The 57,671-nt window shown below is 68.4% G+C and carries 42 protein-coding genes (1 of these 42 running past the window's edge); 21 read left to right on the top strand and 21 right to left on the bottom strand.

Going from position 1 to position 57,671, the window contains the following annotated elements:
- A protein-coding gene (locus J7J50_RS19570) for a hypothetical protein (RefSeq protein ID WP_215055540.1) crosses the window boundary here: on the bottom strand, positions 1-586 show its 5' portion. 221 nt of this gene lie to the left of the window's left edge; only the first 586 of its 807 coding nucleotides appear in the window; the start codon lies at positions 584-586; the stop codon falls past the left edge of the window.
- A gap of 804 nt (positions 587-1,390) precedes the next feature.
- The gene (locus tag J7J50_RS19565; protein ID WP_215055539.1) at positions 1,391-2,461 is read right to left on the bottom strand and encodes an oxidoreductase; all 1,071 of its coding nucleotides are present in this window, start codon (positions 2,459-2,461) and stop codon (positions 1,391-1,393) included.
- A gap of 155 nt (positions 2,462-2,616) precedes the next feature.
- Here J7J50_RS19565 and J7J50_RS19560 point away from each other — a divergent pair, with 155 nt between their 5' ends.
- Positions 2,617-3,897 carry an MFS transporter gene (locus J7J50_RS19560; protein WP_215055537.1) on the top strand — a complete coding sequence of 427 codons (1,281 nt, stop codon included), beginning with the start codon at positions 2,617-2,619 and terminating at the stop codon, positions 3,895-3,897.
- A gap of 46 nt (positions 3,898-3,943) precedes the next feature.
- On the opposite strand, the gene J7J50_RS19555 is transcribed toward J7J50_RS19560, so the two are convergent.
- Positions 3,944-4,459, bottom strand: a complete 516-nt coding sequence (locus J7J50_RS19555) for a YgjP-like metallopeptidase domain-containing protein (protein WP_215055535.1) — start codon at positions 4,457-4,459, stop codon at positions 3,944-3,946.
- A 210-nt stretch (positions 4,460-4,669) separates the two neighbouring features.
- Between J7J50_RS19555 and J7J50_RS19550 the strand changes: the two genes are divergently transcribed.
- The 4 genes from J7J50_RS19550 (at position 4,670) to J7J50_RS19535 (ending at position 12,109) form a co-directional block, all read left to right on the top strand.
- Positions 4,670-5,338: a hypothetical protein gene (locus J7J50_RS19550; protein WP_215055533.1), complete on the top strand. Its 669-nt coding sequence runs from the start codon at positions 4,670-4,672 to the stop codon at positions 5,336-5,338.
- Positions 5,335-5,598, top strand: coding sequence for a hypothetical protein (locus tag J7J50_RS19545; RefSeq protein WP_215055530.1), 264 nt, complete (start codon positions 5,335-5,337; stop codon positions 5,596-5,598). Before J7J50_RS19550 ends, J7J50_RS19545 begins: the two co-directional genes overlap by 4 nt.
- 255 nt (positions 5,599-5,853) lie before the next feature.
- Positions 5,854-6,405, top strand: a complete 552-nt coding sequence (locus J7J50_RS19540; RefSeq protein ID WP_215055526.1) for a hypothetical protein — start codon at positions 5,854-5,856, stop codon at positions 6,403-6,405.
- A gap of 82 nt (positions 6,406-6,487) precedes the next feature.
- Entirely contained in the window at positions 6,488-12,109 is a 5,622-nt protein-coding gene (locus tag J7J50_RS19535) for a CHAT domain-containing protein (protein WP_215055523.1), read from the top strand.
- Here J7J50_RS19535 and J7J50_RS19530 read toward each other — a convergent pair.
- Positions 12,078-13,583 (bottom strand): phospholipase D-like domain-containing protein, encoded by a 1,506-nt coding sequence (locus tag J7J50_RS19530; protein WP_215055521.1) that lies wholly within the window; start codon positions 13,581-13,583, stop codon positions 12,078-12,080. The genes J7J50_RS19535 and J7J50_RS19530 overlap by 32 nt on opposite strands.
- 230 nt (positions 13,584-13,813) lie before the next feature.
- On the opposite strand from J7J50_RS19530, the gene J7J50_RS19525 reads away from it, so the two are divergent.
- Positions 13,814-15,031, top strand: a complete 1,218-nt coding sequence (locus tag J7J50_RS19525; RefSeq protein WP_215055519.1) for a glycosyltransferase — start codon at positions 13,814-13,816, stop codon at positions 15,029-15,031.
- Here the strand turns inward: J7J50_RS19525 and J7J50_RS19520 are convergent.
- Both J7J50_RS19520 and J7J50_RS19515 read right to left on the bottom strand, forming a co-directional pair.
- Positions 15,028-16,431 (bottom strand): MFS transporter, encoded by a 1,404-nt coding sequence (locus J7J50_RS19520; protein ID WP_215055516.1) that lies wholly within the window; start codon positions 16,429-16,431, stop codon positions 15,028-15,030. The genes J7J50_RS19525 and J7J50_RS19520 overlap by 4 nt on opposite strands.
- Before the next feature lie 305 nt (positions 16,432-16,736).
- Positions 16,737-17,756, bottom strand: a complete 1,020-nt coding sequence (locus J7J50_RS19515) for an NADP-dependent oxidoreductase (RefSeq protein WP_215055513.1) — start codon at positions 17,754-17,756, stop codon at positions 16,737-16,739.
- A gap of 115 nt (positions 17,757-17,871) precedes the next feature.
- Between J7J50_RS19515 and soxR the strand changes: the two genes are divergently transcribed.
- The 4 genes from soxR to J7J50_RS19495 all read left to right on the top strand — a co-directional run bounded on the left by soxR (position 17,872) and on the right by J7J50_RS19495 (position 20,779).
- A complete protein-coding gene (gene soxR / locus J7J50_RS19510; protein ID WP_215055511.1) occupies positions 17,872-18,357 on the top strand; it encodes a redox-sensitive transcriptional activator SoxR in 486 nt (161 codons plus the stop codon).
- Positions 18,358-18,472: 115 nt separating this feature from the next.
- The gene (locus tag J7J50_RS19505; RefSeq protein WP_215055509.1) at positions 18,473-18,982 is read left to right on the top strand and encodes a DUF1993 domain-containing protein; all 510 of its coding nucleotides are present in this window, start codon (positions 18,473-18,475) and stop codon (positions 18,980-18,982) included.
- A 326-nt stretch (positions 18,983-19,308) separates the two neighbouring features.
- The gene (locus J7J50_RS19500; protein WP_215055507.1) at positions 19,309-19,830 is read left to right on the top strand and encodes an Ig-like domain-containing protein; all 522 of its coding nucleotides are present in this window, start codon (positions 19,309-19,311) and stop codon (positions 19,828-19,830) included.
- A 658-nt stretch (positions 19,831-20,488) separates the two neighbouring features.
- Positions 20,489-20,779 (top strand): hypothetical protein, encoded by a 291-nt coding sequence (locus J7J50_RS19495; RefSeq protein WP_215055505.1) that lies wholly within the window; start codon positions 20,489-20,491, stop codon positions 20,777-20,779.
- Between the two features lie 136 nt (positions 20,780-20,915).
- Here the strand turns inward: J7J50_RS19495 and J7J50_RS19490 are convergent, their stop codons facing one another.
- The 4 genes from J7J50_RS19490 to J7J50_RS19475 form a co-directional block, all read right to left on the bottom strand.
- Complete coding sequence (locus J7J50_RS19490; RefSeq protein WP_215055503.1) at positions 20,916-21,470, bottom strand: GNAT family N-acetyltransferase; 555 nt, start codon at positions 21,468-21,470, stop codon at positions 20,916-20,918.
- 13 nt (positions 21,471-21,483) lie between these two features.
- Entirely contained in the window at positions 21,484-22,011 is a 528-nt protein-coding gene (locus tag J7J50_RS19485) for a tail fiber protein (RefSeq protein ID WP_215055501.1), read from the bottom strand.
- Positions 22,012-22,080: 69 nt separating this feature from the next.
- Positions 22,081-22,611, bottom strand: a complete 531-nt coding sequence (locus J7J50_RS19480; protein ID WP_215055499.1) for a tail fiber protein — start codon at positions 22,609-22,611, stop codon at positions 22,081-22,083.
- 79 nt (positions 22,612-22,690) lie between these two features.
- Positions 22,691-23,221, bottom strand: a complete 531-nt coding sequence (locus tag J7J50_RS19475) for a tail fiber protein (protein WP_215055497.1) — start codon at positions 23,219-23,221, stop codon at positions 22,691-22,693.
- Between the two features lie 412 nt (positions 23,222-23,633).
- On the opposite strand from J7J50_RS19475, the gene J7J50_RS19470 reads away from it, so the two are divergent.
- Both J7J50_RS19470 and J7J50_RS19465 read left to right on the top strand, forming a co-directional pair.
- Positions 23,634-30,269 carry a putative Ig domain-containing protein gene (locus J7J50_RS19470; protein WP_215055495.1) on the top strand — a complete coding sequence of 2,212 codons (6,636 nt, stop codon included), beginning with the start codon at positions 23,634-23,636 and terminating at the stop codon, positions 30,267-30,269.
- A 601-nt stretch (positions 30,270-30,870) separates the two neighbouring features.
- A complete protein-coding gene (locus tag J7J50_RS19465; protein WP_215055622.1) occupies positions 30,871-31,479 on the top strand; it encodes a hypothetical protein in 609 nt (202 codons plus the stop codon).
- A gap of 200 nt (positions 31,480-31,679) precedes the next feature.
- Here J7J50_RS19465 and J7J50_RS19460 read toward each other — a convergent pair whose 3' ends face one another.
- Entirely contained in the window at positions 31,680-31,991 is a 312-nt protein-coding gene (locus J7J50_RS19460) for an HPF/RaiA family ribosome-associated protein (protein WP_215055493.1), read from the bottom strand.
- Between the two features lie 218 nt (positions 31,992-32,209).
- Here J7J50_RS19460 and J7J50_RS19455 point away from each other — a divergent pair, with 218 nt between their 5' ends.
- Both J7J50_RS19455 and J7J50_RS19450 read left to right on the top strand, forming a co-directional pair.
- On the top strand, positions 32,210-32,950 hold the full coding sequence (locus J7J50_RS19455) for a sulfurtransferase (RefSeq protein WP_215055491.1): 741 nt from the start codon (positions 32,210-32,212) through the stop codon (positions 32,948-32,950).
- A gap of 173 nt (positions 32,951-33,123) precedes the next feature.
- Positions 33,124-33,753, top strand: coding sequence for a hypothetical protein (locus J7J50_RS19450; RefSeq protein ID WP_215055489.1), 630 nt, complete (start codon positions 33,124-33,126; stop codon positions 33,751-33,753).
- Between the two features lie 199 nt (positions 33,754-33,952).
- Here J7J50_RS19450 and J7J50_RS19445 read toward each other — a convergent pair whose 3' ends face one another.
- Positions 33,953-35,221, bottom strand: coding sequence for a TIGR03862 family flavoprotein (locus J7J50_RS19445; protein ID WP_215055487.1), 1,269 nt, complete (start codon positions 35,219-35,221; stop codon positions 33,953-33,955).
- A gap of 198 nt (positions 35,222-35,419) precedes the next feature.
- On the opposite strand from J7J50_RS19445, the gene J7J50_RS19440 reads away from it, so the two are divergent.
- Complete coding sequence (locus tag J7J50_RS19440) at positions 35,420-37,093, top strand: serine hydrolase (protein WP_215055485.1); 1,674 nt, start codon at positions 35,420-35,422, stop codon at positions 37,091-37,093.
- Between the two features lie 74 nt (positions 37,094-37,167).
- Positions 37,168-37,692, top strand: a complete 525-nt coding sequence (locus J7J50_RS19435; protein ID WP_215055483.1) for a nuclear transport factor 2 family protein — start codon at positions 37,168-37,170, stop codon at positions 37,690-37,692.
- Positions 37,693-38,083: 391 nt separating this feature from the next.
- Here the strand turns inward: J7J50_RS19435 and J7J50_RS19430 are convergent, their stop codons facing one another.
- Positions 38,084-39,016: an alpha/beta hydrolase gene (locus tag J7J50_RS19430; protein WP_215055481.1), complete on the bottom strand. Its 933-nt coding sequence runs from the start codon at positions 39,014-39,016 to the stop codon at positions 38,084-38,086.
- Between the two features lie 165 nt (positions 39,017-39,181).
- Complete coding sequence (locus J7J50_RS19425) at positions 39,182-39,682, bottom strand: LysR substrate-binding domain-containing protein (RefSeq protein ID WP_251044497.1); 501 nt, start codon at positions 39,680-39,682, stop codon at positions 39,182-39,184.
- A gap of 54 nt (positions 39,683-39,736) precedes the next feature.
- Here J7J50_RS19425 and J7J50_RS19420 point away from each other — a divergent pair, with 54 nt between their 5' ends.
- The gene (locus J7J50_RS19420; RefSeq protein WP_215055477.1) at positions 39,737-41,071 is read left to right on the top strand and encodes a sorbosone dehydrogenase family protein; all 1,335 of its coding nucleotides are present in this window, start codon (positions 39,737-39,739) and stop codon (positions 41,069-41,071) included.
- A 42-nt stretch (positions 41,072-41,113) separates the two neighbouring features.
- Here the strand turns inward: J7J50_RS19420 and J7J50_RS19415 are convergent, their stop codons facing one another.
- The 4 genes from J7J50_RS19415 to J7J50_RS19400 all read right to left on the bottom strand — a co-directional run bounded on the left by J7J50_RS19415 (position 41,114) and on the right by J7J50_RS19400 (position 50,973).
- Positions 41,114-41,791, bottom strand: coding sequence for a hypothetical protein (locus tag J7J50_RS19415; protein ID WP_215055475.1), 678 nt, complete (start codon positions 41,789-41,791; stop codon positions 41,114-41,116).
- Between the two features lie 41 nt (positions 41,792-41,832).
- The gene (locus tag J7J50_RS19410; protein WP_215055473.1) at positions 41,833-42,321 is read right to left on the bottom strand and encodes a hypothetical protein; all 489 of its coding nucleotides are present in this window, start codon (positions 42,319-42,321) and stop codon (positions 41,833-41,835) included.
- A 239-nt stretch (positions 42,322-42,560) separates the two neighbouring features.
- Complete coding sequence (pbpC, locus tag J7J50_RS19405) at positions 42,561-44,873, bottom strand: penicillin-binding protein 1C (RefSeq protein WP_251047323.1); 2,313 nt, start codon at positions 44,871-44,873, stop codon at positions 42,561-42,563.
- 169 nt (positions 44,874-45,042) lie between these two features.
- The gene (locus J7J50_RS19400; RefSeq protein WP_215055469.1) at positions 45,043-50,973 is read right to left on the bottom strand and encodes an alpha-2-macroglobulin; all 5,931 of its coding nucleotides are present in this window, start codon (positions 50,971-50,973) and stop codon (positions 45,043-45,045) included.
- 315 nt (positions 50,974-51,288) lie between these two features.
- Between J7J50_RS19400 and J7J50_RS19395 the strand changes: the two genes are divergently transcribed.
- The 3 genes from J7J50_RS19395 to J7J50_RS19385 all read left to right on the top strand — a co-directional run bounded on the left by J7J50_RS19395 (position 51,289) and on the right by J7J50_RS19385 (position 53,224).
- Positions 51,289-51,441, top strand: coding sequence for a hypothetical protein (locus J7J50_RS19395; protein WP_187313165.1), 153 nt, complete (start codon positions 51,289-51,291; stop codon positions 51,439-51,441).
- A gap of 59 nt (positions 51,442-51,500) precedes the next feature.
- Positions 51,501-51,968: a hypothetical protein gene (locus J7J50_RS19390; RefSeq protein ID WP_215055468.1), complete on the top strand. Its 468-nt coding sequence runs from the start codon at positions 51,501-51,503 to the stop codon at positions 51,966-51,968.
- A 266-nt stretch (positions 51,969-52,234) separates the two neighbouring features.
- The gene (locus J7J50_RS19385) at positions 52,235-53,224 is read left to right on the top strand and encodes an LLM class flavin-dependent oxidoreductase (RefSeq protein ID WP_215055466.1); all 990 of its coding nucleotides are present in this window, start codon (positions 52,235-52,237) and stop codon (positions 53,222-53,224) included.
- 184 nt (positions 53,225-53,408) lie between these two features.
- On the opposite strand, the gene J7J50_RS19380 is transcribed toward J7J50_RS19385, so the two are convergent.
- Together J7J50_RS19380 and J7J50_RS19375 are read right to left on the bottom strand one after the other, a co-directional pair.
- Positions 53,409-53,780 (bottom strand): FKBP-type peptidyl-prolyl cis-trans isomerase, encoded by a 372-nt coding sequence (locus J7J50_RS19380; protein WP_343222551.1) that lies wholly within the window; start codon positions 53,778-53,780, stop codon positions 53,409-53,411.
- A 254-nt stretch (positions 53,781-54,034) separates the two neighbouring features.
- Positions 54,035-54,889: a helix-turn-helix transcriptional regulator gene (locus J7J50_RS19375; RefSeq protein WP_251044498.1), complete on the bottom strand. Its 855-nt coding sequence runs from the start codon at positions 54,887-54,889 to the stop codon at positions 54,035-54,037.
- Between the two features lie 82 nt (positions 54,890-54,971).
- Here J7J50_RS19375 and J7J50_RS19370 point away from each other — a divergent pair, with 82 nt between their 5' ends.
- Positions 54,972-55,376, top strand: coding sequence for a hypothetical protein (locus tag J7J50_RS19370; RefSeq protein WP_215055464.1), 405 nt, complete (start codon positions 54,972-54,974; stop codon positions 55,374-55,376).
- A 34-nt stretch (positions 55,377-55,410) separates the two neighbouring features.
- Here the strand turns inward: J7J50_RS19370 and J7J50_RS19365 are convergent.
- Positions 55,411-57,671, bottom strand: a 2,261-nt coding sequence (locus tag J7J50_RS19365; protein ID WP_215097539.1) for a tetratricopeptide repeat protein, incomplete at its 5' end; no start/stop codon positions are given.

Raw genomic sequence — 57,671 nt, 5'->3', positions numbered from 1 at the left:
CCACCGGCAGGCCGAGCACGACCAGACGCAGGCGGCCGCCGACCGGCACGGTGAAGTTGCGCGGAATCGGCGTGGGCAGGGTGATGACGTTGCCGCCGGCGATGCGCACGTCGGCGACGGTCGATGTGGCCTGGCATTGCAGGCGGCTATCGCCCGACAGCGAATCGCACGACAGGCTGCCGCGCAGGCCCTGCGCGGTGACCAGGTTCTGCACCAGGCTTACGCCGGCGACTTCCGAGAAACCGTCGAGCGCGGTCGCGCCGGTCAGGTTGTTGTAGTCGGCGCGCTGGTGCACGGTGTCGAGCTTCACCACGTTGACCAGGCCGAGCAGGCTCAGATCGATGCCGAGCGCGCTCTTGTCGTCGTTGCCGGCGGCGGTGACTTGCGCTTGTCCGGCGCAGGGCAGCGGCAGGGTGGTGTTGATGCCGAGCACGGTGACGGTCACGCTGCCGCTGACAGCGCAGGCCTTGACCGCGGCCGAAGCCACTTCCGAGCTTTGCGCGGCGGCGTTGTTGGCGGCGAAAGCCAGGCCCAGGGCGCAGACGATGGCGCTCAGGCGGGCGGAGCGGAGAGTGCGGTGATTCATGGTGTTTACCTGCTCAGTTGAGTAATTAAGTCGCGGATGGAATCCGTCGAGGTGATGGCTGGCTCAAGTCGTTGTCGCTCGATGCCGGCATCGCGCAGCCGCCGACCACGGCGAGGGAAGCCGTGATCGGGCCGATTGCTTGAATGCCGCGGATAAACCCCTGGGTACGCGAAGCGGCCGTGGCCGTTTCGCCAACTGCAGTCAGGACGCAAGCCTCGCGATGGCGGGCTTGGACACAAAGTGTGGTGACACGTGATTCGTTCGGATTGTGAGCCGCATCCGTTGCGCCGGGGCGTCGGTGCTCAGGGGTGACCGACGCCTCGTGGTTGGTGCGGGCACAGAGTAGAAAACCGCCGGCGCGCGAAACCTTGATGCCTCGCGCATTAGTCGCCGGGCTTAAGTCCGTTTTGCCGATCTGCGATGGATTCGTCGCTGTGCATGTGCGCGCGGATCGGTTGAAACTCTATCCGCGCTTGCAATTCGATCGCGAAAGCGCGCGCGTGTGTGCGCGGGATCGATTCGCGGGCGTGATGCGCGGCGAGGTTTGGCGATCGCATCGCCGCGCATCTGAACATTTTTTGTTTTCGCTGTTTCCGCAGCGGAAGTTTAATTTCGCGCGGGTGCAAAAATACCGTGGCGCATGGTGGCGCATGGTGGCGAGGTGCACCTGCTTATGTGGGAGGGGCTTCAGCCCCGATGCTTTTCGATCCGCAGTGGGAAGACTCTCAGCATCGGATCGAAAAGCATCGGGGCTGAAGCCCCTCCCACATAAGCCCCTCCTACAAAAGACCTCGCTGTCGCTGATCAGCTTTGCGCGAACGCCTCGCGTTCCTGCGCGCTCAACCCCGGCGTCACCGCCCGCCCTTGCGCCGCCGATTCGACCGCCGCTTCCAGCACCGCCATCAACGCCACCGCCTGCGCGGGCGTGACCGGATTCGGACCCTGGCCGCGCAAGGCGTCGCGCACGGCCATGTAATAACGACGCTGATCGCCCGGCGGCGTCGGCACGCGGCTGACCGCGCCATGTTCGTCGTGCCACAGTTGCGCGTCGTCGTCCTCGCCCCAGCCGGCCGCGCCGGGCACGATTCCGGCCAGCAACTGCGCTTCCTGCCGATCGGCGCGCGGCTTGATCAGGCTGCCGCGGCTGCCGTGCACGATGAAGCGCGGGCTGCCGCCGGCGACCAGCATGCTGGCGTGAAGCACGACCCGGCGCTGGCCGTATTCGAACACCACGTGCGCCCAGTCGGCGACCGCGGCGCCGTCGCGCTGCACCGCCAGGCTGGCGATCACGCGCTCGGGCAGGCCGAACAACTGCAAGGCCTGATCGGCCAGATGCGGGCCCAGGTCCCACCACACGCCGGTGCCGGGGCCGGCCTGTTCGCGCCAGCGCTCGCGCACCTGCGGGCGAAAGCGGTCGATATGCGATTCCAGATGCACGACTTCGCCGAGGCGGCCGTCGTCGATGGCCTGCTTCACCGCGAGGTAGTCGCTGTCCCAGCGCCGGTTCTGGAACACCGACAGCAGCCGGCCGTGCTGCGAGGCCAAGGCCGCCAATTCGCGCGCTTCGGCCAGATCCAGAGTGAACGGCTTATCGACCACCACGTGCTTGCCGGCGGCGAGCGCGGCGCGGGCGAGCGGGGCATGGCTGTGGTTGGGCGTGGCGATCACCACCAGCTCCGCGCGTGCGTCGGTGACCGCGGCGATCGGGTCGTCGATCACGATCGCCCGCGGGTGATCGGCCCGCACCTTGGCGGCGTCGCGCGAGCCGACCAGGCTCAGCGCCAGTCCCGGCGTGGCCGCGATCAGCGGCGCGTGGAAGGTCTTGCCGGCGAAGCCGTAGCCAACCAGTGCGACGCGGATGGAGGCATCGTTCATCGTGCGGACTCGTTGGGGGGAAGTCGCACCTTGCCGGATCGCGCCGGCCGCGGCCAGAGGGCGCGGCACGGCCGGTATGCGCAATGTGCGCAAAAGCTTTGCGCGGCCGGGCCCGGATGGAGTATCAATTCACCGTCCCCTGTCCGGAAACCTCGATGACACCTGCCGCCGCGGCACCCGCCAACTCTCCCGCCCGCGTGTTGTTCGCGAGTTTGATCGGCACCACCATCGAGTTCTTCGATTTCTACATCTACGCCACCGCCGCGGTGCTGGTGTTTCCGAAACTGTTTTTCCCCGCGGCCGATCCCACCACCGCGACCTTGCAATCGCTGGCGACCTTCGCCCTGGCGTTCTTCGCCCGGCCGGTGGGCGCGGCGGTGTTCGGCCACTTCGGCGATCGCATCGGACGCAAGGCGACCTTGGTCGCGGCGCTGTTGACGATGGGCCTGTCCACGGTCGCGATCGGCCTGCTGCCCACGTACGCCAGCATCGGCATCCTCGCGCCGGCCTTGCTCGCGCTGTGCCGTTTCGGGCAGGGTCTGGGCCTGGGCGGCGAGTGGGGCGGCGCGGTGCTGCTGGCGACCGAGAACGCGCCGCCGGGTAAGCGCGCGTGGTACGGCATGTTTCCGCAGTTGGGCGCGCCGATCGGGTTTTTCCTGTCGACCGGCATCTTCCTGTTGCTGACCGACACCATGGGCGATGAAGCATTCTTCGCCTGGGGCTGGCGCATTCCGTTCCTGGCCAGCGCGGCGCTGGTGTTCGTGGGCTTATGGGTGCGCCTGCGCATCGCCGAAACACCGGCGTTCCAGAAGGCCATCGACCGGCACGAGCGGGTCAGGCTGCCGATGATCAAGGTGTTGACGCAACATCCGGGCGCGTTGATCGCGGGCACCTTCGCCGCCTTGGCGACCTTCGTGCTGTTCTATCTGATGACGGTGTTCGCGCTGAGCTGGGGCACGTCCAAGCTGGGTTATTCGCGCGAGCAGTTCCTGTTGCTGCAACTGGGCAGCGTGTTGTTCTTCGCCGCGACCATTCCGCTGGCGGCCTTATTCGCCGATCGCCGAGGCCGGCGTCTGGCGATGATCCTGTCCACGCTGGCGGTGATGGCGTTCGGGGTCTTGTTCGAGACGCTGTTTTCGAGCGGCAACGCCTGGGGCACCTTGCTGTTCCTCGGCCTGGGACTGGCGATCATGGGCCTGACCTACGGCCCGCTGGGCACGATCCTGTCGGAGATGTTTCCCACCTCGGTGCGCTACACCGGCGCTTCGCTGGCGTTCAATCTGGCCGGCATTCTGGGCGCCTCGCTGGCGCCGTCGATCGCGACCTGGCTGGCCAGCACGTACGGATTGGCTTATGTCGGCTATTACCTGAGCGCGGCCGGCGCGCTGACCTTGATCGCCTTGCTGATGGTGCGCGAGGGCGAGCAGACGGTCTGACGGCGAGTGCGCGCAGGTGTGGAGAACGCCTGCGCCGCCGCTACAGTCACGTTGCGTCCTTGCCGGATCTGGCCTGGATGTCCAACTGGGTCAGGTACAGGCGCAGATCGAATTCGAGCTGGTGGTAGTCGGCGCTCATGTGGGCGCACAGCTGGTAGAAGCTCTTGTCGTGCTCGCGATGCTTGAGGTGCGCGAGTTCATGCACCGCGATCATTTCCAGGAACTCGGCCGGCGCGTCGCGGAACAAGGTCGCGATGCGGATCTCGCGCGCGGCCTTGAGCCGGCCGCCGTGCACGCGTGAAATCGCGGTGTGCGTGCCCAGCGCGTGTTTCACCACGTGCAGCTTGTTGTCGTAGATCACCTTGTTGAGCGGATCGGCCTTGCGCATGTAGCGCTCTTTGATGTCGACCACGTATTCGAACAAGGCCTTGTCGTCGCGCACCTCATGGCCGGCGCTGTAACGGTCGCGCAGCATCTGCTGCAGGCGCCCGCTGTCGATCAGCGCGCGCACCTGGCTCAGTACGCGTTCGCCGTAACCTTGCAGGTAGCGCAGTTCGTCCATGCGCGCACGATACGGCAAACCCGTCCGGGGGCGCGAGATCGGGGTTGATGGCGGTCTCGATCCACGATTGAGGTCAGAAACTCCTGTAGAGAAGAAACTGTCCAGCCCAGGCAGAGGAACCTCAGTCATAAACGACGCCCGCTCGACTTGAGCCCGGCCACCCGCCGCCATACTCTTGCCCGGATACCTTTACCCGGCAGGCTTTGCGACATGCATTATCTGGACCAGGACGTTCGATGCCTCACGCAAAGCCAGTTCAGCGTCGGCATAGGCAGCGCGAATTTTCTCGCGGCCATGGCCGCGGCCGCAACCGAGTACGCAAGTGAACTGGCCGAGTACCCGCGCACGCAGCACGAAGCCTTGGCGAATCACTACATGAGCCTTCGCGGCATGGCCGCGCTCGATCTTTACCTGCTGCGCGATCTGTTGTCCGAACACGGCCCGCGCGGAGCGATATTCGGCGCATGGTTCGCGGCCTTGTCGCCGCATGCCTCGTATCGCCAGCCCTTGCTGGACGCGCTCGATCCGCGACACCGTCAGCATGCGCTTCATCTGGCGCTGCAGGCGATCGACGAATTGGACAGCGCGACGCCGACCGAATCGTCGATCGCGCTGGCGCGGATACGTTCTTCGCTGGAAGCGCTGCCCCGGCCCGAATTTCAACTGAGGCTCGCCCCGTCGCCGGAACACAGGTTGCAACTGGAAGAGGAACGCCAACGCGTCGCCGAGATCTATCGCCGCGACGGCGCTGAAGCCGCGCGCGACGGCTTGGACGGAACGATGCTCGCTTATTTCCAGATGGAACATCGTCAATGGCGCCGGCTGGGCTGCCCCAGCGTCGAGCGCTACATGGCCGGCGTCGAGGCGCCGCCGGCGTGACGGCGGCGCGCGATTATTCGCGACTGCGCTCGTTGCTCGCGCGGTTTCTCGACGGCGACAATAGCCGGGTCCTCCTTCACGAGCTTGAGGGCGAGCTTGCGGATTTGTTCTACGATGAAGACGACACCCCCGGCGAACGCTTGCTTCACTCGATGGCGCTGTATCGGCCCGGCGGCGGTCCTTACCTGCTTGGCGATGAAGAAATGAGCGGCGACGTTCGCCGCTTTCTCGTTTGGCTGGATCGCAACTTCGCTCCGTAGTCTGGCGGCCTGCCGGACGGACCGCGCCGGCCGCAAACCCGCCGGTCTCGCCGCGCGGAGCGATCCACCGACCTGGACCATTGCGATTGCGAATCCGCGATCGCGGCTGTGAGACGGGCGCTCGCCTCAGCCGAATCCCCGCTCGCGGGGCGCGGATTTCTTGCTGGTGTCCGTTTTCGCGACGGCTTCGCGTTGCCCAGGTGAAATCGACGCACCTCAGAGCAAGGAACGCAGGATTCTTCAGGGGGATTCCAGATGACCGCGATCGGTCCACCGGGCTTGCACTTCAGCCTGACCCAGGACGAGGCTGACCCGGGTCAGTGGCGGCTGCATGTTTCGCCCGAACCGCAGGCGAAAGGCCATTCGGCCGCACCGTCCCTGCGGGAATGGTGGCAGTTGGGTGGCGGCGCGGCTGAAGAGCTGCCCGCCTATGTCCAGAACCCCGCGGATCTGGCCGCCGATCCGGATCTGGTGCGGGCACTGTCGCGGCATTTGCTGGATTCGCTTCAGCGAAAGTTGTTGCAGGCGCGGCAAGCCGCTGGCGCGCGCGTAATGATCCAGCTCGATGGCGAGCTGGCCGAGACCGCGGTGTTTCGCAAAGCCCTGGCGGCTCCGTCGTTCCGCCCGCTGGCGCCGCCGTTGGGGTCGCCGGGCGCCGACCTGAGCTTGCCGTTGAACCTGTTGCTGATGCTGTGCGCGGATTCGCGCGAGGACCAGCACGACAAGACCAAAGGCGACCTGGGCGCCAGCTGGAGCCACGGCGACGCCCGCGAAGACTCGCGCGAAGACGGCGACGGCGATCGCTGATCCTCGTTGCGCCCGCGTAACCGAAAGCGCGCCGGCCGCGCCGGTGCCGTCATCGATCACTACGGCTATCAGGAAGGACGCCATGTCGAACGATCCAGCAAAGGACGCCGTATCCGCGCAAATTCCCGACCAGCGTTACCGCCATGTCAAGGTCGCCGGTACCGAGACGATCGCGTTCGGTTCGCGCCGAGACCTCGCCGCCGCTTCGGTGAATCTGCCCGCCGGCGAGCAGATCGTCGGTATCGACCTGGGCGAAGGCGTTTCGCTGTTCACCGGTTCGCAGGACCTGCCGGCGCAATTGGACGGCGAGATCGCGTCGCGTTCGACCGGCTCGCCGCTGCGCCTGAAGAGCGAGGCTTCGCTGGAGCGCGGCGGCGGCGATCTGATGGTGCACGCGCTGCGCATCATGGACGTGAACATCGACGATTGGCTGGGGCCGGTCAAGGACATGGCCGCCGACGCGATCGCGCGCGAGGTGGCCAGACGCATCGACCATCGTCCGCTCGAAGGCCGCGACGGCCTGGGATTGTGGCGCACCGATGAACGCACGCCCTACGCCAGCGCCGGCATGAGCGAGCGCAGCCCGGAGCCGGCCCTGGTGATGCTGCACGGCTTCTTCTCGAACGCCCGCGGCTCCTTCGGCGGATTGTGGGAACCGGCCGGCGCGCCGACGCTGGAGGCGCTGCGCCGCCGCTACGGCGAGGCGATGCTGGCGTTCGATCATTGCACCCTGGGCGAAAGTCCGGTACGCAACGCGTTGGACCTGGCGCGTGCGCTTCCGGAAGGACAGGAACTGCATTTGCTGGCGTATTCGCGCGGCGGTCTGGTCGGCGAGCTGCTGTCGCGGATCCAGGCCGAGGTGCCGTTCGGCGATCGCGAGCTGGAGCGCTATGCGCGCGGTTTTCCGGCCGATGCCGACGAACTGCGCGAACTGGTGCGGACCTTGCGCGACAAGGGCGTGCGCGTCACCCGCTACGTGCGCGTGGCCACGCCGGTGCGCGGCACCTGGTTGGCCAGCAACCGGCTCGACCGCTGGCTGAGCATCTTCTGGAACGTGCTGCGTCTGGCCGTGCCGCAGGGCGCTCAGCAAGTCGCCGACTTCGTGTTCGATCTGATCGCCACGGTGATCAAGAAGCGGCTGGACCGCAAACTGCTGCCGGGGATCGAGTCCATGAGCCCGGTCGGCGCGCTCGCGGGGTTGCTCAACGATGCGCCGCCGTCGCTGGATCAGCGGCTGACCATCGTCGGCGGCGACTGCGTCGGCCACGGCGTGCTGCATCGGCTCAAAGTGCTGGTCAGCGACGGCTTCTTCGGCGAGCGCCACGATCTGGTGGTGCCGACCGCGAGCATGTTCGGCGGCGCGCCGCGCAACGAGGGAATTCGCTATTTCTTTCACCAGACCCAGCGGGTCGATCACTTCAAGTATTTCGACAATCCCGAATCGCTGCAGCGCATCAGCACCGGCCTGATCGGCGATGCCGCCGATTACGCCAGATTGCAGGCGCTCGACCGTATCCAGCCGCGGCCGGAGCTGATCGCCAACCGGGTGCCGCCGCGTAACGACGCGCCGATCAACGTGGTGCTGCCCGGCATCATGGGCTCGGCGCTGGAACTGCGCGGCTACGGAAAGCTGTGGGTGGATTTGCGCGATTTCGCCCTCGGCCGCTTCGCCAAGCTGCATCTGAGCCAGAACCAGCAGGAGCAGCCTTATCCGCCGCAGGACAGCGCGCTGGTCTATCCGGGCGGGCCGCTGGATTCGTGGCCGGTGAATTCCTACGGCGATCTGATGGACGAAATCGGCCGCCGCGGCGAAATCGTGCTGCCGTCCGGCTACGACTGGCGCAAGCCGATCTGGATCGCCGCCGACGCGCTGGCCGCGCGCATTCGCCAGCAATGGCCCGAGGGCAGCGCGCGGCCGCTGCGCCTGATCGCGCATTCGATGGGCGGACTGGTGGCGCGGCTGATGTTCGCGCGCCATGCCGATCTCAAGCGGCGTTTCGAAGCCTCGCCGAACAACCGCCTGTTGATGTTGGGCACGCCCAATCGCGGCAGTCTGGCCGTGGTCAAAGCGCTGATGGGCGACAACAAGCTCATCGGCATGATCGACTGCATCTCGCTGCCGCAGGACCGCAAGCAGCTGTTGTCGGTCGCGGCGAGCTTTCCGGGGTTCCTGGAACTGCTGCCGGTACAGGGACTGGACTGGGCCAGCGAGGCGGTATGGACGCGCCTGTTCGAGCAGCGCGCGATCGCGCCCGAGCGGCGGCCGTCGCTGGATGCCGCCGCGCTGGCGTCGGCCGCGCGCGGCCGAAGGATGCTGGAAGCGTCGATGTCGGCGCTGCCGCTGAAGAACACGATCTACATCGCCGGTTTCGTCGCCGAGAGCGCGCGCGACGCGACCATCGTCGAGCTCGACGCGGCCGGCGGCTATGTGCTCGGACCGGGCGACGGCACCGTGCCTTACGCCTCGGGGGTGCTCGACAATGTGCCGACCTATTACGTCAACGCGTCGCATGGCGATCTGCCGGCGTACAAGGCGGCGTTCGCGGGCTATTTCGAACTTCTCGATCGCGGCGAAACCAGCAAGCTTGCCACGCACTACCGCGATTTCCGCGAGAGCCGCCGCGGCGTGCTGCTGGACAGCAGCGATCCGGCGCGGGGTCTGGACGCCTCGCAACTGCCGTACCGGCCCGCGCCGGCGGAAATCTATCGCGCGCTGATGGGCATGAGCCCGATGCCGGCCGAGCGCCTGGAACCGGAAGGCACGCAGCCGATCAAGCTGCGCGCGGTGCACGGCGGCCTGCGCTTCGCCCGTCATCCGATCATCGTCGGTCATTACCTGGGCGACACCATGCGCGGCTCGGAAGCCGAACTGGACCGGCTTTACGCCGGGCAGCTGCGCCGTTCGGCCGACCTGGGCGTGTATCCGGGCGAGATCGACAGCAGCCAGGTGTTCAAGCGCGAACAGAAGACGCCGGACAAGCGTTCGCCTTACGCGGTCGTGGTCGGCCTGGGCCGTCCGGGCGAACTCACCGTGGGCGGGCTGCGCCGCGCGGTGCGGCGCGGCATCCTCAATTGGTACGGCACCGCGGTCATCGAAGCGCTGGGCGACAGCGCGGTGGCCGGCGGCGGCACCGCCTTCAGTCTGGTGTTGCTCGGCAGTTCGCTCAGCGGCATGAACGTGGCCGAATGCACGCGCGCGATCCTGCAAGGCGTGCAGGACGCGCAAGAGCTGCTGATCGAAAGACGCGGTTCGGCCTGCGCGCCGGCGTTGCGGGTGATCGGCGAAATCGAGCTGATCGAAATCTATCAAGACAAAGCCCTGGAACTGGTCAGCGAACTCGAAGCGATCGTGGCCACCTCCGAATTCCGCGAGCGCTTCCAGCTGGCGGAAGCGGAAATGGAGCTGGAATGGCGCGCGGATGCGCGCCGGCGCCTGCGCGACGGCGCCAATGCGGTCGCCTCGATCCGGCGTCTGGAGATCCGCAGTCTCGGCGGCGGACGCATGAGCTATTCCTTGCCGGGCATCCAGGCCGCGGTGCCGATTTTCGGCCGCAGCTTCGACAACGCGGAAATTCGCGCCTACGCTTGCGAGGTCGATGTGCGCCGCAGCACCGATCCCAGCCTGGGCCGGGTGTTGTTCCACCAGTTGTTGCCGCTTGACCTCAAGCGCTTCGCGTTGGAGCAGTACGACTTGTTGCTGGGGCTGGATCAGGGCGCGGCGAGCATTCCCTGGGAATTGGCCGACGCGGGCGCTCGAACGCCGCTGTCGGTGCAGTCGGGCATGATCCGTCAGTTGCATAGCACCTGTTACGTGAGCCGCGAACGCGTGGTGCAGAACACCGCGCTGGTGATCGGCGAGCCGGCGGTGTCGGGACTGCCGCCGCTGCCGGGCGCGCGCCGCGAGGCGGCGGTGGTGGCCGAAGCGCTGCGCACGGCCGGTTTCGAAGTCGTCCATCTCGATCGGCCCAGCGCGCTGGAAGTGCGCGACGAACTCGGGCGCCGGCCGTACCGGATCATTCACTTCGCCGGCCACGGCGTCGTCGATTATGTCTCGCCATTGAGCGAGGAAGGCGGCACGCCCGCGGTCGGCATGGTCATCGGCAGCCTGCTGGCGTCGGAATCGCGGCGCTCGGAACCGTCCAAGACCGGCGCCGGCGCGCCCTCGCGGCCGCTCGCGAACGGCGACGGCGCGGCCCAGCGCGGCGATTCCAGCGAACGCCAGGCCGCCGCGGCCCAGCACCTGATTCTGCTGACGCCGGAGGACGTGCGCGAATGCGTGGCCCAGGTGCCGGAGGTGGTGTTCATCAACTGCTGCCATCTGGGCCGACAGGCCGGCGTCGCCTTGAACGCGCCCTTGCTGGCGAGCAATCTGGCGAACAGTTTCATGGACATCGGCTGCCGCGCCGTGGTCGCGGCCGGTTGGGCCGTCGATGACGCGGCGGCGCAATGCTTCGCGGAAGAGTTCTACGGCGCGCTGGTCGGGCGCGGACTGGACTACATCCGGGCGGTGCGCGAAGCGCGCGAACTCACCTATCGCCTGCATGGCGAGCGCACTTCGACCTGGGGCGCCTATCAGTGCTACGGCGACGCGCACTACGCGGTGGCGCGGCGGGATTCGGCGCTGACTCCGGCCCGCTTCGTCAGCGACAGCGAGTATCAATGCTGGCTCGAAGACCTGCCGGTGGCGGCGATGGGCGCCGCGCCCGAAGCGCTGGCGGCGATGCGCCAAGCCTTGACCGCGCGGGTAAAGGGCGGGCGCTGGCTGGCCGGCGAGGACGTGTGCATGGCGGCGATCGCGGCGCTGGAGAACCTGGGCCTGTATAGCCTGGCGCTGAAACTGGTCAAGGACCGGATCAGGGCGCGCAGGTCGCTGCCGCCCGCGCTGTGGCGCGCGCACGCCCGGCTGACATTGCGCGATCCCGGGCAGAGCATCCAGGAGGGCAATGCGGCGATGGCCAGGCTCAAGGACTACGCGACCTTCGAGAACAGCGCCGGTGTCTGGTTCTTCTACGGCACCTACTGCCGGCGCTGGTTCCTGCGCCGCAAGGGCCAGCCGCAGGCGCAGATAGAGGCTTTGCAGGACGTTGTGTACGGCACCTTCCGCGGCCTGGACAGCGCGTTGGAGAATCTTCGCGAGAAAACCGGCAAGCCGGCGCGCCGGCCCGAGCGCGACCTGTTCAAGGATCTGAGCGCCGAGTGGGCGCAGAAGGTGCTCAGCGCGATCATCATCGCCGACAGCCTGGGCAAGAACCTGCCCGACATGAACGACATCAGCTCCTACCGGCGTCGCAATGTCGCTTACGCCGAGATGGTGGCGATCTGCGAAGAGAAACTGCGCGGGCGCAAGGAAGCCTGCGAGTTCTGGAACGACGTGGACTCGACCGATCTGCGGCTGTTGCTGCTGGCCAGTCCGAAGGGTTCGTCCAGCTCGGATCACGAGCGCGAAGCGCGCGAGATATTCGCCAACTATCAGCGCGCCATGGACATATCGGCGACCGTGTCCGATCGCGATTCGATCATGGTCTACATGCGGTTTTGGTACGAGTTCGCCGAGTTCTGCGCCGGGCATGCCGACGCCGGACACTCGGTGCACTGGGCGCGGCTGATCTTGGCCTTGAAGCAGGCGGGAATGGCCGATCTGGGAGACGCCGCGGGCCCAGTGAGCGGCGCCATCAGAAACTCGACAATCCGCTCGCCTCGCTGAAGCGATACCAGACCTTGCGCCACGCCGATTCGTCGGCGTAGGCGGGGTAGTCGGTGCTGATGTTGCGGCCGCCGCCGTTGCTCCAGCTTTGCTCGAAATACGCCGCGGCCTTGCGCGCGACCGGCGCGTCGGCTTCGGCGACCACGCGCGCGCTGCTTTCCAGGTTGTAGTCGTCGAGGTTGCGGCGGGTGTAGTTGGCCGAGCCGGCGATCAATTCGATCTTGCCGTCGCGGTCGCTGCGCAGCAGCAGTTTGGCGTGGCATTGCTCGCCGTGGGTGTCGCACCAGCGCAGCGGCACGCCGGCCTCGTGCAGTTCGGCGGCGACCTGGCGGTTGGGCACGCCGTTCTTCTTGCGGCCGAAGGCGTCTTCGTTCGGGTCGAGCAACACGCGCACGCCGACGCCGCGTTTGTGCGCGGCGACCATGGCATCGACGAGGCGGCGATGGGAGAAGTAGAACACCGCGATGTCCAGCCGGTCGCCGCCGTGGGCGCCGTCGATCGCGGCGAGCAGGCCGTCGCGGATCTTGCCTTCGGTGAGGATCTGCACGCGCGGCGCCGAGGTGGTATCGACGATGCTTTCGCGCGGCACCGCGGTCGGCAGGCCTTGCGGCCATGCGCCTCCGGACAGCGCGACGACGGCGCGCTCGCTGGCCAGCAGGTCCAGCGCGGCGGTGCCGCTGAAGCGTAGCGCGAGGTTGCCGTGCAGGCTGCTGGCGTCGTGCGGATTGGCCGAGGCGACCAGCGCGGTCCAGTCTTCGCCCTGATCGACGATCAGGGTCTTGCGATGGTTGGCGTTGAGGTTCAGCAGCGCCAGCCAGCTGCGCAGGCCGACTTTGCCCGGGCCGAACGGATTGGGCAGCCAGCCGCCGGCGTCGCTGTTGCCGGCCCAGCTGCAGCACAGATGCCACAGGCCCGACCAGGCCGGGTTCGGCGCGCGCAGGCTGCGCAGATCGGTGATCACCACCTCGACCCCGGCCGCGCGTAGCGCGTCCAGGCGCTTTGATGCCAGGCCGCCGTAGACGGTGTTGATCGGGTCGGTGATCAGCACCGCGTGCAGCCCGGGCTGCGCGCGTTTGCGCGCGATCAACGCGTCGGCCAGTTCCTGGCTGAGCTTGCGGTACCGCGCGCCGCCGCTTTCGCTGCCGAAATCGTTGAACAGGAATTGGTCCGCGACCACGACGCGCTGGGCTTGGCCGATCAGGCGCAGGGTTTCGTCGAACACGTGCTGATCGCTGTGGCGGACCTGTCCGGCGTCGGTCCAGGTGATGTCGGTCAGCAGTTCGACGTTGCCGGCGGTGCGCAACGGGCCGGACTGGCTGACTCCGGCCGGCAGCGGCTTGTAGACCTGGTAGACGCCCATCGCGATCCAGGCCAGCAGCAGCGCGGCGAGCGCGCGCTTGAGCCAGCGGCGGAAGCGGCGCGGCGGCGGGGCGTCGCAGGGAGTGTGGGACGTCGAATCGGCGGAGAAGGGCATTTTCGTTCGGGATGCGGGGTGGCCTATGGTGTGAATGCGGGGTGGCTTATGCAACTACGCCGGTTTGCCTGCGGCCCTCACCCCAACCCCTCTCCCGCAAGCGGGAGAGGGGCTAGAAACACAGTATTCGGCATCTGCGAGGCCCCTCTCCCGCTTGCGGGAGAGGGGTTGGGGTGAGGGGCCGCAGGCCCAGACACAAATCGGTCACGCCCCGGGCCTAGGCTGGCCGGATGAACATCCTGATGCTGTCGGACGTGTACTTCCCTCGGGTCAACGGCGTTTCGACCTCGATCCGCACTTTCGCCCAGTCGCTGGCGCGCATGGGGCATTCGGTGACCCTGGTGGCGCCGGACTACGGGCCCGGCAGCGGCCAGGAACTGCACGACAGCGGCGAGTTCGAGATCATCCGCCTCGATTCGCGGGTGATCTTCTTCGATCCGGAAGACCGCCTGATCCGCGCGCCGGAGCTGCGCCGGGTGCTGCCGCAGCTGACCTCGCGGCATTGGGACGTCATCCACATCCACACCCCGTTCCGCGCCCATCGCCTGGGCGTGCAGCTGGCCGAGCTGAGCGGACGGCCGACGGTGGAGACGTATCACACCTATTTCGAGGAATACATCGGCCACTACCTGCCGTGGGCGCCGGTGGCGCTGTTGCGGCTGGTGGCGCGGCGGCTGTCGCGGTTCCTGTGTCACGGCGTGGATCATCTGATCGTGCCGACCGCGCAGATGGTCGAGGTGTTGAACCGCTACGGCATCACCACGCCTTCGACCGTGCTGCCGACCGGCATCGACCTGAGCGAGTTCGCGCAGGGCGACGGCGCGCGCTTCCGCGCCGAGCACGGCATCGATGCGTCGCGGCCGACCCTGGTCACGGTCAGCCGCCTGGCGGTGGAAAAGAACATCGCCTTCCTGCTGCAGGTCGCCAAGCGCCTGCTCGCGGATTTTCCCGAGCTGATGTTCATCATCGCCGGCGAAGGCCCGGACGCCGAGCGCCTCAAGCGTCTGTCGAAGGATTACGGCCTGGAGCGCAACGTGCGTTTCTTCGGCAATCTCGACCGGCGCACGACCTTGCTCGACGCCTATCGCGCCGGCGATGCGTTCGTGTTCGCCTCGCCGACCGAAACGCAGGGATTGGTGCTGATCGAAGCGATGGCGCTGGGCGTGCCGATCGTATCGACCGCGGTCATGGGCACCGCGACGGTGCTGCGCGACGCGCACAGCGCGGTGATCAGCGAAGAGGACATCGAAGCCTTCGCCGGCCACGTGACCCGGGTGCTGCGTTCGCCGCAGTTGCGTGCGCAGTTGTCCGCGGCCGGGCCGGTCGATGCCGGCGGCTGGAGCACGCAGGGGCTGATGGAGCAGGTGGTGGCTTTGTATCAGCGTCTGGCGCAGGCCGCGCCGCAACGCGCGCTGGCCTCGCCGCAGGCGACCCAGACCGCGCCCTAGGCGCGCGGCCTGACCCGCGCCGCCAGCATCCATCCCGACAGCGCCAAGGTCATGGCGATGGCGAATCCGCACACGTAGGCCATCGTGTGCGAGCGGCTCAGCAAGGCGGCGAACAGCGAGCCGCCGATCGCCAGCGCGGTGGCGGTGTAGATGGCGTCGCCCAGATGCAGCGCCGAGGAATTGACGCCCTGCCGCTCCGGCGGCGACAGCTCCAGCATCAGCACGGACAAGGTCGGATAGAACAATCCCATGCCCAGGCCGGCGAGAATCCAGCCGGCGATGCCGAGCGCCAGCGGCGTCTGCGGCGCGATCAGCGTGGCGACCGCGCCGATGCCGAGCGCGACCATCGCCATGCCGGCCTGCAGGAACCGCTGCGGCTTGCGCGCATCGGTGGTGCGGCCGCGGAACCACGCGCCGCACGACCAGCCCACCGCGCCCAGGGTCAGCACCAGGCCGCTCCAGGTCGGCGACAGCGCGCGTTCCTGCGACAGCAGCAAGGGGATGTAGGCCTCGGTCAGGAAGAACGCGCCCGAGCCGATGCCGCGCAGCGTGACCACGGTCGGCAGCCCGCGCGCGGCGCGCAGGGTGCCGCTGGGCAACAGCCGCGACGCGGCCAGGGCCAGCGCGGCGGTGGCCGGCAGCAGCCACAGCGGCGCCGTCCAGCCGCGCTGTTGCCCGCCGTAGTGCAGGGCCAGCAGGCTGGCGGTGGTCAGCAGCGCCCACAGCAGGCGCGTGGATTGTTCGCCGTTGGACGGCCCGCCGCCGGCCGCGGCCGACGGGCCCAGTCCGCGCAGCGCCGGCAACACCAGCGTCGCGGCGAGCGCGGCGGCGATCGGCACCGACAGGAACACCCAGCGCCAGCCGGCGTGTTCGACGATGGCGCCGCTGATCGCCGGGCCGACTACCGCCGGGACCACCCAGGCGGCGGCGAAGGCGGCGAAAATCTTCGTCCGCAACTGCGATGGATAAACCCGTCCGACCACGACGTACAGCGCGACCGAAATCAATCCGCCGCCGAAGCCCTGGACCACGCGGCCGGCGATCAACCAGCCCATCGACGGCGCCAGCCCGGCGGCGATCAAACCCACCGCGAACCAGGCGATGCCGTGGCCCAGCGGCGCGGACGGCCCGCGCGCGTCGGCCCAGCGGCCGGCGGCGACCATGCCGATCACGCTCGCGGCCAGGGTGCCGCCGAAAGCCAGCGCGTACAGCGGCAGGCCGTTGAGCGCGCGCGCGACGGTGGGCATGGCGGTGGTGATGGCCAGCGCTTCGAACGCGACCAGCGCGACCAGGGCGACCGCGCCGGTGGTCAGGCTGCGGTAACGCGGCGCGAACAGGCTGGTGTGTTCGGTTGCGTCCGTGTTCGCGCTGTCCGGCGCGGTGTCGGTGGCTGCATTCATTGCGAAGTCTTGTGTCGCTGGGGCTTCGGGCCGTGTGTCGTCGGGGCCGCGAGCGTCGGCTTGGGTCATCGGATCGCGCGGCCGTGGCGAAGCAGGGGCGTCATCATCGCGGATCGGCGATGGCGGCGTCGCATGCGTGCGATTCGCTGCCCCAGGCGCTCCAGCCGCGACCGGACCGCTCCGCAGCGCCAGCGTGCTTTCGTCGGGTGTCGGGGCTGGAGCGCCTGGGGCAGCGGACTGCGCGGTTGTTTCGGTCTGGCCGGCGGACGCGTCGAGCGGCCGCGCGCGATCGAACGCATCGGCGTTCACGCGCTCAACCTCAGCGACGGCAGCGGCATGGCCTCGTAGACCATCAGCACCACTTTGCCGCGCGCCGGGCCGCGTTCGACCGCGCGATGGGCTTCGGCGGCGCGGGTCAGCGGAAACATTTCGCGCACGTGCACCAGCAGGCCGTGACGTTCGTGCAGGCTCGCCAGTTCGGCCAGGCGCTCGCGGCTGCGCTGGCTGTGCACGGTCCGCAGGCCCAGGCGACGGGTCTGTTCGGTATCGCACAGGGTGGCGATGCGCGCCGCGTCCGCGCCCAAGCCGATCCAATCGGCAAACTTTGCTTCGCCGCAAGCGTCGAACACCGCATCGGCGCCGCGCGGCGCCAACGCGCGCGCCTGCGCGATGCCGGCGTCGTCGTCGCCCACCGGATGCGCGCCGAGCGAGCGCAGGTAATCGTGATCGGCCGCGGCGGCGCTGGCGATCACCCGCGCGCCCCAGATCCGCGCGAGTTGCACGGCGACGCTGCCGATGCCGCTGGCGGCGCCGTGGATCAACACCGTGTCGCCCGCGCCGACCCGCAACTCGCGCAAGGCGGCGTGCGCGCTCTGGCCGGTGGAGGGCAGGGCGCCGGCCACGGCCCAGGACATCGTCAACGGTTTGCGCACCACCTGCGCGACCGGCACGGTCAAGGCTTCGGCATAACTCATCGCCGCGGCCCAGCCCATGACCTCGTCGCCGAGGGCGACGTCGCGCACGCCTTCGCCGAGCTGATCGACGACGCCGGCGAATTCGTTGCCGAGGCGGCGCGGAAACGCGGTCGGCGCATCGTTGCGCCCAATGTCGTTCGCGCCCGGGCCGCGGCGCAGGGCGATATCGCCGGGACGCACGCCGGCGGCGCGCACGCGCACCCGGATTTCGCCCGGACCGGCCTGCGGCATGGGCAGATCGATCGCGCGCAGCACATCGGCCGGGCCGTAGCGGTCGAATACCACCGCCTTGACTCGCGGCGGCGCGGGCGCGGTGTGGGACGCGCGCGGCTCAGCGTGGTGGAGGGCCATGACTTGACGCCGTGAGGGGATGGCGGCCAGGATAGAACCTCAATGTAGCTTGAGGTCAAGCGCCAATGTGCCGCACCTTCAATCCGCATCCGCCTTATGCCGGGAGCGCGCGCCGATGAGCATCACCGCAGAACTCAGCGTAGGCCAGGTCGCGGAACGTTCCGGCGTGGCGGTGTCGGCCCTGCATTTCTACGAAGCCAAGGGGCTGATCCACAGCCTGCGCACCGCCGGCAACCAGCGGCGCTACGGCCGCGACACCTTGCGCCGCATCGCGATCATCCGCGTCGCCCAGCGCGTGGGCATGCCGCTGGCGACGATCCGCGAAGCGCTCGACACCTTGCCCGACTCGCGCGTGCCTTCGCGCGCGGACTGGGCGCGGCTGTCGGCGTCGTGGAAAGACGAACTCGAACAACGCATCGCCAACCTCAGCCTGATGCGCGACACCCTGGACCAATGCATCGGCTGCGGCTGCCTGTCGCTGGATCGTTGCCGCCTGGCCAATCCCGACGACACCTGGGGCGACCAGGGCGCCGGCGCGCAGCGCTGGGCGGCGGCATTGAAGCAGGCCAGGCCGCGGCGGGGCGCGAAGAAGGCGCAGTGAACCCGGTGGCGACGGCGCGCGCGGCGAGGTCGTTGGTCTTGCGAAGACGGGCGTTTCGTCTGCGACCGCGCGCCGCGTCGTACCATGGGCGCTTCCCTCCGCTGACGATGTCGCCATGACCCTTTCGATTCACTCCGCCTGCGTTCCGGTGTTCAAGCAACTGCTCGGCAGCCTGAGCGAGATCCTCGCCCGCACGCAGGCCCACGCCGGCGAGCGCAAGATCGATCCGGACGCCTACCTGCAGGCGCGCCTGTTCCCGGACATGTTCCCGTTGCTGCGCCAAGTGCAGATCGCATGCGATTTCGCCAAGGGCGTCAGCGCGCGCCTGGCCGATGTCGATGTGCCGGTGTACGACGACAGCGAGCGCAGCTTCGCCGAGTTGCAGGCGCTGATCGCCAAGACCCAGGCCTTCATCGACGGCCTGGAACCGGCCTTGTTCGAAGGCGCGCAGGATCGCGAAATCGTGCTGCGCCCGGGCACGCCGAAGGAACGCCGCTTCGGCGGCCAGGACTATCTGATCCATTACGGCCTGCCGCAGTTCTTCTTCCACGTCACCACCGCTTACGCGATCCTGCGCGGCAACGGCGTGGAGATCGGCAAGCGCGATTTCATGGGCAAGTACTGAGCCTCGCCGCGTTCTCGACGCGATGCGTCGAGGCATTGCGATCGTGTCGCCAAAAAGCCCGCTTCGGCGGGCTTTTTCGTGGGCGCGAGAAAGCTTCCCAGCGGCGTTTTCTTCGCCCTGAAATCGGCCTGTTCGAAGACGATTTTTTCGATCGCCGTCGCCCCTGATCTCGGCCTGTGCGACACCTTGCTGCGATCATGTTTTCCCGTTGACGACAGGACGTCGCAAGCGGGTCCGGACCCTCTCAGGACCTCGACCGCGGAGCGGTCGGCGCAAGGACGCGCGGTCCGGAATCCCCCATCCGTTGCAACCCAGAAGGAGTTGGCATGCCGTACAAGAGTATCCAGGGGCCCTTCGTACTGAGTCTGGCGCTCGCCGCGCTGGTCGCCGGTGCGTCCGGTGCCCCGCAGTCGGACGATGTTCGCAAGCAAGCGGCGCAGCCGCTGCGATCGCAAGCCGCCGATACCGCCTCGCACGTCTCGCGCGATGGCGGCATCGACACCGCGTTGGCGCCGATCGAGCGCGATCTCGCGCGTCTGCGCCGTTACGAGCCGCTGGCCGCGTCGGATCTGGTCACCAACAGCGTCGATGGCGCCGATTCGACCATCGCCCTGCGCGGTTCGATCGGCAACGGCGATGCGCTGAGCTACAGCCTGGCGGTGGCGCCGCGCCATGGCCGGGTCACGATCGAGAACGGTCGCGCCACTTATCGGCCCGATCCGGACTTCGTCGGCGTCGACACCTATACCTATCGCGTGCATGCCGGCCAGGACAGCGCCGAAGCGGTGGTTGCGGTGACTTCGATCCGCGAACGCAGCCTGCCGGCGACGGCAGCCGCGGCCTTGTAACGGCCGCTCACCTTGCCGCCGCCGCGCGCACCGCGGCGGCGCTACCGGTACCCCTCGGAAAGGGGTAGGGGACGGCTTCGGGCGCTGGGCGCGCGAGCCGATACGCAGTGTTTCGGACCGGTCCGCGCGATGCGCGGCCGTTTCGCCGGCCCTCTCGTCGTGGTGATGGCCGGGCCGATCATGCCGGCGCGTCAGCCGCGGATCGGGACGAGGATTGCGCGATCCCCGGTGTCGGCCGGTCCGCGGCGTTCGCAGGTCTTCCGCCTGCGGCGTCGCGGCCCGGTACGGACCGAAACCGGCGGGCACGGCCCGTTCGGAGAGATTCGAGTCAGGACGCCTTTCATCTCCTCGTCAGTGATGAAAGTCGGAGCGGGCAGGGACGCCCGCATGTCGGCGGCTCCGGTCGCCGCCGGCCGCACTGGGCTTGCGGCGCGGCGGCCGGAGCCGGGGCGGTGCGATGCCCGCCGCCGGCATGTTCGCGATGAACCCTCCCGCGGCGAACGAATGCGCGTCGCCATCGCGCGTATGCGCGCACAGGCGCCCAGCGTGCGGCAAGCGACGGCGGATTGGCCGAATCCATCGCAGATTCACGCCGGGGGCTTGCATCTTGCCGCCGGCGCGACGACGATGCGGCCTCGGCTTGGGGAGGCCCTGAACGATGGAATTGCTGACGCTGGAACACTTCGCCGGGCATGTGAACGAGACCTACTCGGCGCAACTCAACGACAGCGAGGTGCCGTTCGTGCTGGTCGAGGCGCGCGCGCTGAGCACGCGGCCGCAGCAGGCCGCGCGAGCGCCGTTCTCGCTGCTGTTCCGCAATGCTTCGGCGTTTCTGTTTCCGCAGCAGACCTATGTGATGCGCCACGATTCGATCGGCGAGGTCGGCATTTTCCTGGTGCCGGTCGCGCGCGAACGCGACGGTTTTCTTTACCAGGCGATCTTCAACTGAGAGCGGATCGGGCCGATCGGCGGATCGGCTTGTTCGCGGGGTTTCATCGATGACCACCGCGTGCGCGGATCCAGGCGCGCAATCGTCTCGCGCGCGGCCGCGGCCACGCCTTGCCGGCGATCGATCGCCGGCGTACTCAACGCATATCCGATTCCCAGCGCATCAACGCATGCGTCGGCATCGCGTCCACGACCACGAAGCCCAGCCGTTCGTACAGACGCCGCGCGCCATGGTTGCCGTGTTCCACATGCAGGCGCATGCCGCGTCCCAGCGCGCGCGCCTCGTCCTGCGCCCATACGATCAGCGCCGCGCCGATGCCGCTGCCGCGCGCGGATTCGTCCAGGCTGATATCGACCAGCAGATGCTCCGGCGCGGTGCGTTGCAGATAGATTCGGCCCACCGCCGTGCTTTCGCGTTCCACCACCATGAAATCCGCGCGTTCGTAATAACGCACGTAATGCAGGTGCTGCATCGTGAACTGCTGATCGAGGAAGGCCTGCAAGGCTTGCGGCGGCCAGCCCATCGGTGCGAATTCGTCGGCACGCTGCGCGCGATACAGGGCGCGCAGCCAATCGATGTCGTGCGCCCGCGCCGAGCGCAGGCCGATCCCGCGTCCGCTCAGGGACGCGGGAAGCTCGAAGTCGTCGCCGCGGGCGTCGGGAAACGCGAGCGGCGGCGGGGGGGACTTCAAGGCGTGCACAGGCTCAGCCGAACGCCGGGAAGATGCCCTGCAGCGCGATGCAGAAATTCATCGCGAGGTAGGGCTGTCGGTTCTCGTGCGGCTGGCTGCTGCCGGTGGGCAGGATCGTCGTCGGCGAGAACGACGTGTTCGGCGTGCCCGTGGCGAAGGCGAAGCTCGCCGGCGTTCCCAGGCTGTTGCCCGAACTCGGCGAGCCGGCGCGCTTGCCGGTGTCGTTCTGGCCGTAGAGCTGGACGATGTGGGTGTGCGCCGGCATTTCGTTGGTGGTCAGGGTGACGCTGTTGGAGCCGAAAGTCTCGCCCATCGAGCGATCCGTCAAGCCCGGGCCCTGGCCTTGTTCGCAGCCGGCGCGGTTGACGAAGTTCGGCAACTGGAACGTGGTCTGGCCGTTGCCGCCGTACTGGGTGCCGAGCAGCGCGAACAAGGCGGTGTTCTGCTGGATCGGCAGGGTTTGGCCGGCGCAGGCGGCCCAGCCGCGCGGGGCGAAGTTGAAACCGAAGATCTGTACCTGGCCGATGAAGGGCTCAGTCATGGGTGTGTCCTCTTGAATCGGGTCTGGGCCGCGCGCGTGGCGCGCTGGCCTGGGACCGGGCGAATGGGATCAGGACTGCGACGGGAAGATGCCGGCCCAGGCGATGCAGTACTGCACCGTCAGCGTGGGCATCGTGTTGCCGTGCGGCTGGTTGTTGCCGGCCGAGCTTATGCAGTTGGCCGCCATCGGAATCGGGTCCAACCCGGTAATGTCGGTGACGTACATGGTGTCGCCGCTCAACGCGCCCAGTTGCAGATTCGGCGCCGGTGCGTTGGCGGTGGCCGCGCTGGTGGTCGCCAACAGCGTGTGGGTGTGCGACGGCATCTGATTGCCGATCAGGGTCACCGACTCGCTGCCCGACCTCTGGCCGATGACGTAGTTGCTCAGGCCGGGGCCAGTGCCCTGGTGGATCGGCACGCGGCCTCGCAGGTCGGGCAAGTTGAAAGTGGTTTGGCCGTCGCCGCCGTAAGTGGTGCCGATGAGGGTGAACAGCACCTCTTGCTCGGCGATGGATACCGCGGCGCCGTTGCAGGCAAACCAGCCGGTCGGCGTGCGGCCGAAAGCGAATAGGCGGATTTCTCCGACGAAGGGTTGGCTCATGAGATGAACTCCGTAAACAGTGGATCGTGCAAGTGGATCGCGGTCGGCGCGGACGCGGTTGCGCGTCGATGGCGTGGCGTCAGTTGCGCGACGGATAGATGCCTTGCAACGCGATACAGAAGTTGATCGTCAGATACGGCTGGATGTTGGAATGCGGCTGGGTGTTGCCGGCCGGCGCGAGCGTGTTCTGACCCAGCGGGACCTGCGGGCCGCCGATGTTGGCGTAGATCGCGGAGGTGTCGTTGCCGTATAGCGCATCGCGCGGGCTGCGGGTGGTCGCCGCGGCGGTGATGCCGGACATGAGGTGGTTGTGGGTCGGCAACTGCGGCGTCAGCAGGGTGACGTTCTCCACGCCGCCGGCTTCGCCGATGTTGTACGGCGACGGGTTCCAGCCGCCGTCGGCCGACTGGCCGGAGCCCACCGGCGTGCGGCTTTGCATGTTGGGCAGCGCGAAGTTGGTCGTGCCATTGCCGCCGTACTGGGTGCCCAGCAGCGAGAACAGGGCCTGGTTTTGCGCGATGGACAACAGTTGGCCGTTGCAGGTCGCGAATCCCTTGGGCGCGAACGCAAAGCCGACTGTGATGATTTGTCCTACGAATACTTCTGTCATCTCTTCCCCCAGAGAATGGTTCCGGGCGCCGTGCGCGCTTGCGGACGAAAATCCCGGGCCACCGCTCGGCCCCTCCGCGCACGGCGGGTGGGGCCGGTCCGATCGGCTCGGGCATGGCGCAGCGGGCGCCATGACCTTGCTTAACGCAATGTCGCGACAAAGGCGGCCGGTTTTGTGATCGAACTGCGTATTTGGTCATGAAAGGGGCGTGCCAGGAGCTGTGGGCGCGCGGACGAACGACTTATCCAGACAGCGGGAACGTCGGCAGGACACGCCTAGAAGGCGGTTTTGCCGACCTCAGGGGATCACAGCCATGCAGCAGCAGTCAGCGCGTCATTCGGGCGTTTCGTTGGCCCGTCCGGCCGTCTCGTCCGGGCCGGACCGGTTCGCACTACGTTGGATCGGGTCGGCCATGCGCCGGTTCGCGCTGTTGCTGATCTGCCTCGGCCTGACCGCCTGGTCCAGCGGCGCCTGGGCGGCGCCTTCGGTCTTTTGCGGGCCGTTCAATATCAGCGTGACCAACAACGGCGCGCACATCATCGACGCCAGCGCCTGCGACGGCCCGGACAACCTGGGCATCGGCGGCGTCGGCGCGCCGGGCTATGTTCCGCCTTCGCACGGCATCGTCACCATCTCGCAGTTCAGTCCGCAGACCGTCACCTATACCCACAACGGCGACAGCGCGACCAGCGACAGTTTCGTCTTCAACGACGGCACCGGCGGCACGGTCAACGTCAACGTGACCATCGCGCCGTCGGCGAGCCCGATCGTGGTGTCGCCGGCGTCGATCGCGCCCGCGCTGGGCCTGCCCTTCAGCCAGGCGCTGAGCGCCACCGGCGGCGTCGAGCCGTACGTGTTCAACCTCAGCGTCGGCACGCTGCCGACCGGCATGACCTTCAGCGGCGGCGCCTTCAACGGCACCCCGACCCGGCGCGGCAGCTTCACGGTCAACATCGGCGTGACCGATTCGACCGCGCCGACGCCGCTGACCACCACCAAGTCCTACACCTTCATCATTCCCAACACGCCGCCGGCGATCGGCCCGGCGGCGTTGCCGACGCCGGCGCGCACGGTGGCGTACTCGACCACGCTCACCAGCAGCGGCGCCGTGGCGCCGTACACCTACACCCTGGAAGCCGTGCCCGGCCCGCTTCCGCCCGGATTGAGCCTGAGCTCGGGCGGCGTGATCAGCGGAACGCCGACGGTCTCGGGCACGTACACATTCCGGGTCAAGTCGAAGGACAGCAGCACGGCCAACGACGGCTCGGATAATTTCGGACTCAAGGACTACACGGTCACGGTCATCGAACCGCCGACCATCGTGGTCAATCCGGCCACCATCGCGGGCGCCACCGTCGGCGTCGCCTACAGCCAGACCTTCACCGGCAGCGGCGGCACCGCGCCGTATACGTTCGCGATTTCCGCCGGCGCGCTGCCGGCCGGACTCACGCTCAACACCACCACCGGCGCCCTGACCGGCACGCCGACCGCGGCGGGCACGTTCAACTTCACCGTGCGCGCCACCGACAGCGCCAACTTCTCCGGTACCCGCGCCTATACCTTGGCGGTCGCTGCGCCGACCATCGTGATCGCGCCGACGACCTTGACCGGCGGCACGGTCGCCGCGGCCTACAGCCAGACCATCACCGCCAGCGGCGGCATCGGGCCGTACACCTTCGCGATCAGCGCCGGTGCGTTGCCGGCCGGGCTGAGCCTGGGCAGCGGCGGCGTCCTGAGCGGCACGCCCACCGCGGGCGGCACCTTCAACTTCACCGTCACCGCGACCGGCACCAGCACCGGCACCGGCGCGCCGCATACCGGTTCGCGCGCCTACAGTCTGGTCATCGCTGCGCCGACGGTCGTTCTGCCGGCGACCACGCTGGCCAATGCGACCCAGGATCAGGCCTACAGCGCGACCTTGAACGCCGCCAGCGGCGGCACCGCGCCGTACACCTACGCGGTCACCGTCGGCTCGCTGCCGGCGGGCATCAGCCTGAGCAGCGCCGGCGCCCTGTCGGGCACGCCGACCTTGGCCGGCACGTACAACTTCAGCGTCACCGCCACCGACAGCAGCACCGGCAGCGGGCCTTACAGCTCGGCGCCGCGCGGCTACTCGCTGCAGGTGACCAACATTCCGCCGGTGGCCAATCCGGTCACGCAGTCGGTGAACTACAACGCCGGCCCCACCGCGATCGCGCTGAACACCAGCGGCGGCGGCGTCGCCACCTCGGTGGCGATCGGCACCGCGCCGGCGCACGGCACGGCGATCGCGTCGGGTCTGGCAATCACTTACCAGCCCACCGCGGGCTATGCCGGTCCGGATACCTTCACCTACACCGCGACCAACAGCGCCGGGACCTCGGCGCCGGCCACGGTCACGATCAACGTGCAGCCCCCGGGCATCACGGTGACCGCGTCGGGTCCGTTGACCACCCAGGTCGGCACCGCCTACACCCAGACCTTCACCTGGAACGGCGGCGCGCAGCCGTTCACCGGCTACACCGTGACCGGCCTGCCGGCCGGCTTGAGCATCACCGGCAACACCGCCAACAGCGTCACCGTCAGCGGCACGCCGAGCGCGGCGGGCAGCTTCACGCTCAACGCCAGCGCGACCGACAGCAGCACCGGCAGCGGTCCGTTCACCACCGCCCAGGCCTTCGCCCTGACGGTGAGCGCGCCGACGCTGAGCATGACGCCGGCCGCGGGCACCTTGAGCGCGACTTACGGCGCGGCCTACAGCCAGGCCTTCGTCGCCAGCGGCGGTACGCCGACTTACGCCTACACCGTTTCGGCGGGCGCGCTGCCGGCCGGCCTGAGCCTGGCCGGCGCCACCGGCCTGTTGTCGGGTACGCCGACCGTGACCGGCCTGTTCACCTTCTCGGTGCGCGCGACCGACAGCTCCACCGGCGCCGGCGCACCGTTCTCGCGCACGCAGAACTACGTGTTGCAGGTGGCCGCGCCGACCATCGTGATCGCGCCGCCGACCTTGCCGGGCGCGCAGATCGCCGCGAGCTACAGCGAAGCGTTGAGCGCGAGCGGCGGTATCGCTCCGTATGCCTACACGATCACCGCCGGCGCCTTGCCGACCGGCGTGAGCCTGAGCAGCGCGGGCACGATCAGCGGCACGCCGACCGCGGGCGGCACCTTCAACTTCACCGTCACCGCGACCGATGCGCACAGCCAGAGCGGTTCGCGCGCCTATACGGTGGTCGTGGCCGCGGCGACGATCGTCGTCACGCCGGCCGCGCTGCCCGACGGCGGCGTCGCGCAGGCGTACAGCCAGGCGCTGACCGCGTCGGGCGGCACGCCGGGCTACAGCTTCGCGCTCAGCGCCGGCGCCTTGCCGGCCGGTGTGAGCCTGAGCAGCACTGGCACGATCAGCGGCACGCCCAGCGCGGGCGGCACCTTCAACTTCACCGTCACCGCGACCGACAGCAGCACCGGCAGCGGCCCGTACACCGGTTCGCGCGCTTACACGCTGACCATCGGCGCCTCGACCATCGTGTTGCCGCCGACATCGCTGGCGAACGCGACCGTGGCCTCGGCCTACAGCGCCAGCCTCAATCCGGCCACCGGCGGCACCTCGCCGTATTCGTACGCGCCGGCTTCGGGCAGCTTGCCCGCGGGCATCAGCTTCAGCAGCGCCGGTCAGCTGTCCGGCACGCCGAGCGCGCCGGGCACCTTCAACTTCACCGTCGTCGCCACCGACAGCAGCACCGGCACCGGTCCTTACAGCTCGGCGCCGCAGAGCTACACCCTGGTGGTCAACGACATCGTGCCGGTCGCCAATCCGCTGACGCCGCCGCCGGTCGCTTACGACAGCCCGCCGGTGTCCTTCGCCGCGAGCACCAGCGGCGGCATCGCGGCTTCGATCGCGATCGCGGCGCCACCCGCGCACGGCACCGCCAGCGTCAGCGGCTTGAACATCGTCTATCAGCCCAACCCGGGCTATGCCGGACCCGATCCGTTCACCTACACCGCCAGCAACAGCGTCGGCACCTCGGCTCCGGCCGCGGTGAACGTCACCGTGGCCAGTCCGATCATTTCGGTGACTGCGTCGGACCCGCTGACCACGCAGGTCGGCGCGGCCTACACCCAGACCTTCACCTGGAATGGCGGCGCGCAGCCGTTCAGCGGTTACAACGTCGCCGGTCTGCCGGCGGGCCTGAGCATCACCGGCAACACCGCCAACAGCGTGACCGTCAGCGGCACGCCGACCGCGGCCGGCTCCTTCCCGCTCAACGCCAGCGCCACCGACAGCAGCACCGGCACCGGCCCGTTCTTCCAGGCGCAGGCCTTCGTGTTGACGGTGAGCGCGCCGACCCTGGCGATGACTCCGGCGCCGGGTAATCTGCCGATGAACTACGGCGTCGCCTCGTCCATCAACTTCGCCGCTTCCGGCGGCACCGCGCCGTACAGCTTCAGCCTGGCCGCCGGCTCCTTGCCGGTCGGCGTGAGCTTCAGCTCGGCCGGCGTGCTCAGCGGTACGCCGACGGTGCCGGGCAACTACAACGTCGCGGTGCGCGTGCTCGATTCGAGCACCGGCACCGGCGCGCCGTTCGCGTTGCAGCAGAACTACACCATCGTGGTCGCGACCCCGGTCATCGCCATCGATCCGCCGACCCTGCCCAACGGCACCGCCGCGGTCGCCTACAGCGCCACCCTGAGCAGCACCGGCGGCGTCGCTCCGTACAGCTACTCGCTGCTCAGCGGCGCGTTACCGGTCGGCATGACCTTCAGTTCGGCCGGCGTGTTCTCCGGCGTGCCGCGCTCGGACGGCAACTTCAGCCTCACCGCGCGCTCCACCGACAGCAACGGCCAGACCGCGTCGAAGGTCTACACCTTCACCATCGACCCGGCGACCGTGGTGATCGCTCCGGCGACGTTGCCGGGCGGGATCGTCGGCGTGGCCTACAACCAGGCGCTGACCAGCAGCGGCGGCATCGCGCCGTACACCTACGCGATCGTCTCGGGCAATCTGCCGATCGGCGTCAGCTTCAGCTCGGCGGGTGTGTTGAGCGGCACGCCGATCACGGCCGGCAGCTACACCGCCAACATCCGCTCCACCGACGATGCCGGTTACAACACCACGGCGCCGTACACCATCGTGATCGCCGACGCGGTTCCGGTGGCGGTGGACGACACCGCGACCACGCCGTCCAACCAGCCGGTCACCGTGAACGTCACCGCCAACGACACCGGCATCATCACCGCCGTCGCGGTGGCCTCGGCGCCGGCGCACGGCACCGCGACCGCCAGCGGCATCAACGTGATCTACACGCCGGCCGCGAACTACTTCGGCAGCGACAGCTTCACCTACACCGCCAGCGGTCCCGGCGGCACCTCGGCGCCGGCCACGGTCAGCATCACCGTGACCGCCTTGCCGGTGCCGGTGGGCCAGCCGCAGAACGTGACCACGCTGCAGACGCAGGCGGTCACCATCGACGCCGCCAACGGCGCCAGCGGCAGTCCGTTCACCCGCGTGACCTTGCTGACGCCGCCGAGCTCGGGCACCGCGGTGGTGCAGGGCACGCAGATCCTCTACACGCCCGCGGCCGATACCGTCGGCGCGATCGCGTTGACCTACACCCTCAACAACGCCTTCGGCCCGTCCGCGCCGATCACCTCGACCATCACCGTCAACGCGGTGCCGGTCGCGCAATCGCGGCGCGTGCGTACCGTGGCCGGCGCGACGATCACCGTCGATCTGACCCTGGGCGCGCGCGGCGGTCCGTTCACCGCGGCCAACCTGGTGTCGCTGACGCCGGCCAACGCCGGCACGGCGACGGTCGGCGCATCCGGTGGCACCTACGAGCTGCGCTATACCTCGGTGATCGGCTACTCCGGCGTCACCGTGGCCAGCTTCACCCTCAACAACGCTTATGCGACCTCGGCGGTGGCGACGATCGAAATCGAAGTCATGCCGCGCAGCGATCCTTCCAAGGACCCGGAAGTGCTGGGCATCCTCAACGCCCAGACCGAGGCGGCGCGCCGCTTCGCCAGCTCGCAGATCGGCAACTTCCAGCAGCGCATGGAAGGCCTGCACGACGGCGGCACGGCGGGCACGCGCTTCGACAACGGCCTGAGTTTCTCGATCGACTCGCGTTGCCGCGACGAAGCGCGGCGCACGCCGGGCAGCGATTGCCGTCAACCGATGCTCGGCGACGAGCGCGCCTCGCTCGAACCCAAGCCGGCGGTGGAAGGCACCGGTCCGCAGTACGGCATCTGGACCGGCGGCACCATCAACAGCGGCAACCGCGACGGTCGCGGCGGCGGCTCGGCCGGGCTGGACTTCGAGACCAGCGGCATCAGCCTGGGCGCGGACTACCGCCTGCGTCGCGACTTCGCCTTCGGCGGCGGCATCGGCTACGGCCGCGACGACACCGATGTCGGCACGCGCGGCAGCCGCAGCAAGGGCGAGAGCTACAGCGCGGTGCTGTACGCCAGCTACCACCCGGGCGAGAGCTTCTATCTCGACGGCTTGCTGGGTTACCAGTGGATGTCGTTCGACTCGCGCCGCCACGTCACCGACACCGGCGGCATGGTCCGCGGCAGCCGCGACGGCAACCAGTGGTTCGCGTCGGTCTCCGCCGGCATGGACTACCAGCGCGATCGCCTGCGCGTGTCGCCCTATGCCCGCGTGGACGTGGCGCGCGCCACCCTCGACGGCTACACCGAGAACGGCGATCCGCAGTACGTGCTGGCTTATCGCGACCAGGATGTCGATACCACCACCACCAGCCTGGGCCTGCGCGTGGATTACCGGTACCCGGTGCGTTGGGGCACGTTCTCGCCGCAGTTGCGCCTGGAATACCAGCACGACTTCCAGGACGACAGCTTCGCGACGATGAGCTATGCCGACATGGTCGGCGGCCCGTTCTACCGTGCGCGCCTGCAGGGTCTGGACCGCAACCGCTTCGTGTTCGGCCTGGGCGCGGTGTTGCAGAGCGAGCGCGACTGGGCGCTGCGGTTGGAGTACCGCGGCTTGTTCGGCAGCGGCAATGACGACGACAACAGCTTCATGATCAACTTCGAGAAGAAGTACTGATCGGCGGTGCTGGTCTGGATCGGAAGGCAGTAGGTAGGTGAAGCGGGCGCGGCCTCAGGGCCGCGCCCGTTTTGTTTTTTGCGCGACGATGGAGCGACGCCCTGTTCCCCCGAAGCCCGTGCTGTTCCCCCCTTTGAAAAAGGGGGCAGGGGGGATTTCGCTTTTTGCTCCAAAAGCAAATCCCCCGGCGCATTCAAGCGTCCTGGTGCTTCGTACAACGCAGGCGCCAGCCCCCTTTTTCAAAGGGGGCGATTTGTCGTCGCGCCGATCCAATCTCCCACCCGAAGCCCGTGCTGTTCCCCCCTTTGAAAAAGGGGGGCAGGGGGGATTCGCTCTTCGCTCCAAAAGCAAATCCCCCGGCGCATTCAAGCGTCCCAACGCTTCGTACAACGCAGGCGCCAGCCCCCTTTTTCAAAGGGGGCGATTTGTCGAAGGGGCGATTGTCGGTGTGCGGTCGCGTTGCGACACGCCAACACAACCGCCACGCCGCGACAACGGCAAAAATGCCAAGATGCCTGCACCCCTTGGCAGCAGCCTCGCCGCTATGTCCGAAACCGCCGCCGCTTCGTCCGATTCCAAAGACCGCCTGCCCGAAACCGCGCTGGCGCAGTTGCCATTGCAGCTGGCGCCCGAGCAGCGCGCCGCGCTCGAAGCCGCCTACGCCACACCGCCGCGCGCTTACCACAACATCGGCCACGTCGCCGAAGTGCTGCGCCATTACGCCGACGTCGCCGCCGGCCCCGGCTGGACGCAGCCGCGCGAGGTCGCGCTGGCGGTGCTGTACCACGATGCCATCTACGAAGCCGGACGCCGAGACAACGAAGCGCGCTCGGCGCTGCTAGCGCGCGAACACATCGCGCGCTGGATGGGCGGCGCCGGCATCGACAGCGACCGCGTCGTCGAACTGATCGAACTCACCGCGCGCCACGGCGCGATCGCGCGCGACGATGTCGACGAACAAACCCGCCTGTTCCTCGACGGCGACATGGCCATCCTCGGCGCCGAGCCGGCGGCGTTCGACGCTTACGACCGCGGCATCGCTTCAGAGTACCGCGGCCACGTGCCGGGGCCGCTGTTCCGGCTCAATCGCCGGCGCTTTCTCAAAGGGCTGCTGAAACGCGAGCGGATCTTCCTCAGCGATTACTACCACCAGCGCTTCGACGCGGCCGCGCGCAACAACTTGCGGCGTTCGATCACGACCAAGCGTTGAGCGCGCGCCGCGCCTGAAAACCAGAACGGCCGCTGCGATGACGCAGCGGCCGTTTGTTGCGATATCTCACCTGATTACCCAGCAGCCTCATCCAGAGCGATCTCTTCCGGACCGGCCGCTTGCGAATAGAACATCGCAGCGCCTCATCCGCCGCGATGAAATGAAAGCGGCGGCGAAGGTCACTGCGACAGGTACCTGACTCAACCCGACAATCGCCCCAGCGAACTGTCCAACACCCGCTGCAACTTGCGCGCCGCGCCGCTGATCGCGCCGCGCATGGTGGCGGCGTCTTCGGTCACGGCCACGGGCGGTCGGCCTTCCAGCCGCGCTTCCATCGCGCAGTGCTTGTCGCCGCCGCCGGCCTTGGGGCCGTTGACGTCGCGCAAATGCACTTCCACCCGCGTGACCTGGTCGCGGAAGCGGCTCAGGCTGTGATCGATCACGCCTTCGACGTGGTGGGTCAGCGATTCGTCGCCGCGCAGGTGATGGTCGGTGTTGAGCTGAATCTTCATGCAAACGCCTCCTTATGGCGCAGATGTCGGGGCGACGCCGGGCCCTTGCCGCGGCGTCTGCGCGGTCCGTCGGCTTTATCAGCCTTCGCGATACGGCCACGCAAAACTTGGGACCGCGGCTGTCGCGGAAGGTTCGCGGCGCGGTTCAGCTTCGGCCCAGCGCGACCGTGTCAGGCTCGCAAAGGCGCCGCCGCCCGGGGGTGCTTTAGAATGGCGGCATGATCGTCAACATCGCCGCCTACCATTTCACCGTCATCGACGATCCGCCGCAGCTCGCCCGGCAATTGCGTGAACAGGCCGAGACCCTGCAACTGCGGGGCACCGCGCTGGTCGCGGGCGAGGGCATCAACCTGTTCCTGGCCGGCCCGGCCGCGGCCATCGAAACCCTGCTCGATGGCCTGCGCGCCGACCCGCGTTTCCAGACGCTGGCGGTGAAGTACAGCCACAGCCAGTCCCAGCCGTTCGCCCGGCTCAAGGTCAAGGTCAAGCGCGAGATCATCGCGTTCCGCCGCGATCAGGCCTCGCCGCTGCAAGAACGCGCGCCGACTGTGACGCCCGGCACACTCGAACGCTGGCTCGACCGCGGCGTCGATGACGACGGCCGCCGCGTCGTGTTGCTGGATACGCGCAATCGCGAAGAGGTCGGCTACGGCAGTTTCGAACACGCGCTGACCCTGCCGATCGACAACTTCACCGAGTTGCCCGAAGCGCTCGCGCCGCACCGCGAAGCCTTGCGCGACGCCACCGTGGTCAGCTTCTGCACCGGCGGAATCCGCTGCGAAAAAGCCGCGTTGTGGCTGCGCGCGGACGGCATGGACAACGTGCTCCAGCTCGACGGCGGCATCCTGGGTTACTTCGAGCGCGTCGGCGGCAAGCACTATCAGGGCCATTGCTTCGTCTTCGACGAACGCGTGGCGCTGGACCCGCAGTTGCGGCCTTTGCGCGACGCGGCCGCCTGATCGGCAATTTTTGCCATTTATTACAAACTATTAACCCGTCCAAACGCGGCCTGCGGTTAGGCTGCGCGTTCGCATCGCGCCGGCGCCCGCGCGCCGGGTCCCCTTCGCGTTGCCGATGGACGCCAGGCCGGTTGCCGTTGCCGGCCGAATTTGAATCGAATTGAGGACCCTCGATGAACCGACGCTCGTTCCCCGCTCTGAGTCTGCTCGCGCTCGCCGTTCTGGCGTTGGCCGCCTGCAGCCAGAGCGCGCCGGTCAACACTGCCGCCCCGCAGGAAACCACCGCCGCTCCGCCGCCGCCGCCGCAGGCCGTGCCCGATCCGGACGCCGATCCGGTCTCGCGCGCCTCGCCGCCGATGCTCACGCCGGTGGCGCTGGGCGTGTTCGAACCCGGCAATCCGGTGGCGCAGGCCACCACCGGCAAGCTGACCATCGACGATCTGGAGCTCAAGGGCGAGAACGGCTCGCTGTACAAGACCGAGCGCGTGGCGATCGTGCGCGGCGGCGACCAGTACTCGGCCGGCCAGACCTATGGCGCGACCATGCAGGTCGAAGCCAGCCAGACGGTGGAACTGCGCCGGGTGATCGAGCAGACGCCGCCGAAGGAAACGCCGGCCAATGCGTTCTGCGGCACTACGCCGACGGGTTTCATCGCGTTGGCCAAAGTCAGCGAACCCACGGGCGATGTGGTCAAGCTGATGGCGCTGCAGGGCGGCGATCTGCCGGCGGCGACGGCGCAGGGCGTGGGCTTGTGCGCGTCGATGTTCTATATGGGCAAGGCGGTGGAGAAGGCGGCGTCGTAAGGCGTTTCGTCGCTGCGTTGCCCGATCCACTCGAAGCCGCACAACTTCGCCCCCTTTGAAAAAGGGGGCTGGCGCCCGGCGTTGATTGACGAAGAGGGCGCTGCCTGCTGCGCCGGGGGATTTGCTTTTGCTGTTGCTTAGAGCAAAAGCGAATCCCCCCTGGCCCCCCTTTTTCAAAGGGGGGAACTCGTTTTGGGGCTCAGGCTGGCTGCGTTTCCGATAGCCGCTTCGCCGCAGCCCGCCCCGCGATCAAGCCACTGGCGAAACACGCAGTGAGCAAATAGCCGCCAGTCGGCGCCTCCCAATCCAGCATTTCCCCCGCGCAAAAAACATCGTTCGCCAGCGCCGACACCCGCAGCGCGGAATCCATCGCTTCCAGCCGCACGCCACCGGCGCTGCTGATCGCTTCCGCGATCGGGCGCGCGCTGCGCAGGCGTAACGGCAAACGCTTGATCGTGCGCGCGACCACCGCCGCATCGTTCAATCCGTCCTTGCCCAAGACCTCGAACACCAGCGCGGCTTTGACGCCGTCCAGGCCGGTCTGCCGGCGCAGATGCTCGCCGACGCTGCGGCCGCGCCGCGGCTGGGCGAAATCGTGTTGCAAACGCGTAAGGTCGCGTCCGGGCGCAAGATCGAGTTCGAGCACGGCCGAACCCTGCGCCGCGATCGCATCGCGCAGCGTCGCCGACAAGGCGTACACCAGGCTGCCCTCGATGCCGGTGGCGGTGACCACGCATTCGCCCTGCAGCGATCGCTCGATGCCATCGCCGTCGCGCCAATGCGCGATCACCGGCTTGAGCGGCGCGCCGGCATGGCGCTCGGCGAAGTGCGCGCTCCAGCCGATGTCGAAACCGCAGTTGGACGGCTGCAAGGGTGCGATGTCCACGCCGCGTTCGCTCATCCACTCGGTCCAGGCGCCGTCGGAGCCCAGTTCCGGCCAACTGCCGCCGCCCAGCGCGAATACGCTCGCGCGTGCGCGCGCATGCACCAGGCCCGACGGCGTGTCGAAACGCAGCGCGCCGTCCTGGCTCCAACCGATGCAGCGATGCTGCACGTGGAAGCGCACGCCGTCCTCGCGCAGGCGCCGCACCCAGCCACGCAGCAACGGCGCGGCCTTGCGGTCCATCGGAAACACGCGGCCGGAACTGCCGAGGTAGGTCTCCACGCCGAAACCGCGCGCCCACTCGCGCAGGGCGTCGGCGTCGAATTGGTCGAGCCAGTGCGCGATCGCCGCGCTGCGCCGGCCGTAGCGGTGGTCGAAGGCCGGGCGCGGTTCGCCGTGGGTCAGATTGAGCCCGCCCTTGCCGGCGATCAGAAACTTGCGGCCGACCGAGCCCTTGGCCTCGAACACATCCACCTCCACGCCCATCGCGCGCGCGGCCTGCGCGGCCATCAGGCCGGCCGGGCCGCCGCCGATCACGGCCAAGCCGGGCAGCGGGAGCAGGGTGGAGACGGGCGGGGTGGGCATGGGCGGATCAACCGGGTACGAAGAAACGAGCGCCGGCGGAAACCGACAACGGGCGACGGCGCATTATGCCGCGCGCGCGCCGCCGGCCGCCGGCCTGCCCGGTCTGGACGCCCGGTGCCACCCAACTTCCGGCCTCTGGTGCCGCGCCGCGCGATCGCCGAGAGTGGGCGACTTGCCGATTGCCAGGGTCTTGAAACGATGCGAGCCACCGACTGGAAGGCGCACGGCGCCGGATTGCTGATCTGCGTGAGCGCCGCGGCTGCGGCCGCGCAAACGCCCGTCAACACCGCCGCCGCCGCCGAGCCGCCGCTGCCGGAACAACTGCGGGATTTCGACGCCTACGTCGAATCGGTGCGCAAGCAATTCGAAGTGCCGGGCATCGCCGTGGCCATCGTCAAGGACGGGCGCATCGTGCTCGAACGCGGCTACGGCGTGCGCGAGCTGGGCAAGTCCGAGCCGGTCGATGCCCACACCTTGTTCGCCATCGCCTCCAACACCAAGGCCTTCACCTCGGCCTCGCTGTCGATGCTGGCCGACGACGGCAAGCTCAGTCTCGACGATCGGGTGATCGACCATCTGCCGTGGTTCCGCATGGCCGATCCCTACGTGACCCGCGAGATGCGCGTGCGCGATCTGCTCGCGCACCGCAGCGGCCTGGGCCTGGGCGCGGGCGATCTGCTGTTTTGGCCCGGCACCGACTACAGTAACGAAGAGGTCGCGCGGCGCTTGGCCGAAGTGCCGCTGAGCGGCGGTTTTCGCGGCCAGTACGCCTACGACAATATTCTCTACGGCGTCGCTCAGCTGGTGGTCGAGAAAGCCAGCGGCCGCAGCTATCGCGAGTTTCTCGACCAGCGCATCTTCAAGCCGCTGGGCATGGACGAAACCCGCTACAACGCCGATGCGCTGCGCGCCGGCGACAACGTCGCCAGCGGCCATGCCAAGGCCGATTTCAAGATGTTGCAGACCGCGCCGCGCATGAGCTGGTCGAACGTCGCCGGCGCCGGCGGGCTGTATTCCAGCGTGCACAACATGAGCAAATGGATGCGCATGCAGCTCGACGGCGGCGTCTATGGCCGCGAAGGCGGCGAGGAACAACGTTTGTTCAGCGCCAAGCGCCAGCGCGAGATGTGGTCGGTGGTGACGCCGATTGCGATTTCGGAACCGGCGGTGCCGGAACTGGCGCCGGTCAAGCCGAATTTCTCCGGTTACGGCGAAGGCTGGCAGCTCACCGACTATCGCGGCAAGAAGTTGGTCTGGCATACCGGCGGCTGGCCGGGCATGGTTTCGCGGGTGACCTTGCTGCCCGAGCAGAAACTCGGCGTGGTGGTGTTGACCAACGCCGAACTCGGCGGCGCGTTCCAGGCAGTGACGCTGCGCGCGCTCGACGCGTATCTGGACGCGCCGAAAACCGACTGGAACGCGGCCTATGCCGCCGCCCTGGCCAAGAGCCACGACAAGGCCGATGAGGATTGGAACAAGCACCTCGCCGCGCGCGACGCCAAATCCAAACCCTCGCTGCCGCTGTCGGGCTACGCCGGCGCGTATCGCGATCCGTGGTACGGCGATGTGTTCATCGAGCCGGCCGCGGGCGGCAAATTGCGGGTGCGTTTCGGCCGCACCAAGGATCTGGTCGGCGAGCTCAGCCACTGGCAGCACGACACCTTCATCGTGCGCTGGGATCAGCGCTGGCTCAACGCCGACGCCTTCCTCAATTTCTCCCTGACGCCGGACGGGAACGTGCGCGAGCTGCGCATGGAGGCGATCTCGCCCTTGACCGATTTCAGCTTCGATTTCCAGGATCTTCGGTTGACGCCGGTGGCGAAGGATGCCGAGGCCAAATCCGGCCAGCCGAAGGCGGCGAAGAAATCCTGAGCCGCGCGAGGTTGCCTGCGGATTTCGTTTCCGGCCGATGGCCGCTCACCGTTTTCACAAGGGATGTATCCGTCATGAAGGATCGGGGTTTTCTGCTTGCCGCATCGGTGCTTACCGCCGCGTTGTCGCTGTATGGCGCCGCCGCGAGGGCCGATGAACTCAGCGCCGACGAGGCGCTGCGCGACACCATCGCCGGGCTCGACAGCAAGGTGTTCGATGCCTATAACCGTTGCGATCTGGAAACCTTCGAACAGTATTTTTCGCCCGACGTCGAGTTCTATCACGACAAGGGCGGCGCCAGTTTCGACCGCGCCACGGTCGTGTCCAACACCCGCAAATACATCTGCGACAAGGTGCGCCGCGAGTTGTTGCCGGCAACGCTGAAGGTCTATCCGATCAAGGACTACGGCGCGATCGAGGAAGGCGAGCACCGCTTCTGCGAAGTGAGCAGCGGCAAGTGCGAGGGCGGCGCCAAGTTCCTGATGGTGTGGGCGCTCAAGGACGGACAATGGCGGATGACGCGGGTGATCAGCTACGGCCATCGCGCGCTGACCGAACAGGAAAAGGCCGAGTTGTCGAAAAAGAAGCCGGGCGGCTGATCGCGGAGGCGGTCGCGGGCGCTGGGCGGCGCGAACCGCATCCGGGACGCCGACAGGGCGGGGCGATCGGGACGCCGATTACCGGTTGGATCGCGGGCTTGGCGGCCCGCGCCGACGGGTTTGCTCCGGCCGCGCCTACGGGTCTGCTCCGGCCGCGCCTACCTCCGGCGCCGACTACGCGACGACTGTGGCCCGGCCGAGGTAGGGGGGCGCGCCGCCTGTGCCGTTCTTGCTTATGACTGGGCCCAGTCGAACCGCCGTCATATCTCCAGGATGCCGGCGGCAGCTTGTGGCGGGACGGTACCGTGACCGTCCGCCACTTCCGACCCTGCACCGCGGCGCTACGCGGTGCAGGGTCATCTTCCTTCCAGGCTTTGTCCGCGTGCCGCGCTCAGGCGAACGCCGCGCGCAGCGCCGCGGCGGCCTGCGCGAGCGCCGTGTCGGCGGCATCGACGCGGCCTTGCTGCAGCATGAAACCGTGGATCTGCCCGTCCCAGCGCCGGCTGCAGACCGCTACGCCCGCCGCGATCAACGCCTGCGCATAGGCCTCGGCCTCATCGCGCAGCACGTCGTATTCGGCGCTGAACACCGTCGCCGGCGGCAGATCGCGCAGGTCCGCGGCGCGCAGCGGCGACACCCGCGGGTCGGCCGGATCGGCGCCGTCGAGGTACTGGCGCCAGTACCACTGCATCATCGGCGCGCTGAGGAAATAGCCTTCGGCGAATTCGCGATACGAGGGATGGGCGCAGGCGGCGTCGAGCACCGGATACAGCAAGAGCTGATGACGCAGGCGCGGCCCGTCGCTGCGCGCGCGTTGCGCCAGCGCCGCGGCGAAATTGCCGCCCGAGCTGTCGCCGGCGATGGCGATGCGTTCGCCGTCGCCGCCGAATTCGCCGGCGTGCCGGGCGACCCAGCACAAGGCCGCGTAAGCGTCGTCGAGCCCGGCCGGAAACGGCGCTTCCGGCGCGAGCCGGTAATCCACCGACACCACCAGCGTCCGCGCCCACGCCGCCAGGCTGCGGCACAGGCCGTCGGTGGTGTCGGGACTGCCTAGGACAAAGCCGCCGCCGTGCAGATAGACGGTGATCGGCAGGGCGGCGGCATCGCCAGAGGCCGGGGCGGGGCGGTACAGCCGCAGCGCGATCGACCCGGCCGGGCCCGGCGCGCTCAGGGGTTCGATGACCACGTCGGCGCGTGGCGGCGCGGCGGGTTCGGGGATGGCGAAGGACGCGCGCAGTTGCGCGGCGTCCAGTTGTCGATAGTCGAGGTCGGGATCGGGCGAATAGGCCTCGATCATGGCTTGGGCTTGCGGATGCAGGGGCATGCGACTTCCGGTCGGAGACGATGTCCACAGGCTATCGGCGCGCCAATCGGCGATAAACGAGGCGGCAATCCGGATATCCCGGATCGAAACGCTCTAATGCGCCTCGTGTCCGATCGACCACGGAGTCCCTCTCCCGCTTGCGGGAGAGAGAAGAGAAAGCTGCGCTTATTCCCAGGCCGCTTCACCGCCGCGCGGCGCCAGCCGCTCGGCGACGAAATCGAGAAAACACGCGATCCGCGACGCCAGTTGGGTGTTGCGGTAGTAGACCGCGTTGATCGGCTGGCGCGCGTCCAGCGTTTCGCTCGCGACCAACTGCACCAAGTCGCCGCGACGGCGGTCTTCGCGGGTCATGAAGTCCGACAGACAGACGATGTCTTCGCCGGCCAGGACGAGCTGGCGCAGGGTTTCGCCGCTGGAGGCGTGCAGGCGCGGGGCGATGTCGAGTTCGTTGCCGTGGACGTCGCGCAGCAGCCAACGATTGAGCGTCGCGGTCGGGGCGAAGCCGAGCAGGTTGTGCTCGCTCAGTCCGGCGGCATCGCGCGGTGTTCCGTGCGCCTGCAGATAGGCCGGCCGGTTGCTGATGGCGCGCGCCGGGCCAGGATTTCCAGCCGCCGGTCCCGCGACGCGGATACGCACGGATGGCCCATGGCGTGATTGCTTTCTCATCGTCTTAATAATCCGCGATGCATGCTCGGCCTCTAGTCGCGATGAGGATTCGACATGCGCCATCCGCGCCGCCGTTGGTTTTCGATTCTGTCGCTGTCGCTGCTGTCGGCAGCGGTGCTGAGCGCCTGCGGCGAGAGCGCGAGCCTGCAGGTCTCCGACGGCACCGGTCCCAGGCCGCGATTGCCCGCGCCGAACGCGACGACGCTGCCGACCGTCAACATCGCGCCGGCCATCGGCTGGCCGGCGGGCGCCAAGCCCACGCCCGCCGCGGGACTGGCGGTGCAGGCGTTCGCGCAAGGGCTCGATCATCCGCGCTGGCTGCATGTGCTGCCCAACGGCGACGTGCTGGTGGCCGAAAGCAACGCGCCGGCCTCGGAGCAGAAAGCCTCCGGCTTCAAGGCCTGGGCCGCGGCGCGGGTGATGAAGAAAGCCGGCGCGGCCGTGCCCAGCGCCGACCGCATCAGCCTGCTGCGCGATGCCGACGGCGACGGCATCGCCGAATTGCGCACGGTGCTGCTCAAGGATCTGCATTCGCCGTTCGGCATGGCCCTGGTCGGCAACGCGTTGTACGTCGCCAACGCCGACGCGGTGTGGCGTTTTCCGTATCACGACGGCGACACCGGCATCGCCGACAAGGGCGTGAAGATCACCGACCTGCCGGCCGGCATCAATCACCACTGGACCAAGAACCTCATCGCCAGCGCCGACGGCAGCAAGCTCTACATCACCGTCGGTTCCAACAGCAATGTCGGCGAGAACGGCATGCAGATGGAGGAAGGCCGCGCGGCGATCTGGGAACTCGACCGCGCCAGCGGCAAGAAGCGCCTGTTCGCCACCGGCCTGCGCAATCCCAACGGCCTGGCCTGGGAGCCGAGCACGGGCGCGCTGTGGACCGCGGTCAACGAGCGCGATGAAATCGGCAGCGATCTGGTCCCCGACTACATCACCTCGGTCAAGGACGGCGGTTTCTACGGCTGGCCTTACAGCTATTATGGCCAGCACGTGGATACGCGGGTGCAGCCGCAGAATCCGCAGCTGGTCGCCTCGGCCCTGGCGCCGGATTACGCGCTCGGGCCGCATACCGCCTCGCTCGGCATCGCGTTTTCGCAGGGGACGACGCTGCCGGCGGCGTTCGCCAATGGCTTGTTCGTGGGCCAGCACGGCTCGTGGAACCGCAAGCCCAAGAGCGGCTACAAGGTGATCTTCGTTGCGTTCAAGAACGGCAAACCCGACGGCGCGCCGGTGGATGTACTGACCGGGTTTCTCGACGCGAAGGAAGACGCGCAGGGGCGGCCGGTGGACGTGCGCCTGGACAAGCGCGGCGCCTTGCTGGTCAGCGACGACGTCGGCAATACGGTGTGGCGGGTGACGGCGGCCAGCGTTCGCTGAGCGCGGGCGCGTTCGATTGCCGCGGCCGCGGGCCGCGGCGGCTCAATCGCAACCGTCGCGGCCGCCGTCGAACAACACCACCGCGGCGGAATTCGGCGTGCCCGGCTTATGCGACAGCGCGGCGCCGACGATGCTGAGCTTCAAGTGCTCGGGCGAGACCTCGATGCGCAGGCGCTTGCTCGCGCCGCGTTCGCGGTAGTCCAGGGTGCGGGTGTCCGCCGATGCGGCGGGCGCCGGCGATGCCGTGGTGGGTATGCGCTCGTATTCGATCCGCGCTTGCGGATTGGCGATCAACGAGGCCATCGCGTCGGCGTTGGGCTTGATCGCCTTGGTGTGCGGCAACTGCCGCATCGGCGCGGGCCTGGATGCCGGTGCGGGTGTGGGATCGGTGATCGGGCGGCTGGCCAACAGCGCCGAGCGCCCGTCGCGCGCGAACCACAACTGCACGCGGCGATCGGGATCGTCGCCGTCGGCGCGCTGCAACTGGCCGCTGAGCCATTGCGGGTGTTCGCGATCGGGCAACAGGCGCAGCAGCAAGGTGGCGCGGCCGTCGGGTTCGACTTTCTGAATCCAGCAGCCACGCACGCGGTCGATCTCGTCCGGCGTGGCCTGCGCCGGCGGCGATGCGGGCGGCGCGGGGCGTTTGGCGGCGTCGGCATGGGAGCAGCCGAGCGTGAGCAGCGATGCGCCGAGGGCGAAAGCAATCAGGGAACGCGACATGGCGGGGTTCTCGCAAGGGACCGGTGGCGCACCCGGCCACACTAGGCGTTCGCGCGGTGCATGTCGTGAAGGCCGGCGCGTGCGTGCACGATGGCGTTCAGCGTCGCGGCTTCGGGACGCGGGGATCGGATGCGGGCGCCGGGTCGGCGCGCGGTGTCGGCGCCGTCCGCGCCGTCGGGGAGGACCGCCATGATCAGCTGGGAGCCGCGATTGGTCAGCGCCAGTTGCAGCGAGGGTTCGCGTGGATCGGGGACGACGCGGCGGATTTCGCCGAACAATCCGGACGGCGACGACTTCGCTTCTTGCCAGTTCAATCGGCGCGCGACGCCATCGTCGTCGGCGCCGCGGATGGACCAGCAGCCGTGCGCGAGTGCGGCTACGGCTTGTTCGTTGGAGAGTGCGGCCGCGGAGGCGGGCGATATCGCGAATGCGGCGGTGATCGATACGACTAGCGCCAGCAGGGCGGGCGATAGGCGGACGCTCGGCGACCGGGGCATGAGAGGGCAGCCTTGGGTGATGGCGAAGGTCATCCTAAGCCAGGGTGGGCCGGATCGCGGCATCCGCGGTTTTTTACTCGTCGTTTCCGCGAAGGCGGGCTCCGCTTTATTTCGACGAAGCCGAAGATCCAGCGACTTCAAAGGTTCTCGCACGAAAGGCCCTGGATTCCCGCGTTCGCGGGAATGACGAGCAAAAAAAAGCACGGCGGCTCTACGCTCGAAACGGCGACTTGAACAAATTCATTGCGAAGCGACGCCTCGGCGATGCAGCGCTACTGCACCACCGCAACCTCGATCTCCCGCTCATCGCTGCGTCCGCGATCATCGACCACCGACACCCGGAACTGCCCGGTGCGGTCCGGCGTCCAGGCCAGCGCCTTGCCCGGGTCGGCGCTGCCGATGAAGGTGTTGCCGACGAACCAGTACAGCTTCGACACGTCGGCATCGACCGTCGCGGTCAGGCTCAGGTTGACTTGATCCGGATGCGACAGCCGCATCGTGTAGCGGGTGGCGCGATAGGGCGAGGTGATGCTCGGCGCCGAACCCAGCCAGTCCTGGGCGCCGCCGCAGTCGTGGCCGGACGGCGGACGCTTGCGCGGGATGCCGGCCTGCACGAACACCTGGGCCAGATCCGACGGCCAGAATTCGAACACTTCCGTGCGCATGGTGCTGGGATCGAAGCGGCCGCACACCGGACGGCCGCTGATCTTGTCCAGGGCGATCGCGCGATGCACGGTGCTGATCCGGATCGGCGACTTGCCGGGGATGAACCAGGTCATGCCGCGCTGCGGGCACCAGGCGTTGGGCAGGTCGCCGCTGGCGCGGCAGACTTCCACGCGCTTGAGGTTGATCGGCCATTGCCGCACCGGATCGGCCAGATCCACGCGCGCGGCCTGCAGCCCGTCGACGATGTCGAAGAACAGCGGCGCCGCCGCTTCCACTCCGACCAGGGCCGGATTGCTGGCGCCGTCGAAATTGCCCATCCACACCACCAGCACATATGGGCCGACGATGCCGGCGCTCCAGGCGTCGCGGAACGCCCACGAGGTGCCGGTCTTCCAGGCCACCGGCAAGGGCCGCGAGGCCGATTGCGAACCCGCGTCGGGGCGCGGGTTATGCCGCAGCATGTCGCGGGTGATGAACGCGGCCTCGGCGCTGATCAGGCGCGCGCCTTCTTCCTGCGGATCGCTCTCGCGCCAGCGCAGCGCGCGCAGGCGGCCGTCGTTGCCGAGCATCGCGTACATGCGCGCCAGCTCGTTCATCGTCACTTCGCCGCCGCCGAGCACCAGCGCCAGGCCGTAGTGATCCTTGCTGGCCATGCGGCTGACTCCGGCCTGGCGCAGGAAATCGTAGAAGCCGGGCTGCTTGAGCTGGGAGGCGACATACACCGCGGGAATATTGCGGCTGCGCACCAGCGCTTCGGTCGCGGTCACCGGGCCCATGAAGCGGCCGTCGAAATTCTCCGGCGTGTACGGGCCGAACGCGCTGGGCACGTCGCGCAGCACGGTCTGCGGATGCAGCACGCCCTGATCCAGGGCCAGGGCGTAGATAAAAGGCTTCAAGGTGGAACCGGGCGAGCGCTTGGCGTCGCTGCCGTTGACCTGTCCCTGGATCGAGGCGTCGAAGTAATCCACCGAACCGACCAGCGCGCGCACGCCCATGTCGCGGGTGTCGATCAGGATCGCGCTGGCGTTGCGCAGGCCGCGGCTGCGTTCGCGCTGCAGATGATTGCGCACGCGTTCTTCGAGCAGGCGCTGCAGGCGGGTATCGAGCGTGGTCTTCAGTTCCGGCCCGGCCTCGGGATGCCAGGCTTGCTCGGCCAGCACGCGATCGACCAGATGCGGCGCGCGGAACGGCAGTTCGCGCGCGCTGTGCAGGCGCAGCGGCAGGTTCAGCAGCGCGTCTTCGGCGGCGTCCTCGGGGTGGCGTTCGCGCCAGCGCGCATACAGCCGCGCGCGCGCGGCTTGCAGGCCGCGGCCGATGTAGTAGGCGTCGTCGTCGCTGCCGTCTTCGTGGACGGCGAGTTTGCCGCGGCGCGAAGGCGCTTGCGGCAGCACGGCCAAGGCCAGGGATTCGGGCAGCGTCAGGCGATCGGTGGGCTTGCGGTAATAGATCAGGCTGGCCGCGCCGACGCCTTCGATATTGCCGCCGTAGGGGGCGAAATTAAGATAGGCCTCAAGGATGTCGTCCTTGGAATAGCACAGCTCCAGTTGCACCGCGCGCGCGATCTGCACCAGCTTGCCGCGCACATCGCGGGTCTGCAGGCGCCAGCGCAGGCGCGCAAGCTGCATGGTCAGGGTGGAACCGCCGACGCGGGCCTCGCCGCTGCCGTAGGTGGACCAGGCGCCGCGCAGCAGGCTGACCGGATTGAATCCCGGATGCCAGCGGAACCACGCGTCCTCCTGCAGCATCACCGCTTCGACCAGTCGCGGCGAAATATCCTTCAGCGGCACCCACAAACGATAGCGCTGGTCGCTGGCGAGGGTCAGCCGCAACAGCCGGCCCTCGCGGTCGCGCACCACGGTCGACAGCGGGATCGCTTCCGATAGCGAGGGGCGCGGCCAAAAGCGTATGACGCCCCACATCGCGGCGACGGCAATGAGACTCAGCGCAAGAGCCACCCACTGCCGTCGCCATTCGCGTATGCGAAACAACCCGAGATTCATCGCACAGGCTCGAAGTGCAAAACGTTCTGTAACGCGGCGGCGGCAATGACCCGCCGCCGCCACCTTTTCACCGAAACCCGCCGCGGATTCATGGCGTGGGCGCATTCACCTGCAACACGCCCGCCGGGCCGCCCTGCGCGTACACCGAACGCTCGTACATCGATTCGGCATACACCGGCGGCACCACGAACTTGCCGCTGTTGTTGGCGCGGACCTTGTAGCGGAACTCGCTGGCTTCGCCGCCGACGCTGCCGTACAGCACGATGCGGTCTTCGCGCTGTTCGACATGCAGGGGCGCGAAGGTCGAGCCGGGCAGGGCCAGGGTCTGTTGCGGCGCCGCGTTCGGATCGGGGCCGTCGCGTGAGGGTTGACCCTCCTCGCTTTCGCCGTCGCCTTCGCTTTCGCCGCACTCTTCCTCGCAGCCTTCCTCGGTCGCGGCCTCGCTGTCGCCGGCGTCGGCACTGCCTGCGATGTACTGCATCACCGGCTCGAAACCGCCCGGCAGCAGATCGACGATCGCGATGGAATCGCGCATCGGCACGCCGAGCGCGCGAACCCGCACGCGCACCGTGACTTCCTGGCCCTGCTTGATCGTGGCGACCGGTTTGCCGGCATCGTCGAGGTACTCGCGCACCACTTCCAGCCCCTTGTCCTGCACTTCCTTTGGCAGGGCGCGGTCGAAGCCGCTCTGATTGACCAGATACCAGGCCGGCGCCGGGCCGGCCGGCGCGACCCACAGGCGCAGGTCGCCGCCGGCGAAGTTGCCGCGCGAAATCACGCCCTGCGCCGCGCCGATCGGCCGCGACTTGCCGTCCTTGCCGGCCGCTTCCAGCACCGGCTGCGGCTGCTGCGGCTGGGCGCCGGCGTAGGCGTCCATCGCCAGCACGGTCAGCGCCGAGGACAAGGTGTTGTAGCTGTTGTGACGCAGCGGATCGAGCAGGCGTTCCAGCGCCGTCATCTTCAGGCCGTCGCGTGTCAGCGCCGGGAAATGACGGTTCAGCAGATACACCGTCCAGGCCTGATCGATGCCGTTGTCGTAGTAGGACGCGTAGACGCCGCGCGTGGTCGCCGCCGCGCCGTTGGCGCGGATCAACGCTTTGTTGACCAGCGGGCGTGCCGCCTTGTCCTGCTGCAGCAACTGATAGCTCGACGCGATCAACAGACCGGCGACATCGTTCTCCCAGGTCTTGCGCTGATCGCGCTTGATCTGCTCGTGCACCGCGCTGAGCAGGTTGCTGGCGGTGCGGCCCTGGCGGACCAGCAGATACACCGCCAGCGCGCGGCTGCGCAGCGTCGGCAGGTCGTTGCCCGAGCGATCGGCGGCCAGCTGTTCCAGATAGCCGTTGAGCGACTTGAGCAGGTCCTGCGGAATCGCCTGGCCGCGATCGCGCGCTTCCAGCAGATACAGCGCGGCATAACCGGTGACGAAGTTGTCCGCCTCCGGCGTCGCCGTCCACAGGCCGATACCGCCTTCGCTGTTCTGGCGCGAACGCAGGACGTCGATGATGTCCTGCTTCGCCTCGCCCGGACGGTTATCGACGATCTTGCCCAACTCCGGATGCGAGGCCAGCACCAGCGCCGGGAACGCGCCGCTGAGCAGTTGCTCGCTGCACTGGTACGGGTAATCGCTCAGATACGCGGTCAGCCCGTCCACCGCCACCAGCGGCGACACCGAGGCCGACAACTGCCGCGTGGCGCGCTGGTCGTACATCGCGCGCAACGGCTGGACGACGACGCGCTTGTCGGCGCGGCCGGCGATCAGGTCCTGACGCGCGACCAGGGCCGGGCGCAAGGACAATTCGATCCGGCGTTTGGCCGAATAAGTGCCCGACGCGGCCTGGATGCCGACCGGCAGCGCGCCCAGCGCATTGCCGGCCTTGACCCGGAACCGCACCGTGGTTTCGCTGCGCGGCGCGATCGACACCGCGGCCGGCGCGGCGCCGACCAGAGTCAGCGACGCCGGCAGTTGCAGGCTGACCGTCACCTGCGAGGGCTTCTTCGCGCCTTCGATGGTGTTGGCCACGCCGACCGGCAGGTCGAACTCGTCGCCCGGCGCGACATGGGTCGGCACGGTCGGGGTCAGCACGAAATCGCCGCGCACGATCGCATCGTCCTGGATCACGCCGATGCGGTCGGGGGTGACCGCCACCGCGACCACGCGCACCTGGCCGTTGAAGTAGTCGGGCAGGGTGAACTTGAACTGATGGCGGCCATCGACATCGACGATGCCCGACCACCACACCGCCGGCTTCTCCGACTTGCGCTTGAACGGATTGAGGTGCTTGGCCATGCCGCCTTCGCCGTCGCCGCCCGGCGCCGCCGAGGCGGCGATGCGGCTGAACTCCGGCAGCAGCAGATCGAGGATCTGCGCGGTGTCCACCTGCAACGACTTCTTGCGGAAGAAATGATCCAGCGGATCGCCGACGCGGTAGCGCGCGACCTGCAGGATGCCTTCATCGACCGCGAACAGCACCACCCGCGCCTTGCCTTCGGTGGTGACCTCGGCCGTCATCGGCGTGCCCGGCTTGGTCACCTTCGGCAGCGCCAGTTTCAGCGGCTGGGTGCGCGCGCTGCGATCGACCGCGAACGGCGCCACGCCGAACGACAACGGGCTCATGTAGATCTCGTCGGAGTTCGGATCGCGCAGGAACTGCACGTTGATGTAGCCGTTGCCCTCGAAATCGGCCGGCACGGTGATCTTCTGCACGCTGGCGCTGCTGTCGGCGTGGAACCAGGCGTGGGCGTAGACCTTGTCGCGCTCCAGCGTGATCAATCCGCTGCCGGCATACGGCGCGCGAATGCTGATCTCGATGGTCTCGCCCGGCTTGTAGCTGGGCTTGGACAGATTGAGGCTGAGCTCGGCGTTGCGTTCCAGCGAGCGCGACAGATTGGCCGCGCCGGCGATCTGATAACCGATCTGGTTGAGCACCTTACCGTCGGCGCTGCGCACTTCGAGCAGGAAATCGCCCGGCTGGTCGGTCGGCAGCGACACGGTCTGACGGCCGCCGGCCAGGGCCAGCGGTTCGTCGCGCTTGTCGTAGCGGCGTTCGTGCGAAACGTAGCGATACAGGCCCGAGTCCTGCTTGGTCAGCACCGAGACGTAGCGCTTCTCGACCACCACCGCGCGCAGGCCCGCGACCGCCTTGGGCTCGCCGTCCTGGCCGATGGACACCAGTTGCAGCGCGCGCTTGGCGCCGCGCTTGATGTAGTTCAGATCGTCCTGCGGCTTGATGCCGACCAGGAAGTCATTGTTGGACACCAGCGCGCTGGTCTGAGCCGCGACGTTGCGCCCGCTGCCGGGTTCGAAGGCGCGAGCGAGGAAGCTGAGCTGATAAGTCGCGCGCTCGTACTTGCTCAGATCGAGCTTGAACTCGGCCTTGCCCTCGGCGTTGGTGGTCTGGTCGCTGAGCGCTTCGTCGTAGCCTTCCTTGGCCCGCTGCGGGTCGAAGAACTGATAACCCGGATAGGCGGCGAAGGCCGGGAAGAACGGACGCAGCACCATCGTGCCTTCCACGCGGCGCTGCTGCGCGGGCGTGCCGAACAGATTTTCCGCCGACACCGTCGCCGACAATTGCTCGGGCTTGATCCAGCCCTTCGGATTGTCGGTGGAGAACTTCGCCGTCACCTTCATGGTGTCGGGGGCGAATTCGCGCACCTGTACCGAGGTCGAGCCCAGGGTGGTGCGCTGGTTGTCGCGGCCGAGCAGGAACAACTGGATCTGCCAGGTGCCGCTGGGCGCGCTGTCGCTCGGCGCGAAGCTGGCGCTTTCGAAGCCTTGTTCGCTGAGCTTGAGCTTCTCGCGCTTGGCCACGTTGCCGCGCGGATCGGTGAACTCCCACTCCAGCGGCAGGCCGGCGAGCGGACGCTTCCAGTCGGCGGCGCGCACGATCATGCCGATGTTGATGGTGTCGCCCGGACGGTACAGGCCGCGATCGGAGAACAGGAAGGCGTTGAGCGCGCCGGCCTCCAGGTCGTTGGGCTCGCCGCCGATGTCGAAGCGCGAGTAGTCCAGCTTGCGGCGGTAATCGTCGATGGGCAGGAAGGAATAATCCTCGCCCTGGCTGACGGTCAGCATCGCCGGTTCTTTCTCGCGCTTGAAGCCTTTCAGCGAGGGAATCTGCGCGCGGCCGGTGGCGTCGGTGTCGGCTTCGACCAGGGTTTCGCCGTTGCGCGCCACCGCGCGCACGCGCGCGCCGGCGACCGGCGAGCCGTTCGACAGCGATTGCACGAACACGTCGCGGCGTCCGTCCATCGCCTGCTTGACCACGATGCCCAGGTCGGTGAGCACGACCAGACGGCTGTCTTCCTCGCTGCCGGCGTCGTCGGACAGGGTTTCCTGCGCCGGACGCTTGGCGTCGTCGTCGCTCAGGGTGCGCAGGCTCAGCAGGAACACGCCGCGGCGGTTCGGCTTGAGGTACTCGCCCAGGTCCACGCCCTCGTAATGCGCCTTGGCCGGATTGTCGGCCGGCAGGGTCAGGCGTTTTTCCTCGCGCTCGACCAGGCTGTCGGCGCCGAGATTGTAGAAGCTGGGCTTGGCGTAGCTGCCGCTGTTGTTGAACACCAAGTGCTGGATCTGCTCGGGCAGCACGCGGGCGATTTCCAACCGCGCCGCTGGCACATTGCGCGAGACCACGCTGACCCGGCGTTCGCCGCGCAGCGAGAGCAGGGCGCCTTCGCCGACGAAGCGCAGCAGCTTGGGATACTCGGGCACGGTCTGCACGGCGGTGTGGTTGGCGCCGAGGATGAAACCGCCGAAGGCTTTCAGGCCCTTGTTGACGCGCACATAGATACGCCGGCCGGCGGGGGCCTGGAACTTGAAGCTGTGGGTTTCGATGTACTCGCGCTCGGTCGGCACCGCGCTCAGCGGCAGCGCGGTGGCGGCCTTGAGCACGGCTTCGTCGACGCTCTCGCGCGACCACGAATAGTTGCCGCTTTGTTCATTGGCCGGACGGCGCGGGTCCTTGGCCGGCAGCAGCCAGGCGCGCACCGCGCCGGCGACATCGGTGTCGCGCATGGCGTTGTTGAAGTTCAGCACCAGCACCTGTTCGGGTTCGAAGCGCTCGTTCTCCACCAAGGTGGTGTCGATGTTGTCGACGCTGACGCTGTACAGCGAGGGCAGGCGCACCTGGCTTTGGAGTTTTTCCGCGCTGCCTTCGCCGCCGAGCGCGCTGACGATGCCGGGCGCGAGTTCGAGCTTCAGCGTGCCGCCGTTTTCCGGCAGGGTCAGCGGTTCGGAATGGACCCAGGCCTTGAGCCGGGTGTCGTCGTAGGTGAGGGTGTACTTGGGCGCGGCCATCGCGGTGCCGCCGCCGTCGGCCAGCGACAAGGCGACGCGGCGCTGCAGTTGCGCCTCATCGACCGGATGCGAGAACTTCAGCTCGTACACGCCTTTCTTCAAGGCCGGGTCCTGCGGGTCCTGGTAGAACTCGCTGCTGGCGATCTCGGCCTTGAACGGCGCGGTCTGGAATTCGAACTCGTGTTCCTGCAGCAGCACCTTGGGCGCGAGGGTCTGCCGGGTGTCGAGTTCGACCTTGTACTGGGTCTTGACCGGCCAGTCGGCGGACGGCGTGAACACCAGGGTCTTGTCGTCTTCCCATTTCCAGGCGCCTTTCAGCTCGGGCGTCAGCGTCACGCCGAGCGGCGCGGAACCGATCTGCTTGAGCGGCGCGGCCGAGTCGGAGAAGGTCAGGCGCAAGGTATCGACCGTGGCCGGCTTGCGGCTGTAGTCGGTGAGATCGGGGGTGTGCACTTCCACGCTGAGCGCGCCGGGAATCACCGGCTTGGGCCGGGTGGCGAGCCAGTAGCCGAGCGCGCCGACCACGATCAGGCCGAGCGCGCTGCCCAGGTACAACCCGGGTTTTTGCCGGATGCGCGCGAGCAGCGCGGCGAGCCACGCGGGCGGGGACCAGGCGATATCGCCGAAGACGGCGCGGCTGGCGCGCGTCCAGGGCTTAGGGCGGCCGGGGTCGCCGGCCTCCGCGGGGGGAGCCGGTTGCGACGGCGACGAAGAGGTTTGCATTGCGGAAGTTCCGATCCGTGGTGCGGTGGCCAGTGCCGGGCCGAGCGTTCCGTTGCCCGGCCGGTCCCCATCAGTTGAGATGTTTCGAACTGCGCGCGGGGCGTTTTTTGCTTGTGCGCGTATCGATCGAAACGGTAGACCCAAATGTTAGGAAATTGTTCCTGCCGTTCGTCGGCTTGTCGAGATTTTTTTATCGATGAACTTCCGCGGGTGGTCGAACCGGGCGGCGGCGGGCGCCCGGGCCGGTCGCCTGGCACTTGGTCGCCAGCGCCGCCGCGGTCTAAGCTCGGGGCCGTTTTGGCTGTCGGAGCCTGCATGGACATCGTTGCGCTTATCGCCGTGGTCGCCGGGCTGTATCTGGCCTTCAAGCTGGTCGGTTTCCTGTTGAAGGCGGCGATGTGGCTGTTGGTGATCGGCGGCCTGTACTGGCTGATCGCGCCGTTGGCGGGCTGGCCGCTGCTGGGCTAGGCCGCGCGGCGGCGAGTTTCATCTGTTCGTATTCGACCTTCCAAGGAGCATGCAGCGTCATGAGCGACCCGCAAACCGTCCCCGCGCACTGGTTCGACGACACCCAGGACATCGGCCGCCTGGTGCGGGCGATCTACGCCTGCATCTCCGGCCCGGCCGGCGCCCCGCGCGACTGGGCGCGATTCCGCTATCTGTGCCATCCGCGCAATCTGAGCCTGCGCACCGTGGTCGAAGCCGACGGCTCCACCTGGGCGCAGGTGTTCGATACCGAGCAGTACATCGCCGATGTCGAACCGTTTTTCGCCGCGAACGATTTCTTCGAGGTCGAGACCGACCAGCGCATCGAGCGCTTCGGTCAGATCGCCCACGTGTGGAGCAAGTACGACGCGCGCGCCACGGCCGACTCGCCGGTGTTGATCAAGCGCGGGGCCAACAGCCTCCAGCTGTGCTACGAGAAAGGGCGCTGGTGGGTGTTCTGCACGATCTGGGATAACGAGCGCGAGGGCGTGAGGTTCGATTTGTTCTGAGGTTGCGGCCCTCATCCGGCCCTTCAGGGTGAGCGGACGCTGCTTGCGAGCCACCGGCTCGCGCGTCCGCGAACGCCCAAACGCTATGCGTTTGGGCCGGGTCGAAACTGGGACGGCGACGGGAGGGCGGGACGAGCGCGCGGCCCCGCAAACGCCCATAGCCGCCACTCAGGCAACACACTCGATCCGATCCGGACACGATCCCCAACTGGAATCGCCGCCCGCGGTCCCCACATCGAAAGGATCTTCCCCCGAGTCGCCCGCGCATGCTGCCGTTCTCCGTTCTGGATCTGGCCCCCGTCACTCAAGGCAGTCACGCCGGCCAGGCCTTCGCCAACAGTCTCGACCTGGCCCGTCACGCCGAAGCGCTGGGCTATACCCGCTACTGGCTGGCCGAACACCACAACATGCCCGGCATCGCCAGCGCCGCGACCGCGGTGCTGATCGGCCACATCGCCGGCGGCACCTCGACCATCCGCGTCGGCGCCGGCGGCATCATGTTGCCCAACCACGCGCCGCTGCAGGTCGCCGAGCAGTTCGGCACGCTGGCGTCGTTGTATCCCGATCGCATCGACCTGGGCCTGGGCCGCGCGCCCGGCACCGATCAGGCCACCGCGCGCGCGCTGCGTCGCTATTACGACGGCGCCGACAGCTTCCCGCAGGACGTGGCCGAGCTGTTGCATTACTTCGAACCGGTGCAACCCGGGCAAGCGGTGCGCGCGGTGCCCGGCGCCGGTCTGGACGTGCCGGTGTGGCTGCTCGGATCGAGCTTGTTCAGCGCGCGCCTGTCGGCGGCGATGGGCCTGCCGTTCGCGTTCGCCTCGCATTTCGCCCCCGACGCCATGGACGAGGCGCTGACCTTGTACCGGCGCGACTTCAAGCCGTCCGCGCGTCTGCCGCGGCCGCATGCGATGCTGGCCTTGAACGTGGTCGCGGCCGACAGCGGCGCGCAGGCGCGGCGGTTGTTCACCACGCAGCAGCAGTCCTTCGTCAATCTGCGCCGCGGCATGCCGGGATTGATTCCGCCGCCGATCGACGACATCGAGCGTTTCTGGACGCCTTTGGAAAAGGCCGGCGTCGCCCAGGCGCTGGCGTGCGCGGTGGTCGGCGATCCGGGCGAGGTGCGCGAGGGCATCGCCGCGTTTATCGCGCGGCATCGTCCGGATGAGGTGATGATCACCGCGAACATCTACGAGCATGCGGCTCGGTTGTATTCGTTCGAGTTGGCGGCTCGGGCTTGTAAGGCGATCGGCTGAGAGCAAATCCCCCGGCGCACAGGGATCGGCGTGAATCGTGACGGCGCGGGCGCCAGCCCCCTTTTTCAAAGGGGGCGAATTGACGAAGGGGATGCCGAGATTACATCGCATCCCCTCACAAACCCGTGCTGTTCCCCCCTTTGAAAAAGGGGGGCAGGGGGGATTTGCTTTTAAAACCCAATGCTCAGCGCGGCACCACCCCAAGCAATTCCACCTCGAACACCAGCGAAGTATCCGGCGGAATCGCGCCGCCGCCGGCGCCCTCGACGCCGTAGCCCATGTCCGGCGGAATCATCAGCACGCGCTTGCCGCCCACGCGCATGCCGGCGACACCGTCGTCCCAGCCGCGGATGACCCGGCCGGCGCCCAGCAGGAAGCTGAAAGGCTTGCCGTGATCGAAGGAACTGTCGAACTTCGTGCCGCGCTTGTTCGCGGCTTTTTCGTCGTACAGCCAGCCGGTGTACTGCACGACTACTTCCTGACCCGACTGCGCGACCTCGCCGGTGCCGACGCGTTCGTCGATGGTCTGGAACTGGGCGATGCGGCCGCTGAACACTTTCTTCGGCGCCGCCGCCTGTTCCTGCGCGGCCGGTTTGTCGCAGGCGCTCAGCGCCAGCGTGGCCGAGGCCAGCACCAGGGCCAAGGGCAGGCCGCGGCCGAAAGCGCGCAGCCGCGTCAGGGACACTGGGGAATACACGCACGGGCTAAGAGCGAACGGCACGCTTTACCTCGGAATTTCGCCGACAAGGGACGCACAGCTTAGCCTGCGCCGGCGCGCGCCGCGTGGGCCGTTGGTTAGCGGGCGCGGCCTCAGTGCGAGGCCGACGGCGCCGGTTCCAGGCCGGCGCTGAGCACGCGCATCGCCTGTGTGGTCGCCGCGTCGGCGGGAAAGAACGATTCGATCGCGATCTCCGACAAGGTCACGTCCATCGGCGTGCCGAACACGGTGGTGGTGCTGATGAACGACAGATCGCCCAGTTCGCTGCGCACCCGGAACGGCACCACGACCAGGCCCGAGGCGGGGATGTCGTTGTCGTCGTAGTCGTCGGGCGCCGGATACGCGGCCAGTTCTTCGTACAGCGTCGCCAGCACCGCGTCGCCGGTGGCGGCGATCTGATGACGCAGGCGATGCAGCAGATGCGCGCGCCATTCGCCCAGGTTGATGATGCGCGGCGCCAGGCCTTGCGGGTGCAAGCCCACGCGCAGCACGTTCGACGGCCGCGCCAGCAGGAAGTCGGGCACGCCGGCCAGCAGCGGCGTCAGCGCGCGATTGTGTTCGATCAGGTTCCAGTGCCGGTCCACCGCCAGCGCCGGATGCGGCTCGTGGCCGTACAGCACCAGTTCGACCGCGGCATGGGCCTCGCGCATGGCCGGATCGTCGAGCGAACGTTCGGCGTACATCGGCGCCAGCCCCGCGGCGGTCATCAATTGATTGCGCTCGCGCAGCGGCACGTCGAGACGATCGACCAGCCGCAGCAGCATCGCCCGGCTCGGCAGCGAGCGCCCGGTCTCGATGAAGCTGACGTGGCGGGTGGAGATCTGCGCCATGTCGGCCAGATCGAGTTGGGTCAGACGGCGACGCTGGCGCCAATCGCGCAGCAGCTCGCCCACGGGGCGCTGATCGTTCATGCGGCCACGATAGCCCAGCGCGGTGACGGCAGACATTACCTGGCAGGTAATCGACCGGCCGCGAGCGCGGGTGTGTGATGGCTTCGACTTCAGACCGACGACCCTCAGGAGAACGACCATGGCCATCGCCACGCAAACCCCCGCCAGCCACTTCCTGCGCCGCGTGATCGCCGCCGACGCGGCGGTGTCCGGCGCCGCCGGCCTGCTGCAACTCAGCGCCGCCGAACCCTTGTCGCGACTGCTGGCGATCGACGCCGGCTGGCTGCGCGGCGCCGGTGTGGTGCTGATGTTCTGGCTGGCGTTCCTGGGCTGGGTGCTGAGCCGCCGCGCGATCGGCGCGGCGGCGACCTGGACCATCATCGGCGTCAACCTCGCCTGGATCGCCGCGTCGGTGCTGGTGTTGGTGGAAGGCGTGATCGCGCCGAACAGCCTCGGACTGGCGTTCGTGCTGGTGCAGGCGGCGGCGGTGGCGGTGTTCGCTGAACTGCAGTTCTTCGGCCTGCGCCGGCAGCAGCGCGGCTGAGCGAGCGGTTACGCCGGGCGCGGCGCGGGACGGATCAACGTCCCGCCTGCGCCGTCGCCGTGGGGCTCAGCCATTCGCGCCGGCGTTGTTCGACCTGCGCCACCACGCCGCGCAGTTCGCGCCGCTGCGCGCGCTGTTGCACTTGATCGAGCACGGCCGCGGCTTGATCGCGCTTGCCCTCGGCGGCCAGCACCCGCGCCTGACTGAGCTGGATGGTCAGCGCATCGATGCCGTCGCCGTGGTTGTGCAGATAGGCCAGCGCCGGTTCCAGCGCGGCGCGCGCGGCCGGAATCTGTTGCAGGGCGACCAGCGCTTCGGCGCGGATGCCTGCGGCCTGGGCCAGTTCCATTTGCGCCTGACTCTCGCGCAAGGCCGGTTCGATCCGGTCGAGTTCCTTCAAGGCCGCATTCGCCTGACCTTCATCGACACTGAGCGCGGCCAGTTCCAGGCCGGTCACCGAACCCCAGTAATCCTGCTGGTGATCGCTCTGGCGCTCGCGCGCGTCCAGCAGTTGTTTGCGCGCCTCGGCCAGGCGGCCCTGATCGTGCAGCAACTGGCCGATGCGGAACTGCGCTTCGGCCTGGCCTTCGTAGTCGCGGGTGCGCCGTTCGATGGCCAGGGCCTGATCGAGCAATTCGCGCGATTGCGCATAGTCGCCGCGCAGCCGCAGCACATCGCCGAGGCCGCGCAGCGCCCACGAGCGGCGCGGCTGCAGGCCCGAGCGTTCCGCGATCGCCAATGCCTGCCGGTAGCTCGCCATCGCCGCGGCGGTTTCGCCCATGTCGAACTGCAATGCCGCCAGCGCGCTCAAGGTCCACGACTCGCGATCGGGATCGCCGAGTTCGCGCGACAGCTGCAACAGCGTTTCGGTTTTCTGCCGCGCCGCCGGGCGCCGGTCCTGGGCCCAGTCGATGTTGGCCAGATTCTGCAGCGCGGCGGCCTGCGAGGCTTTCATGCCGGCGCTTTCGAACAGGCCCAGCGCGCGCTGGTAGAGATCGCCGGCGCGGGCGAAGTCGCCGCGTTCGTAATACCAGCCGCCCAGGTTGACGTCGCTGCGCGCCTGGCCGATGGCGTCGCCGATCTGTTCGAACTGGGCGCGCGCGGCGCGGTAGTCGGCGAGCGCGCCGGGCTGGTCGCCGAGCGCGTTGCGGCCCCAGCCGCGTTCGAGCAGGGCGTTGCCGATCAGGTGCGGCGCGCGCAGCGTGCGCGCGCTGCGCAGGGCGCGATCGCCGGCGTCGCGTTCGGCGGCGTAGTCGCCTTGCGCTTCGGCGATCGCGGTTTGCGCCAGATCGATGCGCGGGTCGGCGTTGCCGTGATGGCGGCGCAGATCGGTCAGGCTGGCGTGCGCTTCCTTCAGATCGCCGCCCTGCGATTGCGCGCGCGCCAGGCCCAGGCCGTATTCGATGTCTTCCGGATAGAAGCGGTACAGCGCGCGATAGGTTTCGATCGCCTGCGGCCAGGAGCGGTCGGCTTCGTACATCAAGGCTTCCAGCGCCAGGCGGATTTCGCGCGGCGCGGCGCCGGCGTGGGCCAGGGCGGCGCGCGCGACGGCGCCGGCGCGCGGATGGTAGCCCTGCTGCATCAGGGTGCGGGTCAGCGCGAGCTGGCCGGGCAGGAAGTCGGGCGCGCGTTTCACCGCGGCGTCGAGCTTGCTCTGGGCGGTGCCCAGTTCGCCGCGGCGCAGCGCCTGCACGCCGTCGGCGTAGTCGCGCAGCACGGCGATGTCGTCGCTGGTGGTGGCGCCGCGGGTGCGTTCGATCGCGGTGCTCAGGCGCGGCAGTTGCAGGCGATCGCGCACCTGCGCGCCGGCCGCGGCGATCAGCGCCGCCGGATGGCGGCGGTTGCCGTCGATGCGCAACTGCTGCAGGCGTTCGCCGCTGGCGGCGTCGAGCACGTCCAGTTCCAGGCTCAAGCCGTCCGCGCCTTGCGCCGGCGCCGCGCGGTAGCGCCCGACCATGGCCAGGCGCAGACCGAGCTGGCGACTCATGCGCAGCAGCGCGGCGCTATCGGGCGCGCGCCCGGGCGGCAACGGCAGCAGTTCGGCCAGGCGCTGGCCGTTGATCACTTGCAGGCCGTCGTTGAGCGCCAGTTCCTGCGCGAGCAGTTCCGGCAGCGCGCTGCTCAGCCAGGCGTCGCCAGTGGCGGCGCCGGGCGCGGGCAGGAAGTCGAACACCGCGACGCGCGAGACCGCGGCGTCGGCGAGCGGATTGACCGGCGCGACCGCGGCCGCCGGCGCGGCCGGCCGCAGCCACAAGTAGCCGCCGATGCCGGCGGCGGCGAGCAGCAGGCCGACGG

The organism is Lysobacter sp. ISL-50 (assembly GCF_018612875.1).
In the GTDB taxonomy this organism is placed as follows: domain Bacteria; phylum Pseudomonadota; class Gammaproteobacteria; order Xanthomonadales; family Xanthomonadaceae; genus Lysobacter.
This window is presented reverse-complemented; position numbering and strand designations above follow the sequence as displayed.

Bases quoted from the DNA above. Each gene is read 5' to 3' on its own strand.
- pbpC (WP_251047323.1), bottom strand. From the start codon at position 44,873: ATGTGGGGCGTCATACGCTTTTGGCCGCGCCCCTCGCTATCGGAAGCG.
- soxR (WP_215055511.1), top strand. From the start codon at position 17,872: ATGAGCATCACCGCAGAACTCAGCGTAGGCCAGGTCGCGGAACGTTCC.
- J7J50_RS19470 (WP_215055495.1), top strand. From the start codon at position 23,634: ATGCGCCGGTTCGCGCTGTTGCTGATCTGCCTCGGCCTGACCGCCTGG.
- J7J50_RS19550 (WP_215055533.1), top strand. From the start codon at position 4,670: ATGCATTATCTGGACCAGGACGTTCGATGCCTCACGCAAAGCCAGTTC.
- J7J50_RS19460 (WP_215055493.1), bottom strand. From the start codon at position 31,991: ATGAAGATTCAGCTCAACACCGACCATCACCTGCGCGGCGACGAATCG.
- J7J50_RS19565 (WP_215055539.1), bottom strand. From the start codon at position 2,461: ATGAACGATGCCTCCATCCGCGTCGCACTGGTTGGCTACGGCTTCGCC.
- J7J50_RS19450 (WP_215055489.1), top strand. From the start codon at position 33,124: ATGAACCGACGCTCGTTCCCCGCTCTGAGTCTGCTCGCGCTCGCCGTT.
- J7J50_RS19480 (WP_215055499.1), bottom strand. From the start codon at position 22,611: ATGAGCCAACCCTTCGTCGGAGAAATCCGCCTATTCGCTTTCGGCCGC.
- J7J50_RS19425 (WP_251044497.1), bottom strand. From the start codon at position 39,682: ATGAGAAAGCAATCACGCCATGGGCCATCCGTGCGTATCCGCGTCGCG.
- J7J50_RS19435 (WP_215055483.1), top strand. From the start codon at position 37,168: ATGAAGGATCGGGGTTTTCTGCTTGCCGCATCGGTGCTTACCGCCGCG.
- J7J50_RS19540 (WP_215055526.1), top strand. From the start codon at position 5,854: ATGACCGCGATCGGTCCACCGGGCTTGCACTTCAGCCTGACCCAGGAC.
- J7J50_RS19555 (WP_215055535.1), bottom strand. From the start codon at position 4,459: ATGGACGAACTGCGCTACCTGCAAGGTTACGGCGAACGCGTACTGAGC.
- J7J50_RS19505 (WP_215055509.1), top strand. From the start codon at position 18,473: ATGACCCTTTCGATTCACTCCGCCTGCGTTCCGGTGTTCAAGCAACTG.
- J7J50_RS19390 (WP_215055468.1), top strand. From the start codon at position 51,501: ATGAGCGACCCGCAAACCGTCCCCGCGCACTGGTTCGACGACACCCAG.
- J7J50_RS19385 (WP_215055466.1), top strand. From the start codon at position 52,235: ATGCTGCCGTTCTCCGTTCTGGATCTGGCCCCCGTCACTCAAGGCAGT.
- J7J50_RS19535 (WP_215055523.1), top strand. From the start codon at position 6,488: ATGTCGAACGATCCAGCAAAGGACGCCGTATCCGCGCAAATTCCCGAC.
- J7J50_RS19475 (WP_215055497.1), bottom strand. From the start codon at position 23,221: ATGACAGAAGTATTCGTAGGACAAATCATCACAGTCGGCTTTGCGTTC.
- J7J50_RS19445 (WP_215055487.1), bottom strand. From the start codon at position 35,221: ATGCCCACCCCGCCCGTCTCCACCCTGCTCCCGCTGCCCGGCTTGGCC.
- J7J50_RS19560 (WP_215055537.1), top strand. From the start codon at position 2,617: ATGACACCTGCCGCCGCGGCACCCGCCAACTCTCCCGCCCGCGTGTTG.
- J7J50_RS19370 (WP_215055464.1), top strand. From the start codon at position 54,972: ATGGCCATCGCCACGCAAACCCCCGCCAGCCACTTCCTGCGCCGCGTG.
- J7J50_RS19430 (WP_215055481.1), bottom strand. From the start codon at position 39,016: ATGCCCCTGCATCCGCAAGCCCAAGCCATGATCGAGGCCTATTCGCCC.
- J7J50_RS19420 (WP_215055477.1), top strand. From the start codon at position 39,737: ATGCGCCATCCGCGCCGCCGTTGGTTTTCGATTCTGTCGCTGTCGCTG.
- J7J50_RS19440 (WP_215055485.1), top strand. From the start codon at position 35,420: ATGCGAGCCACCGACTGGAAGGCGCACGGCGCCGGATTGCTGATCTGC.
- J7J50_RS19395 (WP_187313165.1), top strand. From the start codon at position 51,289: ATGGACATCGTTGCGCTTATCGCCGTGGTCGCCGGGCTGTATCTGGCC.
- J7J50_RS19375 (WP_251044498.1), bottom strand. From the start codon at position 54,889: ATGTCTGCCGTCACCGCGCTGGGCTATCGTGGCCGCATGAACGATCAG.
- J7J50_RS19455 (WP_215055491.1), top strand. From the start codon at position 32,210: ATGATCGTCAACATCGCCGCCTACCATTTCACCGTCATCGACGATCCG.
- J7J50_RS19515 (WP_215055513.1), bottom strand. From the start codon at position 17,756: ATGGCCCTCCACCACGCTGAGCCGCGCGCGTCCCACACCGCGCCCGCG.
- J7J50_RS19495 (WP_215055505.1), top strand. From the start codon at position 20,489: ATGGAATTGCTGACGCTGGAACACTTCGCCGGGCATGTGAACGAGACC.
- J7J50_RS19485 (WP_215055501.1), bottom strand. From the start codon at position 22,011: ATGACTGAGCCCTTCATCGGCCAGGTACAGATCTTCGGTTTCAACTTC.
- J7J50_RS19415 (WP_215055475.1), bottom strand. From the start codon at position 41,791: ATGTCGCGTTCCCTGATTGCTTTCGCCCTCGGCGCATCGCTGCTCACG.
- J7J50_RS19410 (WP_215055473.1), bottom strand. From the start codon at position 42,321: ATGACCTTCGCCATCACCCAAGGCTGCCCTCTCATGCCCCGGTCGCCG.
- J7J50_RS19400 (WP_215055469.1), bottom strand. From the start codon at position 50,973: ATGCAAACCTCTTCGTCGCCGTCGCAACCGGCTCCCCCCGCGGAGGCC.
- J7J50_RS19520 (WP_215055516.1), bottom strand. From the start codon at position 16,431: ATGAATGCAGCCACCGACACCGCGCCGGACAGCGCGAACACGGACGCA.
- J7J50_RS19525 (WP_215055519.1), top strand. From the start codon at position 13,814: ATGAACATCCTGATGCTGTCGGACGTGTACTTCCCTCGGGTCAACGGC.
- J7J50_RS19530 (WP_215055521.1), bottom strand. From the start codon at position 13,583: ATGCCCTTCTCCGCCGATTCGACGTCCCACACTCCCTGCGACGCCCCG.
- J7J50_RS19500 (WP_215055507.1), top strand. From the start codon at position 19,309: ATGCCGTACAAGAGTATCCAGGGGCCCTTCGTACTGAGTCTGGCGCTC.